Origin of the sequence: Micromonospora reichwaldensis (assembly GCF_031845925.1) — a bacterium.
In the GTDB taxonomy this organism is placed as follows: Bacteria; Actinomycetota; Actinomycetes; order Mycobacteriales; family Micromonosporaceae; genus Micromonospora; species Micromonospora reichwaldensis.
In genome coordinates this window covers 1-53,563 of the sequence record NZ_JAVRFL010000045.1, presented here as the reverse complement: position 1 = coordinate 53,563, position 53,563 = coordinate 1, and the positions used below count along the sequence as shown (strand labels likewise).

The following is a 53,563-nucleotide window of genomic DNA, read 5'->3' as shown; positions in this document are numbered from 1 at the left end:
CCGCTGGCGCTGGACGCCGACCGCACGGACCGCGCGGCGCTCGCCGCCCGGCTGCGCGACCTCGCCGACGGCGGCACGCCCGCCGGGATCCTGTCGCTGCTGCCGCTCGACGAGACGCCCGCCCCGGTGACCGTGACGGTGTAGGTGCCCAGCGTCGCCGAGGCCGACGCGCTGAGCGTCAGGGTGGCGGAGCCGCCGGAGGTGACCGACGACGGGCTGAACGAGGCGGTGACGCCCGCCGGCAGGCCGGTCGCCGACAGGCCGACCGTCTGGGCCGTGCCGGCGGTGGTGGCCGTGGAGACCGTCGCCGTGGTCGACGCGCCCCGCTGCACCGAGCCCGACGTCGGGCTCACCGCGACGGAGAAGTCGTTGGTCGCCGAGCCCACGGCGAGCTGCCAGATGGCGTACGCGATCCCGTCGGCGCTGCGGTTGAGCACCGTGGCGCTGACGTTCGAGGTGGTGTCGCACGACCGGTGGTAGCACGGGTCGTACGCCGCGCCGGACGTGCCGCCCCACTTGGCGGCCTGCGCCGAGGTCTTCCGGGCGCTGGCCCCCGCGGCGTACCCGGAGGTCTGGATGCCGGCCTGCGCGAACGGGTAGTCGTCGGAGCGGCCCTGGCCCTCGACGTTCTCCTCGGGCTGGATGTTCAGCGAGTCCCAGTACGCCTTCAGCGGGGCGGCCGTGGCGGAGGTGATCCGGTTGATGAAGTAGCCGCCGTTGACGGAGCCGATCATGTCGAAGTTGTAGTAGCCCTTGATGTAGCCCCGCTGGGTGGCGCTCAGCGAGCGGACGTAGAAGTCGGAGCCGTTGAGGCCCTGCTCCTCGTCGGTCCACCAGGCGAACCGGACCCGCTTGGTCATCGTCGGGTTCTGCCGGGCCAGCACCAGCGCGTTCTCCAGCAGCGCCGACGAGCCGGTGGCGTTGTCGTTGATGCCCGGGCCGGCGGACACGCCGTCGAGGTGCGAGCCGAACATGACGACCTGGTCGGCGGGGCCGCCCGGCCACTCGGCGATCAGGTTGTTCGACCGGTACGTGCAGTCGGTGCAGACCTGCTCGGTGACCGTGTAACCGGCGGCCTGGAGCTTCGTCTTGACGTACGCGACGGAGGCCGTGTAGCCGGCGGACCCGGCCCGCCGGTTGCCGCCGTTCTGGGTGGCGATGGTCTGGAACTGCGTGAGGTGGGCCTGGACGTTGGCCACCGCGATGTCCGGTGCGGCCAGTGCCTGCGCGGCGGGCGCGAGCACGCCGACGGACGGGGCCGCCGCCGCCGGCCCGACGGCCGGTGCGACCGCGGCGGCGGCGAAGACGGCGAGTGCGGCACCGACGGTCAGGACTCTTCGTTTCATGGACGCTCCTCGATAGGTGACGACATGATGCCACCTCGGAGCGCGTTTGGGGAGACAGTGGAGGGACGGCGGTCCCGGCCGCCGGCGCGCCGTGCGCACGACGGCCCCGGGCGTCGCCGGTCCGCCCCGGTCGGGGCGGACCGGTTTGTCCGGTGCGCCCCGCTCAGGTGCGGCGGAGCATCGCGAGGAACATCGCGTCGGTGCCGTGCCGGTGCGGCCACAGCTGCACCGTCGGCCCGTCGCCGAGGCCCGGCATGCCCGCCGGCAGCAGCGGTCGGGCGTCGACGAAGTCGACCGGCACGCCGGAGCGGCGGGCCGCCTCGGTCACCGTCACGTGCGTCTCCACGGTGTGCGGGGAGCACGTGACGTAGGCGACCAGCCCGCCCGGCCGGACGGCGCGCAGCGCCGCGGCGAGCAGCTCACGCTGCAACCGGGTCAGCGGCGGCAGGTCCGAGGGCTGGCGCCGCCAGCGCGACTCCGGGCGGCGGCGCAGCGACCCCAGCCCCGTGCAGGGCGCGTCGACGAGCACCCGGTCGAAGTGCGCCTCCGGCAACTTGGGGTCCGCGCCGACGGTGCGGCCGTCGGTGTGCAGCACGCTCACGGGCAGGCCCCGGGTGGCCTGCTCGACCAGCCGGGCCCGGTGCTCCGAGACCTCGACCGCGGTCAGCCGCGCGTCCCGCTGGGCGGCGAGGGCGCCGAGCAGGCCGGACTTGCCACCCGGGCCGGCGCACAGGTCCAGCCAGCGCCCGTCCGGGCCGTCGAGCGGGGCCACCGCCAGGGCGTCGGCCACCAGCTGGGAGCCCTCGTCCTGCACGTGGGCACGCCCCTGCGCGAGCGCCGGCAGGTCGCCGGGCGCCCCACCGGAGAGATAGACCGCGTACGGGGAGAAGGCCCCCGGTGCGCCGCCGGCCTCGTCGGCCAGCTCCGCCGGATCGGCCAGCCCGGGCCGGGCGCACAGGTGCACCGGCGGGCGCTCGTTGTCCTCGATGAGCAGCCGGGTGGTCTCGCCCAGGTCGCCGCCGAGCGCCTCGGCGAAGGCCCGCACGATCCACTGCGGATGGCTGTACGCCAGGGCCAGGTGCCCGATCGGGTCGGTCTCCGCCGACGGGGCCAGCTTGGCCACCCAGGCGTCGGCGTCGCGGCCGGCCACCTCGCGCAGCACCGCGTTGGCGAAGCCCGTCGCGCCGGCCCCCACCGACTTGACCAGGTCGACGGTCGAGGAGACGGCGGCGTGCGCCGGCACCCGCGTGTGCAGGAGCTGGTACGCCCCGAGCCGCAGCGCGTCGCGCACCGGCGGGTCGATGCGCTGCACGTCCCGCCCGGCGGCGTCGCCGAGGATCGCGTCGAGGGTGCCGAGGTGGCGCAGCGTGCCGTAGGTCAGCTCGGTGGCGAAGGCGGCGTCCCGGCCGACCAGCCCCGCGTCGCGCAGGAGCGACGGGAGCACCAGGTTGGCGTACGCGTCGTCCCGGTGCACCGCCGCGACCGCCTCGTAGGCCACCTGGCGGGGCAGGTCCACCGCCGGGCGGACCGGGGGACGCCGGCCGCCGTCGCGACGGTCACCGCCGGACCGGGCACCCCACTGGCCGCCCCGCGCCGGCCGCTCGCCGCGCCGTTCGCCGGAGAAGCGGTCGCCCGAGGGCCGTTCCGAAGTGCCCGTCACGCGACTTCCTCCCCCGCGGCGACCCGGACGCCCCGCGCCCAGTCGGTCGCCGGCATCGCCCGCTTGCCCGCCGCCCGGACCTCGCCGAGCCGCACCGGGGTGGTGGCCGTGCCGGCCAGCACCCGGGACTTCTCCACCAAAAGCTCGCCCGGCTTCAACTCCGGACCGTCGGGCACCGGGGTGACCGGGCCCAGCTTGACGCGCTCGCCCCGGAACGTCGTCCACGGGCCGGGCGCCGGAGTGCAGGCCCGGATCCGCCGGTCCACCGCGAAGGCGGGATCGGACCAGCGCACCCGGGCGTCCTCCACGGTCAGCTTCGGCGCCAGCGACACCCCGTCGGCGGGCTGCGGCTCGGCCCGCGCCGTGCCGTCGTCGATCGCGTCGAGGACGGCCACCAGCAGGCCGGCGCCGGAGTGGGCCAACCGCTCCAGCAGGTCGCCGGACGTGTCGGCCGGACGGACCTCGTCGGTCAGCGTGCCGTAGACCGGACCGGTGTCCAGCCCCTCTTCCAGCTGGAACACGCTCGCCCCGGTCAGCTCGTCGCCGTGCAGCACGGCGTGCTGCACGGGTGCGGCCCCGCGCCAGGCGGGCAGCAGCGAGAAGTGCAGGTTGATCCAGCCGTGGCGGGGGATCTCCAGGGCGGCCGGCGGCACCAGCGCGCCGTAGGCGACCACGGGGACGCAGTCGGGGGCCAGCTCGCGCAGCCGGTCCTGGAACTCCGGCTCACGCGGCCGGGCCGGGGTGAGCACCTCGATCCCGTGCTCGTCGGCCCACGCCCCCACCGGGGAGCGGGCCAGCCCGCGACCGCGCCCGGCGGGGGCGTCCGGCCGGGTGACCACGGCGACGAGCTCGTGGCGGGAGGCGGCCACGGCCGCCAGGGCGGGAACGGCGACGGCCGGCGTGCCGGCGAAGATCACGCGCACCGGCTCACCGACCCAGGCCGAAAGGGCTGCCCGAGGCGTGCGGGTTGAGCTTGACCGTCGGCGGGGTGGTCGGGTCGTACCACTCCGCCTGGCGGATCGCCTTCATCGCCTCCTTGCGCCCGGCCGGGTCCAGCCGGTCCACGAAGAGCACCCCGTCGAGGTGGTCGGTCTCGTGCTGCACGCAGCGGGCCATCAGACCGGTCCCGACGATCTGCATCGGGTCGCCGTAGCCGTTGAAGCCCTTGGCGATCACGTTCTGCCGGCGCTTGGTGTCGAAGTAGAGGCCGGGAATGGACAGGCAGCCCTCGGGGCCGTCCTGCTCCTCGGCGTCGGGAAACTCCAGCACCGGGTTGACCAGGTGGCCGACCACGTCGTCGACGTCGAAGGTGAACACCCGCAGGCCCACACCGAGCTGCGGCGCGGCGAGGCCGGCGCCGTTCTGCTCACGCATCGTGTCGGTCAGGTCGGCGACGAGCTTGCGCAGCTCGACGTCGAAGTCGACCACCGGATCGGCCGGCGTGCGCAGCACCGGATCCCCGAACAGACGGATGGGCTGGACGGTCACTCGGCATGGCTCCTTCGGCGGGCGGACTTGTGCCGTACCAGTCTACGGAGTGCCGTCGGCCGCCCCGGCCGGCGTACCGCGAAGCGACGCGGCCCGTCACGTGTCGATGGTCACCGGAAGGCGCCCGTGGCCGCAGGAAGCGGCTCAGACGCCGGTGCCCGGCTCCCCGGCCAGGACGGCGTCGCCGCCGAGCAGGGCGTGCTCGGGCAACGGCAGCTCGATGGAGTGGGCGGCCTCCCAGTCGTGGATCAGGCCGGGCCGGGCCTGGGCGGCGAAGTAGTCCACCGCGCTCATCCCGCCGACCACCGGCTCGTCCACCTCGGCGACGAGCTGGGCCGGCACCAGGCGGAAGCCGTTCTGGAGGGCGGCGCTAAGGCGGCGGTGCCCGTCGACGACGAAGAAGTACTCGCCGGTGTAGCCGATCCGCAGGGGCTCCAGCGCCTCGTCGCCGGCGGCGGCCACCTCGCCGACGAACTCCGAGTCCCACAGGTCGCGCAGGCGGGCGATGTCCTCGGTCGGGTAGACGCGGGCCGGGTCGAGCAGCAGCAGCGGCGGCGCGTCGCGCAGCACGTCCGCGCCCAGCCGGCCCTCGTACGCGTCGATGATGTGCTCGATGACCTCGGAGGCCGAGGCGCGGGTGGTGTCGCAGATCAGGTCGTAGTTGCGCAGCCGGGCCTTGTCCACCCCGTAGCGGATGATGAACCGGCCCCGCTCGCTCTCGCTGCGCTCGCGCAGCTTGGCCTTGGCCTCCTCCATGGAGGCGTAGCTCTCGGCCGGGCCGGAGGGGCGGGCGAGCACCCGCCGGGCCGCCTCGCCCGGCTCGGTGATCATGTGCACCTTGAGCGCGTCGGTGAAGAAGTGCCAGGCCAGCCGGGAGTCCATGACGAGCCGCTCGCCCGAGGCCGCGATGTCCCGCTGGAGCTGGTCGACGTAGCCGTCGACGGCCTGGTCCAGCTCCGCGTGCAGGTTGAGCTGGAGCGCGGTCATCTGCCGCTCCTGCGCCATCTGGCGGTAGAGGTCACCGACGCTGACCCGGCGCAGGCCGAGCCGCTCGGCGATCACCACGGAGACGGTGCTCTTGCCGCTGCCGAGGTCACCATTGAAGACGATCGACTGACGAACGGTCACGACTGGTCCACCCCTGATCACCGGCTGTTTGGAATCATCGACACCGCGCCGAACCGACGCGCTCCCGCCATCGTCGCGCGATCCTGCGACGACCCCGGCTCGGCGCGGGTGGCGCCGCGCCGCGACCTGGAGCCGTCGTACGCCCGGGCATGACGGGCGATGCTATCACCCGCGTGTCGACACACCGTCGGACACGGCGTGCGACGACGGGCCAGGTCGGGCGGTGGGAGCGGCGCTGGATCGCCCGGGCCGCCGGTCAGAAGAGGGCCAGCGGGTCGACCTGGAGACGGACCGGCTCGGCGGCCTTGCGGGCGGTGCGCACCCCCGCCGCCGAGTGCAGCGCGCCGGCCAGCGCGCCGGCCCGGGCCCGGGGGACCCGGACCAGCATCCGCTCGCGCTCCCCGTCGGCCGGCACCGGCCCGAGCAGCTCCGCCTCCGCCGGCAGCCGGGCCTCGGCCAGCAAATCGGCCACCGCAGCCGGCAGGCCGGTCACGCTGGCCATCCGCACCGCCGGAGGGAAGCCCAGCTCCCGCCGTTCGGCCAGCTCCCGGGCGGCGAACCAGCCGGCGTCCCAGCGCAGCAGCGCCTGTACGGGGGCGAGGGCCCCGTCGGCGACCACCACCACGCGGCCGCCGGCGGCGGCGGGACGGGCCAGCGCGGCGGCCGCCAGCCAGCGGCGCAGCGCCTCCTCCCCCGCCCGCAGGTCGGCCCGCGTGAGCAGGGCCCACGAGTCGAGCAGCAGCACCGCCCCGAAGCCGCCGTCGGCGACCGGCTCGGCGCCGGGGGTGGCGATGACCAGGCCGGCGCCGCCCGGGACCGTGGCCAGCACCTCCTCCCGCCCGGAGGTCCGCACCGGCACACCGGGGAAGGCCCGGCCCAGTTCCTCGGCGGTGCGCCGGGCGCCGGTGACGGAGGCGCGCAGCCGCCGCCCGCCGCACTCCGGGCAGGCGTACGCGGCGGCGACCCGCCCGCACCAGCGGCAGGCCGGGATGCCCTCGGCGGAGGGCAACGCGAGCGGGCCGGCGCAGTGCGGGCACCGGGCGGGGGTGCGGCACTCGGCGCAGGCCACCGACGGCAGGTAGCCGCGGCGGGGCACCTGGACCAGCACCGGCAGGTCCGCCCGGAGCGAGTCCCGGGCGGTGGTCCAGGCCAGGCTGGGCAGCCGGGCGGTGGCCGCCCCGGGGTCCCGGGCCAGCTGCGGGTCGTCGCCGGTCGGCGCGATCGCCGGCATCCGGGCCCGGAGGGTCGCCCGGTCGGCCACCACCTCGCGGGCCCATCCGGTCTCCACCAGGAGCTGCGCCTCGGCGGTGCGGGTGTAGCCACCCACCACGGCCGCGGCGTCGCCGAGCTGGGCGCGGGTGAGCAGCACCTCCCGGGCGTGCGGATAGGGGGCCCGGGGCTCGGCGTGCAGGTCGTCGCCGTCGTCCCAGATCGCCACCAGCCCGAGGCGGGCGACCGGGGCGAACATCGCGGCCCTGGTGCCGACCACCACCGCCACGTCGCCGCGCCGGGCGGCGAGGAACGCCCGGTAGCGCCGGGCGGGACCGAGCGCGGCGGAGAGGCAGACGTGCCGCCCCGGGCCCAGGGCGGCGTGCAGGGCGGCGTCGAGACGGTCCAGGTCGCGGTTGTCGGCGACGACCACCACCGCGCCCCGGCCGCCGGCCACGGTGGCGGCGACGGCTTCGGCGTACCGGGCGGGCCAGTCCTCCCCCGGCAGCGCCGACCAGACCGCCCGGGCGGCCCGGCCGTCGGCGAGCGCCCGGAGCAGGGCCGGCCCGGCCGGGTAGTCCCGCCAGGCGTCGGGCCCGGCCGGCGCAGCGGGGCCCTCGCCGAGGGCGGCGGGGTTCTCTTCGGGGACGGCGGGGCCCTCTTCGGGGGCGACGGGGTTCTCGTCGGGGGCGGCGGTGCGGGCGCGGACGTCCTTCTCCACCCGGGCGTGCCGGGGCGGGACGGCGAGGCGGAGCACGTCGGCGAGGTTGCCGGCGTAGCGGTCCGCGACCACCCGGGCCAGCCGGGCGACCTCCGGCGCGAGCACCGGCTCGGGCGAGACGACCTTCTCCAGGTACGCCAGCCGGCCGGTGTGCCCCGAGTCGTCGGCCCGCTCCAGCAGCCAGCCGTCGACGAGCTGCCCCGCGAAGCGGACCTTCACGCGTACGCCGGGGACGGCGTCGGCGTCCAGCTCGGCCGGGACGAGGTAGTCGAACGGGCGGTCCAGGTGGGCCAGGGGGACGTCGACGCAGACACGAGCGACCGGCGACCCGTCCGCGGGTCGCCGGTCGCTGCGCCTGGTGCCGGTCAGGCTCCCGCGGCCGACTTGAGGTCGGCGGCCCGGTCGGTGCTCTCCCAGGTCAGGTCCGGCAGCTCCCGGCCGAAGTGGCCGTAGGCGGCGGTCTGCTGGTAGATCGGGCGGAGCAGGTTCAGGTCCCGGATGATGGCGGCCGGGCGCAGGTCGAAGACCTCGGAGACGGCCTTCTCGATCGAGGCGACCGGCACGGTCTCGGTGCCGAACGTCTCGACGAAGAGGCTGACCGGGTGGGCCTTGCCGATCGCGTACGCGACCTGGACCTCGCACCGCTCGGCCAGGCCGGCGGCGACCACGTTCTTGGCCACCCAGCGCGTCGCGTACGCCGCCGAGCGGTCCACCTTCGACGGGTCCTTGCCGGAGAACGCGCCGCCGCCGTGCCGGGCGTAGCCGCCGTAGGTGTCGACGATGATCTTGCGGCCGGTCAGGCCGGCGTCGCCCATCGGCCCGCCGATCTCGAACCGGCCGGTCGGGTTGACCAGCAGCCGGTAGCCCTCGGTGTCCAGCCCGAGGCTCTCCAGCTCCGGGGCGATGACGTGCTCGCGCACGTCGGGGGTGAGCAGCGAGTCCAGCGAGATGTCCGCGGCGTGCTGGCTGGAGACGACCACCGTGTTGAGCCGGACGGGGCGCAGCCCCTCGTACTCGATCGTGACCTGGGTCTTGCCGTCGGGACGCAGGTACGGGATCGTGCCGTCCTTGCGGACCTGGGAGAGCCGCCGGGCCAGCCGGTGCGCCAGCGCGATCGGCAGCGGCATCAGCTCCGGCGTCTCGGAGCAGGCGAAGCCGAACATCATGCCCTGGTCGCCGGCGCCCTGGGCGTCCAGCGCGCTCTCCGACGCCCCGGTACGCAGCTCGAAGGCGTTGTCGACGCCCTGCGCGATGTCCTCGGACTGGGCGCCGATGGAGACGCTGACGCCGCACGAGGCGCCGTCGAAGCCCTTCTTCGACGAGTCGTAGCCGATGTCGAGGATGGTCCGGCGGACGATGGTCGGGATGTCGGCGTACGCCTTGGTGGTCACCTCGCCCGCGATGTGCACCTGACCAGTGGTGATCAGGGTCTCCACGGCGACGCGGCTGCGGGGGTCCTCGGCGAGCAGGGCGTCGAGGATGCCGTCGCTGATCTGGTCGGCGATCTTGTCCGGGTGGCCTTCCGTGACCGATTCGGAAGTGAAGAGGCGGCGTGTCACGGCACTCCTAAATTGTGGAAGTCGTTCCGCGGCAGTGTAGTCATCCGCGTCAGCGCCTGGCCTCTTCGGTCGTGCCCGTTTCCAGCCGTCAGGAACGGCCGGGCAACCGGGCCACCACGAGATCCCAGACGCCGTCGGCGAGGTCCTCCTTGGACCGCTCGGGCATCCGGCTGACCGAACCGTCCGCGCCGATGACCGTCGCCGCGTTGGTCTCGGCGCCGAAGACCTTGTCGGACCCGACCTCGTTGATCACGACGAGGTCCGCCCGCTTGCGGGCGAGCTTGGCCCGGCCGTTGGCCTCGGCGTCGCCCGTCTCCGCGGCGAACACCACCAGCACCTGCTCCGGTCGACGGCGCCGGCCCAGCTCGGCCGCGATGTCCGGGTTGGTGACGAGCTCGATGGTGGGCGCGCTGCCGTCGTCCGACTTCTTGATTTTGCCAGGCGCGTAGGTCGCGGGGCGGAAATCGGCCGGAGCCGCCGCCATCACCACCGCGTCGGCGTCGGCCGCCGCCGCGAGCGTGGCGTCGCGCAGCTCGCCGGTGGTGCCGACGCGGACCAGGTCGACGCCGGCGGGGTCGGGCAGCGAGACGTTGGCCGAGATCAGGGTGACCCGGGCGCCCCGGGCCACGGCGCAGCGGGCGAAGGCGTAGCCCTGCTTGCCCGAGGAGCGGTTGCCCAGGAAGCGGACCGGGTCGAGGGGCTCGCGGGTGCCGCCGGCGGTCACCACCACGTGCCGCCCGGCGAGGTCGGCGGGGGCCCCGACGCCCCGCGCGAGGGCCCGGCGGGCGACCGCGAAGATCTCCGCCGGGTCAGGCAGCCGGCCCTTGCCGGTGTCGGCGCCGGTGAGCCGGCCGACGGCGGGCTCGACGACGCGCACGCCCCGGGAGCGCAGCGTCGCGACGTTGGCGACGGTGGCCGGGTGCTCCCACATCTCGGTGTGCATGGCCGGAGCCAGCACGACCGGGCAGCGGGCGGTCAGCAGCGTGTTGGTGAGCAGGTCGTCGGCGAGGCCGTGGGCGGCCTTGGCCAGCAGGTCGGCGGTGGCCGGCGCGACCACCACCAGGTCGGCCTGCTGACCGAGCCGGACGTGCGGCACCTCGTGCACGTCCGACCAGACGTCGTCGGCGACGGGCTGGCCGGAGAGCGCCGCCCAGGTCGGGGCCCCGACGAAGCGCAACGCCGACGCGGTCGGCACGACCCGGACCTGGTGGCCCGACTCGGTGAAGAGCCGCAGCAGCTCGCACGCCTTGTAGGCGGCGATGCCACCGCCGACCCCGAGGACGATCCGGGGGGACATCGACGCGGGGCGGATTACGGCTGGTCGGTCGGCTCGGCGGTGAGCAGGCCCGCGTTGATCTCGCGCATGGCGATGGAGAGGGGCTTCTCCTGCGGCGTGGTCTCGACCAGCGGGCCGACGTATTCCAGCAGACCCTCACCGAGCTGGCTGTAGTAGGCGTTGACCTGGCGCGCGCGCTTGGCGGCGAAGATCACCAGCGCGTACTTCGAGGTCGTCTTCTCGAGGAGCTCGTCGATCGGCGGGTTGGTGATGCCTTCGGGGTTTGCGATGGATCCCACGAATTAACCTCTGCGTCTATCGCACCGCGCTCGGCGGTGCTGGCGGTCAACCGCGCATGTGCGGTGGCGCCGGAGCCAGGAAAGAAGAACCGGACAAGCCTACCAGCTCGTCGACGACCCGCCCGGTGAGGTCGTGCGCGAGGGTGTGTTCGAAGGCGGCCGGCGTGGCCTGCTTGGGGAGGCTCCCCGGCGGGTGCAGCAGCACCAGCCGGGCGTCGGGCAGCACCGCCCGGACCAGCAGCGCGCCGGCCAGGTCGAGGCCGATCAGCACCGGCTGCCCGGCGGCGAGCCGGGCGCGCAGCGGTTCGAGGGGGGTGCCGCGCCGGTACGGCCCGGCCCGGCTCCACTCCAGCAGCTCCCCGGCGGCGACCATCCGGTCAAACCCGGCGGGGGTCAGGAAGAGCCGGTCGACGCCGTCCAGCTCGCCCTCCCGGCGGGATCGCGTGGTGGCCGGCACCGGAACCCACACGGACGGAGAACGCGCCCGGACGCGCTCGACGACACTCTCCGTGCCGGAGCCCGAAGGCCCCGCCAGGACAGTGAGCCGAGCCGCCGGGCGCGCCTCGTCATCCGTGCTCACTGCTTGTTTCTACACGCAGCCAGCCTCAGTTGGCGGCGAACTCCCCAAGCAGTGCCTTGCGCTGCTGCTCGCCGAGGCCACGCAGGCGACGGCTGTCGGCGATCTTGAGCTTCTCCATGATCTGGGTGGCCCGGATCTTGCCGATACCCGGCATCGCCTGCAGCACGGCGGAGACCTTGAGCTTGCCGACGACATCGTCGGACTCGGCACGCTCGAGGACGGCTCCGAGGGTGGTCTTGCCCTGCTTGAGCTGCTCCTTCAGCTCAGCACGGGCCTTGCGGATCTCCGCGGCCTTCTCCAGCGCGGCAGCGCGCTGTTCGGGGGTCAGTGACGGGAGCGGCACCAGTTCTCCTCAGGTCCCTATCGCGACGGGCGGGACGCACCGCCGCATCTGTGAAACGTGGTGTCGCTGTGAACCAAGGGGTCCGTGGTTCCCAGCGCGGGGAAAACTAGCGGTCGACGGCGCATTCGGCAACGTGGACGCGCGATGATCTTCACAAAGGTGACCGAGCCGTCAGTCAGTCACCAGCGGCGAGGGCGGCCCGGCAGCCGGTCAGGGCGCGGTCGGCGGCGGCCCGCAGCGCGTCCGGATCCGGGCCGGCGCCCAGCACCTCGCGGGAGTACGAGGGCAGCACCGCGGGCAGGGCGGAGCCGAAGACGACGCGCAGATCGGCCGCCGTGGCGCCCTGCGCCCCGAGGCCCGGAGCGAGCAGCGGACCGTTCACGGCGGACAGGTCGTGACCGGTGTCGCCGATGGTCGCGCCGACCACCAGCCCGACGCTGCCGAGCGGCTGTGCACCCGCGTTGAGCTGGGAAATCTCGTCGATGACGGTCTGCGCGACGGTGCGTCCGTCGGCGGTGCGCGCGCGCTGCACGGCGGCGCCCTCGGGGTTGGAGGTGAGCGCCAGCACGAAGACCCCACCGCCGTGCTCGGCGGCCAGTTCGAACATCGGCGCGAGCGCGCCGACACCGAGGTACGGGCTCGCCGTCACCGCGTCCACATGGACCGGGCTGGATGGATCGAGGTACGCCGAGGCGTACGCGGCGACGGTCGAGCCGATGTCGCCGCGCTTGACGTCCAGCAGAACGAGCGAGCCGGCATCGCGTAACTGTCGGATAGTTGACTCAAGAATCGCGACACCTTTCGAGCCGAACCGCTCGAAAAAGGCCGACTGTGGCTTGATCACCGCGACCCGGTCACCGAGGGCCTCCGTGACCGTCCGGGCGAACCGGTCAAGCCCCCGGACGTCGTCGTCGAGCCCCCAGCGGGCCAGCAGCCCCGGGTGCGGGTCGATGCCGACGCAGAGCGGACCCCGCTCGCTGACCGCCCGGTGCAGGCGGGCGCCGAAGCTCTCCATCCGGTTCTCTCCCTCTCCTCGGCACCCGGGGCGTCCGCCGCCGGGGCACGCTCCTGTCGCGGGCGGCGCGTGCGCCCGCGTACTCCCGCCGGACCGTGACCGGCGGCTCAGCCGGCCCGCACCGCGGCGGCGACCCCGGCGGCGATCCGGGCCAGGTCGGCGTCGTCGGTGACGTACGGCGGCATGGTGTAGACCAGGTCGCGGAACGGCCGCAGCCAGACCCCCTCGGCGACCGCCGCGGCGGTGGCGGCGGGCAGGTCCACCTCGTGGTCCAGCTGGACCACGCCGATCGCGCCGAGCACCCGCACGTCGGCCACCCCCGGCGCGCCGCGCAACGGCTCCAGGCCGGCCCGCAGCCCCGCCTGCACCCTCGCCACCCGCCCCGCCCAGTCGCCGGCCCGCAGCAGGCCGAGGGAGGCGTTGGCGACCGCACAGGCCAGCGGGTTGCCCATGAACGTCGGGCCGTGCGCCAGCACCCCGCCGGCGGAGATGCCCCGGGCGACCTCCGCCGTGCAGAGCGTGGCGGCCAGCGTCAGGTACCCGCCGGTGAGCGCCTTGCCCACGCACATCACGTCGGGCACCACCCCGGCGTGCCCGGCGGCGAACATCGTGCCCGTGCGGCCGAAGCCGGTGGCGATCTCGTCGAAGATCAGCAGCACGCCGTGCGCCCGGGTCACCTCGCGCAGCACCCGCAGGTAGTGCGGGTGGTGGAAGCGCATCCCGCCGGCGCCCTGGACCACCGGCTCCACGACGACGGCGGCCAGCTCGTGGGCGTGCCGCTCGACCGCCTCCACCAGGGCCGCCTCGTAGGCCGGCTCGGGCGGGGTGTCGAAGCCGCCGGGCGGCACGGGGGCGAAGACCTGCCGGGGCAGCACGTCGCCCCACAGGTGGTGCATGCCGCCCTCGGGGTCGCAGACGCTCATCGGGTGGAACGTGTCGCCGTGGTAGCCGCCCCGCCAGGTGCCCAGCCGGCGGCGCTCCGGCCGGCCGGCGGCCCGCTGGTACTGCAGGCACATCTTGATCGCGACCTCGACGCCGACCGAGCCGGAGTCGGCCAGGAAGACGTGCTCCAGCCCGTCCGGGGCCAGCTCGACCAGGGTGGCCGCCAGGCGGACCGCGGGCTCGTGGGTGAGCCCGCCGAACATCACGTGGCTCATCCGGCCGAGCTGGTCGGTCACGGCCGCGTCGAGCACGGGGTGCCGGTAGCCGTGGATCGCCGCCCACCACGACGACATCCCGTCGACCAGCTCCCGGCCGTCGGCCAGCCGCAGCCGTACGCCCGCCGCGCTCTCCACCACGTAGGGCGCGTTCGCCGGCGGCAGGGCCGCGTACGGGTGCCACACGTGCGCCCGGTCGGCGGCCAGGACCTCCTCGGGGGTCACCCGCCCGTCCCCGTGGCGCGGGCGGCGGCGCGGACCAGGGCCGGGCCGCGATAGATGAAGCCGGTGTAGAGCTGCACCAGGGCGGCGCCGGCGTCGAACATCCGGGCCGCCGCGTCCGGGTCCACGATGCCCCCGACGCCGATCACCGGCAGCCGCCCGCCGGCCTCCCGGTGCACGAAGGCGACCACCTCGCGGGCGCGGTCGGCGAGCGGGCGACCCGACAGGCCGCCGGTCTCCGCGCCGCGCGCCCGGTCCGCCGGGGCGAGTCCGTCGCGGGCCAGGGTGGTGTTCGTGGCGATCACCCCGGCCGCGCCCCGGGCCAGGCAGACCTCCAGCAGCTCGGCGATCGCCGGCTCGGTGAGGTCCGGGGCGATCTTCACCAGCACTGGCTTCTCCCCCACCAGCGCCGCCAGGATGGCGTCCAGGTGCGCCCGGTCCTGCAGCGAGCGCAGCCCCGGGGTGTTCGGCGAGGAGACGTTGACCGCGAAGTAGTCGCCGTGCCCGCGCAGCGCCCGGTAGGACGCCTGGTAGTCCGCCACCGCCTCGTCCAGCGGGGTCACCTTGGACTTGCCGAGCGAGATGCCCAGCGGCACGCCGATCGGGCGCGGCAGCGCCGCGAGCCGGGCCGCGAGGGCCTCGGCGCCGGCGTTGTTGAAGCCCATCCGGTTCACCACGGCCTCGCTGCCGGGCAGCCGGAACAGCCGGGGCCGGGGATTACCCGGCTGTGGGTGCGCGGTGACCGTGCCGACCTCGACGAAGCCGAAGCCGAGCGCCGGCCAGGCCGGCAGGGCCGCGCCGTCCTTGTCCATCCCGGCGGCCAACCCCACGGGGTTGGGAAACTCGACGCCGAACACCCTCCGCGGCGCCCGCACGGCATACCGGGCCCGCAACACCCCCAGCGCCGCCGGCCGGCGGGACAACCCCGCCAGCCGCCGCAACGTCCACTCGTGCGCCGCCTCGGCGTCCCCGCCGCCGATCCGGAACAACCCCGGCCGAACCACCCGCTCGAACATCACGACCGACCACCCCCGTTGATCATGAAGTTATCGCCGCGACACGCCGTGCCGGCCGGCAACAACTTCATGATCAACGCGTACGGGCAGGGGTGCGGGTGGGGGGTCATTCGGCGGACCGGAGGGCGGCGTGCAGCTCCTGGAGCGGGCGGACCTGCATGTCGCCCCGGATCCGCGCCTCGATGCCCATCACCGCCGCCGCCGCGCCCGGCACCGTGGTGATGCACGGGATGTCCGCCGTGACGGCGGCGCTGCGGATCTCGTAGCCGTCCGAGCGGGCGCTCGCGCCCGAGCCCTGCGGAGTGTTGATCACCAGCGCCACGTCGCCGCCGAGGATCAGCGACACCGCGTCCTCGCCCCCGCCGGACTCGTAGTGCTTGCGGATCTGCTCGCAGGCGATGCCGTGCCGGCGCAGCACCTCCGCCGTGCCGGTGGTGGCGACGATCTCGAACCCCAGGTCGGCCAGGCGCTTGATCGGGAAGATCATGCCGCGCTTGTCCCTGTTGGCGACCGAGACGAAGATCTTCCCGGCGGTCGGCAGCGAGCCGTACGCGGCCGACTGCGACTTGGCGAAGGCGTGCCCGAAGGCGGTGTCGATGCCCATCACCTCGCCCGTGGACTTCATCTCCGGGCCGAGCAGCGAGTCCACGCCCTTGCCGGTGGGGGTGCGGAACCGCTTGAACGGCAGCACCGCCTCCTTGACCGCGATCGGGGCGCCGGCCGGCAGCGAACCGCCGTCCCCGGTCGCCGGGAGCAGCCCCTCGGCGCGCAGCTCGGCGATGGTGGCGCCCAGCGCGATCCGGGCCGCCGCCTTCGCCAGCGGCACCGCCGTCGCCTTGGAGACGAACGGCACCGTCCGGGACGCGCGCGGGTTCGCCTCCAGCACGTAGAGCACGTCGTCCTTCAGCGCGTACTGCACGTTGAGCAGGCCCCGCACGCCGACGCCCCGGGCGATCGCCTCGGTGTAGCGGCGCACCTGGGCCACGTGCGAGCCCGCCAGGGTGATCGGCGGCAGCGCGCAGGACGAGTCGCCGGAGTGGATGCCGGCCTCCTCGATGTGCTCCATGACCCCGCCGAGGTAGACCTCCCCGTCGGCGTCGCAGAGCGCGTCCACGTCGATCTCGATGGCGTCGTCGAGGAAGCGGTCGACCAGCACCGGGTGGTCCGGCGAGATCTCGGTGGCCCGCCCGATGTAGTCACGCAGCGTGGCGTCGTCGTAGACGATCTCCATGCCCCGCCCGCCCAGCACGTACGACGGTCGGACCAGCACCGGGTAGCCGATCTCGTCGGCGATCGCCTTCGCCTCGTCGTACGAGGTGGCCATGCCGTGCGCCGGCGCGCGCAGCCCGGCCCGGGCCAGCACCGCCCCGAACGCGCCCCGCTCCTCGGCCAGGTGGATCGACTCCGGCGAGGTGCCGACGACCGGCACGCCCGCGTCCTTCAGCCGCTGCGCCAGGCCCAGCGGGGTCTGCCCGCCGAGCTGGACGATCACCCCGACCACGCCCGGCCCGCCGGCCGCCCTGCCGGAGGAGTCCTCGGCGTGCCAGACCTCCAGCACGTCCTCGAAGGTGAGCGGCTCGAAGTAGAGCCGGTCGGCGGTGTCGTAGTCGGTGGAGACGGTCTCCGGGTTGCAGTTGACCATCACGGTCTCGAAACCGGCACCCGCGGCGCCGGAGGCGGAACCCGCCGGGGCGGCAGTGCCGACCGGCGCGCTCCGCAGCGCCTGCACCGCGTGCACGCACGAGTAGTCGAACTCGATGCCCTGGCCGATCCGGTTCGGCCCGGAACCCAGGATCATCACCTTCGGCCGGGCCGACGGCACGACCTCCGTCTCCTGGTCGTACGTCGAGTAGTGGTAGGGCGTGGTCGCCTCGAACTCGGCGGCGCAGGTGTCCACCGTCTTGTAGACCGGGCGGACGTCGAGGCGGTGCCGCAGCGTCCGTACGCCGTCCTCGGCGGCCAGCTCCGGGCGCAGCGCGGCCAGCTGCCGGTCCGACAGGCCGGCCCGCTTGGCGCGGCGCAGCAGCTCGGCGTCGAGCACCGGGGCGTCCACGATCTCCGCGCGCAGCTCGACGAGGGCGGCGATCTGGTCCAGGAACCAGGGGTCGATCCCGCCGGACGCGGCGGTGACCTCGGCGATCGACGCGCCGAGGCGCAGCGCCCGCTCGACGGTGTAGAGCCGGCCGTCGTGCGGCATCCGCAGCGCGTCGAGGGTGTTCTCCTTCGTCGCGCCGGCCGGGTCGGGCAGCGTCCAGAACCCGCCCGCCTTCGTCTCCAGCGACCGCATCGCCTTGTTCAGCGCCTCGCTGAAGTTTCGGCCCAGGCTCATCGCCTCGCCGACGGACTTCATGGTGGTGGTCAGCTCCGGGTCGGCGCCCGGGAACTTCTCGAACGCGAACCGGGGGATCTTCACCACCACGTAGTCCAGGGTCGGCTCGAACGCCGCCGGGGTCTTCAGGGTGATGTCGTTGGGGATCTCGTCGAGGGTGTAGCCGATGGCCAGCTTCGCGGCGATCTTCGCGATCGGGAAGCCGGTGGCCTTCGAGGCCAGCGCCGACGACCGGGACACCCGCGGGTTCATCTCGATCACCACGATCCGGCCGTCGGCCGGGTTGACGGCGAACTGGATGTTGCAGCCGCCGGTGTCCACCCCGACCTCGCGCAGCACCGCGATGCCCAGGTCGCGCAGCCGCTGGTACTCGCGGTCGGTGAGCGTCATGGCCGGGGCGACGGTGACGCTGTCGCCGGTGTGCACGCCCATCGGGTCGACGTTCTCGATCGAGCAGACCACCACGACGTTGTCGTGCCGGTCGCGCATCAGTTCGAGCTCGTACTCCTTCCAGCCGAGCACGCTCTCCTCGATGAGCACCTCGTGCACCGGGCTGGCGGCCAGCCCGTCGCCGGCGATGCGGGCCAGGTCCTCCGGGGTGTGCGCCATGCCGGAGCCGAGGCCGCCCATGGTGAACGACGGCCGGATCACCACCGGCAGGCCCAGCTCGGCGACCGTCGCCTCGACCTCCGCCATCGAGTGGCAGACCCGGGAGCGGGGCACCAGGCCCGCCGGGTCGTCGACCCCCAGGCGTACGCCGGCCTTGGCGACGATGTCCTTGAACAGCTGCCGGTCCTCGCCGCGGTTGATCGCCTCGATGTTGGCGCCGATCAGCTCCACGCCGTACTTGTCGAGCACGCCGGCCTCGTGCAGGGCGACGGCGGTGTTCAGCGCGGTCTGCCCGCCGAGGGTGGGCAGGATCGCGTCGGGGCGCTCCTTGGCGATCACCAGCTCGACGAACTCCGGGGTGATCGGCTCGACGTACGTGGCGTCGGCGAACTCGGGGTCCGTCATGATCGTCGCCGGGTTCGAGTTGACCAGGCTGACCCGGATCCCCTCGCTGCGCAGCACCCGGCAGGCCTGGGTGCCGGAGTAGTCGAACTCGCAGGCCTGCCCGATCACGATCGGCCCGGAGCCGATCACCAGGATGTGCTTGAGATCGGTCCGCTTAGGCATGTGTGCGCCCCTCGCTCTGGGTCCGGCCCTCGATGAGCTCGGCGAAGCGGTCGAAGAGGTAGTCCGCGTCGTGCGGGCCGGCCGCCGCCTCCGGGTGGTACTGGACGGTGAAGGCGGGCACGTCCTTCGCCCGCAGCCCCTCGACCACGTTGTCATTGAGGCAGACGTGTGACACCTGGACGCCACCGAACTCGGTCTCGATCACCTGGTCGGGGACGACCGCCCCGGCCACGGCGCCCGGCACCTGGACGGCGAAGCCGTGGTTGTGGCTGGTCACCTCGACCTTGCCGGTGACCCGGTCGAGCACCGGCTGGTTGATCCCCCGGTGGCCGTAGCCGAGCTTGTAGGTGCCGAAGCCCAGCGCCCGGCCGAGGATCTGGCTGCCGAAGCAGATGCCGAAGAGCGGAATCCTGCGGCTGAGCACCTCCCGCGCCAGGGCCACCGGCGCGTCGGCGGTGGCCGGGTCGCCCGGGCCGGGCGAGAAGAAGACCGCGTCCGCGCCGGTGGCGAGCAGGTCGTCGATGGTGGAGCCGGCCGGGAGCACGTGCGTGGTGACCCCGCGGGCGGCGAGCCGGCGCGGGACGTTGCGCTTGATGCCCAGGTCCAGCGCGGCGACGGTGAACCGGTGCTCGCCCTCGGCTTGGACCACGTACGGCTTCTCGGTGGTGACCTCGGCGGAGAGGTCCGCGCCGACCATCTCCGGGGCCTGCCGCACCCGGGCCAGCAGCGCCCGCGGGTCGGTCTCGACGCTGGAGATGCCGACCCGCATGGCGCCGCGCTCGCGCAGGTGCCGGGTCAGCGCCCGGGTGTCCACGCCGCTGACGCCGACGACGCCCTCGGCGGCCAGCCGCTCCTCCAGCCCGCCGGTGGCCCGCCAGTTCGAGCCGATCCGGGCCGGGTCGCGGACCACGTAGCCGGCGACCCAGATGCGGCCCGACTCGTCGTCCTCGCCGTTCACGCCGGTGTTGCCGATGTGCGGGGCGGTCTGCACCACCACCTGACGGTGGTAGGACGGGTCGGTCAACGTCTCCTGGTAGCCGGTCATGCCGGTGTTGAAGACCGCCTCGCCGAAGGTCTCCCCGACGCTGCCGTACGCCTCACCGTGGAACGTGCGCCCGTCCTCCAGCACGAGGATCGCGGGCCTCCGCTTCGTCATAGAACAGCCTTTCCGTCCAGGACCGTCGGCTCGCCGCGCAGGAAGGTCGCCACGATGCGACCCGGCAGCGTCATGCGGGCGTACGGGGTGTTGCGGCTACGGCTGGCCAGCTCCGCCGGCTCGATGGTGCGGCGGGCGGCCGGGTCGACCAGGGTCAGGTTCGCCGGCACGCCGGGCGCCGGGTCGAGGCCGTGCCCCTCCAGCCCGGCGATCCGGGCCGGGGTGCGCGACATCCGCTCGGCGATCAGGTCCCACTGCGGGCCGAGCACGTCGAGGGCGATCGACAGCGCCGTCTCCAGGCCGAGCATGCCCGGCCGGGCGTACGCCCACTCGCACTCCTTGTCCTCCACCGCGTGCGGGGCGTGGTCGGTGGCGACGATGTCGATCACGCCCTCGACCAGGGCCGCCCGCAGCGCGGCGACGTCGGCCGCGGTGCGCAGCGGCGGGTTGACCTTGTAGACCGGGTCGTAGGTCTCGGCCCGGGCGTCGGTGAGCAGCAGGTGGTGCGGGGTGACCTCGGCGGTGACCCGGACGCCCCGGGCCTTGGCCTGGCGCAGCACCTCCACGCTGCCGGCGGTGGAGACGTGGCACACGTGCAGGCGGCTGCCGACGTGCTCGGCGAGCAGCACGTCCCGGGCGATGATCGCCTCCTCGGCGACCGCCGGCCAGCCGGTCAGGCCGAGCCGGGTCGAGACCTCGCCCTCGTGCATCTGCGCGCCCTCGGTGAGCCGGGGCTCCTCGGCGTGCTGGGCGATGATCCCGTCGAACGCCTTCACGTACTCCAGCGCCCGGCGCATCAGCCTCGGGTCGGCGACGCAGTGCCCGTCGTCGGAGAAGATCCGTACCCGGGCCGCCGAGTCGGCCATCGCGCCCAGCTCGGCGAGGTGCTCGCCGGCCAGGCCGACGGTGACCGCCCCGATCGGCTGCACGTCCACCAGCCCGGCCTCCCGGCCCAGCCGCCAGACCTGCTCGACCACGCCGGCGGTGTCGGCCACCGGCGAGGTGTTGGCCATCGCGCAGACCGCGGTGTAGCCACCGAGCGCCGCCGCCCGGGACCCGGACTCGACGGTCTCGGCGTCCTCCCGGCCGGGCTCGCGCAGGTGGGTGTGCAGGTCGACGAGGCCGGGCAGGGCGACCAGCCCGGTGCCGTCGACGACGGTCGCCTCCGGTGCGTCCAGCCCGGCGCCGACGGCCGCGACGACGCCGTCGCGGATGAGCACGTCGGTCGGCGCGGCGCCGACGACACTGACGTTGGAGATCAGGTACGAGCTCACCGGTTGTTCCCCCCGAGCAGCAGGTAGAGGACGGCCATCCGCACGGAGACCCCGTTGGCGACCTGTTCGACGATGGTGGAGCGGGGCGAGTCGGCCACCTCGGGCGTGATCTCCATCCCCCGGTTCATCGGTCCGGGGTGCATGACGATCGCGTGCTCGGGCAGCCGGCGCATCCGCGGGCCGTCCAGGCCGTAGCGGCGGGCGTACTCGCGGGCGGACGGGAAGTAGGAGGCGTTCATCCGCTCGCGCTGCACCCGCAGCATCATCACCACGTCCGACTGCGGCAGCACCGCGTCGAGGTCGTAGGAGACGTCGGTGCCGGGCGCGAGCGCCTGCGCGATGTGGACGGGGATCAGCGTCGGCGGCCCGACCAGGGTCACCTTGGCGCCGAGCGTGGACAGCAGCAGGACGTTCGAGCGGGCCACCCGGCTGTGCAGGACGTCCCCGACCACCGCGACCGACAGGCCGGCCAGCCGCCCCAGCCGGGAGCGCATCGTGTACGCGTCGAGCAGCGCCTGGGTCGGGTGCTCGTGGGTGCCGTCGCCGGCGTTGACCACCGAGCCGTCGACCCAGTCGGCGAGCCGGTGCGGGGCGCCGGAGGCGGGATGCCGGACGACCACGGCGTCGGCCCCCATCGCCTGGAGGGTCAGCGCGGTGTCCTTCAGGCTCTCGCCCTTGGTCACGCTGGAGCCCTTGGCCGAAAAGTTGATCACGTCGGCGCTGAGCCGCTTCGCCGCCGCCTCGAACGAGATCCGGGTGCGGGTGGAGTCCTCGTAGAAGAGGTTCACCACGGTGCGCCCGCGCAGCGCGGGGAGCTTCTTGACCTCCCGGCCGGCGACCGTGGCCATCTCGGCGGCCGTGTCCAGGATCTCGGTGGCGGTGGCGGCGTCCAGGTCGGCACCGGAGAGCAGGTGCCTGATCATGAGGGGGTCCCCCCGTACAACCTGACCTCGTCGGTGCCGTCGGTCTCCGCGAGGGTGACCTTCACGCTCTCCGCCAGGGACGTCGGGATGTTCTTGCCGACGTAGTCGGCGCGGATCGGCAGCTCGCGGTGGCCGCGGTCGACCAGGACGGCGAGCTGGACGGACGCCGGCCGTCCGACGTCGTTGAGCGCGTCGAGCGCGGCCCGCACCGTGCGGCCGGAGAAGAGCACGTCGTCGACGAGGACGACCCGCTTGCCGTCGATGCCGCCGGGCGGCACCTGGGTCGGCCCGACCGCGCGGGTGGCGTGCCGGCGCAGGTCGTCGCGGTAGAGGGTGATGTCGAGCACGCCGACCGGGACGGTCACGTCCTCGAAGGTGCTGATCCGGGCGGCGAGCCGCTTCGCGAGCGGGGCGCCCCGGGTGGGGATGCCCAGCAGCACCGTGTCCGCGGCGCCCTGGGTCTTCTCCAGGATCTGGTGGGCGATGCGGTCGACCACGCGCTGGACGTCGGCGCTGGCGAGGATCACCTTCACCGAGGGTTGTCGCGGCGGCGACGACTGGGCAGCAGGTGGGTAGGCCACGGCGGACCTCCTTCCCCGCCTCACGGGACGGGTCGTTAAAGGACGTCGGATGCCGGTACCGGGACGCGAGCGGCCCGGACCGGGGCTTCCCGCCACGTTACCAGTGGTCACCGCACCGACCGCCGCCGGCCACTGACCCCCTGGTCAGCCCGGCGAAATGGGGACAACTCCCCCGGTGATCCCAACGGTAAGGTCACGACCACTTGACCAGTTGTACCAATCCCCGTACCGTCACGCTCCGTAGCGACCCCTGGGAGAACCCCGAGCAGCACTGGGAGTGTTTAATGCCCTCTGAATACGCCAAGTCTCTGGGCGCCCGCCTGCGCTCCATCCGCCAGCAGCAGGGCCTGTCCCTGCAGGGGGTGGAGGAGAAGTCGAACGGGCGGTGGAAGGCGGTGGTGGTCGGCTCCTACGAGCGCGGCGACCGCGCCGTCACGGTGTCGCGCCTGGCCGAGCTGGCCGACTTCTACCGCGTTCCCGTCTCGGAGCTGCTGCCCGACGGCAGCGGGGTTCGCCACGAGCCCACCAGCAAGATCGTCCTCGACCTGGAGCGGCTCTACGACGAGGCCTCCGAGGACCTCGCCTACGTCGCCCGGTACGCGCGTGCCATCCAGCAGCAGCGCGGTGACTACAACGGCCGCGTGCTCTCCATCCGCGCCGACGACCTGCGCGCCCTCGCGATCGTGTACGACGCCTCGCCGTCCGGCCTGATCGAGCGGCTCACCGAGCACGGCGTGCTGGTCGCCGACCCGCGGGCGTTCTTCGCCAGCTGACCAGGAACGCGAGAGAGGCCCGTGCCGTCCGGCACGGGCCTCTCTCGTTCGTGTCGCGTCCTGCCTGTTGAGCACACCGGCTGTGACGCACGTCCGGGTGTGACGTGCGCCGCGTCAGCGGGTGGCGTACTCGGCGATGCGCCCGAGGATGCCGTTGAGGAAGCGCGGCGAGTCGTCGGTCGACATCTGCCGGGCCAGCTCGACGGCCTCGCTGATGGCCACCGCGTCGTCGATCTCGTCGACGTAGAGCAGCTCGTAGACCGCGATCCGGGCGAGGTTGCGGTCGACCGCCGGCATCCGGTCGAGCGTCCACCCCTCGGCGTAGCTGGCGATCACCTCGTCGATCCGGTCGAGGTGGGCGGCGACGCCCTCGACGAGGCCCACCGCGTATCCCAGGTGCTCGGGTCGGGGCTTCTCGATCCGCTCGATGTAGCCGGCGAGCACCTCGACCGGCGGGCGGTCCCGCAGGTCGGCCTCGAAGAGCACGTCCAGCGCCCGCTTACGCGCCTTGCGGCGCGCAGGCATCTGCTGCTTGGGGCCCTCGGCCATCAGGCGCGGCCGAGGTAACGGCCGTCGCGGGTGTCGACCTTGATCTTCTCGCCGGTGGTGATGAAGAGCGGCACCTGGACCGTCGCGTCGGTCTCGACGGTGGCCGGCTTGTTGCCGCCGGTCGACCGGTCGCCCTGCAGGCCCGGCTCGGTGTAGGTGACCTCCAGCACGACGCTGGTCGGCAGCTCGATGTAGAGCGGGACACCCTCGTGGGTGGCCACGGTCGCCTCAGCCTCGGGCAGCAGGTAGTTCGCCGCGTCGCCGACGGTGGCACCCGGCACGTTGATCTGGTCGAACGTCTCCAGATCCATGAAGACGTAGTCCTCGCCGTCGGCGTAGAGGTACTGCATGGTGCGCTTGTCCACGGTCGCGGTCTCGACCTTGGTGCCCGCGTTGAAGGTCTTGTCGACCACCTTGCCGGACAGCACGTTCTTCAGCGTGGTACGCACGAACGCACCACCCTTACCGGGCTTGACGTGCTGGAACTCGACGACGGCCCAGAGCTCTCCGTCGAGGTTGAGTACCAGGCCGTTCTTCAGGTCGTTGGTGGTGGCCATTTCCTGCCTTGATCATCAATTGGCGGACAGACCTGGCAAGTCTACTAGTTGCGTCGAACGCCGCTGTCCGCCGCTTCCCGCCGCCCCTCCGCTGCCCGCTCGCGACGCTTTCCGCCGTCCCCCACCGTCCTCTGCCGCCTCCGCCTCCGTCTTCGCCGCCGCCGCCGCAGTTCCCCCGCCGGCCCAGCCACCGTCGCCGCGCCGCCGGCCCAGCCACCTTGCGGGATTGCCGGCGACAACGCACGCCGGCGCTCACCCTCCGTAAGTCGCCACGCTCCCCGGCAGAAGCCCTCCACGCTCCCTTTGCTCTGCACCCACGGACGCACCAGTTACACATGGTCACTTTGTCGCCTCCGGCCACGATTCGCCGCCGACAAGAAACCCCAGCTCAGAGTCGTGGTGCGGATTCGGATGCAGAGCAAAGCGTCGGAGGGGCAGAGAGCACGAGCCGCAGAGGCGGTAACCGGCAGTAACGAAGGGAGGCATCACTCACCGTCACGGCGGATAGAGCACAGAGCGCGCCACCGGCACTCATCTCGCCGCTCCCGCACGCGACGGGCGGGACGGGCAGGACGGGCAGGGCGGGCAGGACAGGAAGGGCAACCCGGGGGTCAGCGGATCAGGGCGGCCAGGTGGTGCAGGGCCAGGCGGTAGCCGTCGACGCCGAGGCCGCAGATCACCCCGGTCGCCACCGCCGACACCACGGAGTGGTGCCGGAACTCCTCGCGGGCGTGGATGTTGGAGATGTGCACCTCGACCAGCGGCCCGCGCAGCATGGCGCAGGCGTCCCGGACCGCGTACGAGTAGTGCGACCACGCGGCGGGGTTGAGGACCACGGCGGCGCCCTCGTCGGCGGCGGCGTGCAGCCAGCCCAGCAGCTCGTGCTCGGCGTCGGTCTGTCGGACCGTCACGTCCAGGCCGAGCTTCCGCCCGGTCGACTCGCAGAGCGCCACCAGGCCCGCGTAGCTGGTCGCCCCGTAGACGTCCGGCTGCCGGGTGCCGAGCCGGCCGAGGTTCGGGCCGTTGAGCACGTGGACCCTCACGCGGGCACCGCCACCTCGCGGTAGGCCGCCTCCAGCAGCTCGTCGTCCGGCCCTTCGAGGATCGCGGGTCGGGCCAGCCCGTCCAGCACCACGAAACGCAGCTGGCTGCCCCGGGTCTTCTTGTCCACCCGCATCGTGGCGAGCAGTTCCGGCCAGGCGTCGGCGTGATAGCCGGTGGGCAGGCCGAGCGCCGCGGTCACGCGCCGATGCCGCTCGGCGGTGCCGGCGTCCAGCCGGCCGGCGAGCCGGGCCAGCTCACCGGCGTAGACGAGGCCGACCGACACCGCGTGCCCGTGCCGCCAGCGGTAGCCCTCCGCCTTCTCGATGGCGTGGGCCAGGGTGTGCCCGTAGTTGAGCACCTCCCGTACGCCCGACTCCCGCAGGTCGCCCGAGACCACGTCGGACTTCACCCGGATCGCCCGCTCGATCAGCTCGCGGGTCACCGGGCCCGCCGGGTCGGTGGCCGCCGCCCGGTCCCGCTCCACGAGGTCCAGGATCACCGGGTCCGCGATGAAGCCGCACTTGACCACCTCGGCCAGCCCGGCGGTCAGGTCGGCCGGCGGGAGGCTGTCCAGCGTCGCCAGGTCGGCGAGGACGCCGACCGGCGGGTGGAACGCCCCCACCAGGTTCTTGCCGGCGGCGGTGTTGATCCCCGTCTTGCCGCCCACCGCCGCGTCGACCATGCCCAGCAGCGAGGTCGCCACCGGAACCCAGCGCACCCCCCGCAGCCAGCAGGCCGCGACGAAGCCGGCCAGGTCGGTCACCGCGCCGCCGCCGACGCCCACCACCGCGTCGGTACGGGTGAAGCCGGCCTCGCCCAGCCGGTCCCAGCAGGTCGCCGCCACGTCGATGCGCTTGCCCGCCTCGGCGTCCGGCACCTCGACCAGCAGCGGCGTGGCGCCGGCGGCGCTCAGCCGACCGCCGAGCGCGTCGGCCAGCTCCCTCAGCGGCGGCGCGTGCAGCACGGCCACCCGGGTCGCGTCGGGCAGCAGGCCCGGCAACGTGTCGAGCAGGTCGCGTCCCACCAGCACGTCGTACGGGCGCTCGCCGCCGACCGGGATCCGGGTCACCTCGTCCATCGCCGGCAGCCTAGTCCAGCCGCCCGATCCGAGGGGGGAACTGTCCACTTCGTGGCCACCCGTTCCCGCGTCGGGGCGGGAGCGCGCGGGCGGACCCCCGGGGCGGGATCACCCGGGCACCCGGGCCGCCCACGCGGCCAGCCCCCGGGCGTGCGCGGCGACCTCGGCGCGCAGGGCCTCGGGACGTACGACGGTGAACGGCCAGCCCAGCCCCGCGAGCAGTTGGGCCATCCCGGCCAGGTTCTCCGCGCGGGCGCGCAGCAGCACGCCTCCGTCGGTCGTGCTCAGCTCGGCCACGCTGGGCGGCAGGCGGCGTCGGGCGGCGGCCAGGTCGGCCTCCAGCAGCACCTCGACGTCGTGGGCGTACGGGACGCGGGCCAGCGAGCGGGTCACCTGGGCGACCGGGTCGAAGCCCTGGGGCACGGTGAAGGTCTCCTCCCCCGGCAGCACCTCCCCGATCCGGTCCAGTCGGAACGTGCGCACCTCCCCGCGCAGGTGGTCGTGGCCCGTGACGTACCAGCGCCCGGAGTGGAAGACCAGCCCGTACGGGTCGAGCTCCCGGCGGGTCACCGTGCCGGAAGAGGAACGGTGCTCCAGCCGTACCCGGCGCCGGTGCCGGGCGGCGGCGCCGAGGGTGAGCAGCGTCCCGGTCGCCGGCCGGGGCTGCGGCGCCGATCGCCGCAGGGTGAAGCCGAGGTGCTCCTGCACCGCCGCGAGGCGGTCACTGAGCGTGGGCGGGAGCACCCTGCGGATCTTGGCCAGCGCGGTCGCGGTCGCCGGTTCCTCGGTGCCCAGCCCGAGCCGCTCGGCGGCGACCAGACCGAGCAGCACGGCGACGGCCTCGTCGTCGGTGAGCATCAGCGGCGGCAGCTTGTAGCCGGGGCGCAGCCGGTAGCCGCCGTGGCGGCCCCGCTCGGCGGCGACCGGGATGCCCAGCTCGGCCAGGGTCGCGGCGTAGCGGCGCACCGTACGCCCGTCCACCCCCAGCCGGCGGGCCAGCTCCGCCCCGGTGAGCCGGTGGTGGCTCTGAAGCAGTTCGAGCATGCCGAGCACCCGGGCGGCGGGATGCGACACGGACCACTCCTTCAAAGCGGGCGGAAAGCGTCCGGATTCGATCGTACGGTGGTCGCGAACGACGAGAGAGGGAGGCCGCGATGGCGACGTTCGTGCTGGTGCCGGGGTTCTGGTTGGGCGGTTGGGCGTGGCGCGACGTGACGGCGGCGCTGCGCGGGCAGGGCCACGAGGTCCACCCGGTGACGCTGACCGGGGTGGCCGAGCGCGCCCACCTCGCCGGCCCGGAGGTCGGCCTGGAGACACACACCACCGACATCGTCCGGTTGATCGAGGTGGAGGAGCTGCACGACGTCGTGCTGGTGGGCCACTCCGGCGGCGGGCTGCCGGTGACCCAGGCGGCGGACCGCCTCGGCGAGCGGATCGCCCGGGTGGTCTACGTGGAGAGCGGGCCGATGCCCGACGGCATGTCGCAGTTCGACAGCAACCCGCCCGAGGAGCAGGAGCGGCTGCGCGCCGAGATCGGCGACGGTCACCTGCTGCCGCCGCCCGCGTTCGATCCGGACCAGGACCCGCAGAACCTGGCCGGGCTGACTCCTGCCGCGCTCGCGCTGTTGCGGCGGCGGGCCACCGCCCACCCGCTGCGCGCCGCCACCGACCCGGTCCGTCGCACCGGTGGGCGCGCGGTGCCGACGGCCCTGGTGGCGAGCACCTTCCCGCTCGCGGTGGTCGAGGACATGATCGCGCAGGGTCACCCGTTCTTCGTCGGGCTGGCCGGCGGCCGGCTGTACGCGCTGCCCACCGGCCATTGGCCGATGCTCAGCGAGCCGAAGGGCCTGGCCGACGTGCTCGACGGCATCGCCCGCGACTGACCCGGCCGCCGGGGTCCCGGGGCCCGCGGCGGTGCGGGGCTCAGCGCTTGAGCAGCGCGGCGATCTCGGCGGCGATCTCCGCCGGTTCCCGCCCGTCGGTGACGACCGTCGCGGTGGCCACCTCGGCGTAGAGGGGACGGCGCTGGTCCAGCAGGTACTTCAGCGTCGCCCGGGGGTTGATCGCCAGCAGTGGACGGCCCCCGCCGAGCCCGACCCGCTTGACCGCGTCGGACAGCTCGACGGAGAGGTGGACCACGGGGTGCCCGACCAGGGCGGCGCGGTTCTCCTCGGCGAGGATCGCGCCGCCGCCGAGGGCGAGCACGCCCCCGCACGAGGCCAGCCCCGCCGCCACCGCCGCCCGTTCGAGGGTACGGAAGTGGTCCTCACCCTCGTCGATGAAGATCTCGGAGATCGGCTTGCCGGCCAGCCGCACGATGTCCAGGTCGGTGTCGCGGAACTCCACGCCGAGCAGCTCGGCAAGCGCCAGCCCGACGGTGGTCTTGCCCGAGCCGGGCGCCCCCACCAGCACGCATACCGGCGCCATCAGCCGCACCGCCGAGCCGCCGCGCGCCCCGCCCGCCGACCCGCGCTCACCGGATCACCAGGGCGTCGAGGTAGCCGGCCAGGTTGCGGCGGATCTCGGCGACCGAGTCGCCGCCGAACTTCTCCGTGGCGGCCTCCGCCAGCACCAGCGCCACCATCGCCTCGGCGACGACGGCGGCGGCGGGCACGGCGCAGACGTCCGAGCGCTGGTTGATCGCGGTGGCGGGCTCGCCGGTGGTGACGTCCACCGTCGCCAGGGCCCGGTTCAGTGACGAGATCGGCTTCATCGCGGCCTTCACGCGCAGCGGCTCGCCGGTGGTGATGCCGCCTTCCAGCCCGCCGGCCCGGTCGGTGACCCGACGTACGCCGGTGGCGGTGGGGATGATCTCGTCGTGCGCCTCGGAGCCTCGGGAGCGCGCCTGCTGCCAGCCGTCGCCGATCTCCACGCCCTTGATGGCCTGGATCGACATCAGGGCGGTCGCGAGCCGGGCGTCGAGCTTGCGGTCCCACTGCACGTGGCTGCCCAGGCCCGGCGGCACCCCGTACGCCAGCACCTCGACCACGCCACCCAGGGTGTCGGCGGCCTTCTTCGCGGCGTCGACCTCGGCGACCATCCGGGCGCTGGCCTCCGGGTCGAGGCAGCGCAGCGGGTCCGCGTCGATGCGGTCGGCGTCGGCGGGCGTGGGGCGCAGCCCCGGCTTGGCGGCGACCGGGCCCAGCTCCACCACGTGCGAGACGATCTCGATGCCGAGGGCCTGCCGGAGCAGCGCCTTGGCGACCGTGCCGACGGCGACCCGGGCGGCGGTCTCCCGGGCGCTGGCCCGCTCCAGGATCGGCCGGGCGTCGGTGTGGCCGTACTTCTGCATGCCGGCCAGGTCGGCGTGCCCCGGGCGGGGGCGGGTGAGCGGCGCGTTGCGGGCCTGGCTGGCCAGTTCCTCCGCGTCGACCGGGTCAGCGGCCATCACGGTGCGCCACTTGGGCCACTCGGAGTTGCCGACGCGGATCGCGACGGGGCTGCCGAGGGTCGCCCCGTGCCGCAGCCCGCCGATGACCTCCACCTCGTCCTGCTCGAACGACATCCGCGCGCCCCGGCCGTAGCCGAGCCGGCGCCGGGCCAGCTCACCGGCGATGTCCCCGGTGGTCACCTCGACGCCGGCGGGCACGCCCTCCATCATCGCGACGAGGGCGGGACCGTGCGATTCCCCTGCAGTCAACCAGCGCAACACAGCGGTCAGTCTGTCACGCCCGGTGGCCGCCGCCGTGCGGTGCCCGCCGCGTCCCGTCCTGCGGACGCGGCACGACCCGCCGCGACCGCCGGGGTGGCCCGCCGCCCGGCCTCAGCCGCTTCCGTCTGTTCCGGGCCGGTCACCTCCGATAGCGCTGTGCCACTGCCGCGAAGGCGGCCTTGGGCTCCCATTCCATGTCGGGGTAGGTCTGCCCACGGCGTCCTTCGAGGAGCTTGACGATGCCCAGGCTGGCCCGGTCCAGGTCGTCCCTGGGGTCGCCGTCCGGGCGGTGCGGGTAGCCGGGCAGGGCGAACAGGAACACGAACGCGCTGTCGACGCCCTCGGTCTCGAAGATCTCCAGGAGCTCGCTCAGATAGGTGGCCTGGCCGGCCTCGTCGCGCTCGTACACGCCGTTGAGCCGTACCGGGGCCCGGGTCTCCGGGTCGTGCTCGACCACTTCCAGCACCCGCCCACCGCGATCTCCCGCCCCGCGGTAGGCCGCGGTGCCGAACCCGGTGATGGCGAGCGGCTTCGGGCCCTGGGCCAGGGTGCGCACCGCGTCCCGGAACCGGTCGGCGACCTCGGCGGAGCGGATCAGTTCGAACGCCACGATGTCGAAGTGAGTCCAGGCGACCTGCTCGAACTGGATGGAGGCGTAGGTGAGCCTGCCCTGGAAGCGCTCGCGGACCGTGGCCGCGGCGTCGCGGAGGAACGCGTTGATGTGCACGCCGAGTTCGCGGATGGCTTCGGCCCGCCGTTCGGGTCGGCTCATCAGCTGCGCGACCCGATCCTCGGGGCTTTCGCCGGGCAGGAACCCGCGGTTCATCACGCTCAGCTCGACCCCTGCGACGAACACGACCGCGGCCCCCTGCTGCCGGAGCCGTTCCGCCCGCTCGGCGCAGTCGCGGAAGAGCGTGAGGATCTGCTCCGGATCCAGCTCCAGCGGATAGGGCGAGAACCAGACCTCCAGGCCGAGGTCGGCGGCGGCGCCGGCGGCCAGCTCCAGTCGATCCGGGTCGCCGCCGATGATCTGGACCGCGTTGCAGTGCAGGTCGTCGCGGATGATGGCCAGCTCGCGCCGGACCACCGCGAGGTCGAAGCGCTCGCGGGACGTCTGGCCGTGCACGACGAATCCGGTGTCGTAGGTCATTCCTCTTGCGCGCATGGCGGCGTCCTCTCCGTCGGTCCCGGTCGGGTCGAGACTGACAGGAAAGATGCGTGCGCGCAAGTTTGCGTTCACGCAACTTTGCGCAGGCGCAGCCCTGCGTGGGACGCTGACACCGTGACGACGCCACCACCGGGGCTGCGGGAGCGGAAGAAGCAGGCCACCCGCGAGGCGCTGCGCGAGGCGGCCCTGCGCCTGGCCGTGCAGCACGGACCGGACCAGGTGCGGGTCGAGGACATCGCCGAGGCGGCCGGGGTCTCGCCGCGCACCTACAACAACTACTTCGCCAGCCGCGAGCAGGCGATCGTCTCCGCCGTCACCGCGGACCGGGAGGCGCGGATCGCGGCGGCGGTCGCGGCCCGGCCCGCAGGAGCGCGCCTGGCCGACGCCGTCACCGAAGCAGTGGTCGAGCAGTACGCGAACACCGGCGAGCACGAACGCCAGGTGCTGCTGTTGATCACCACCCGGACCGCGCTGCGCGACGCGTTCCTCGACACCACCACCGGCATCGAGCCCCCGCTCACGGCAGCGATCGCCGAACGCCTGGGTGACGCCGGAGCGCACACGGCCCGCGTTCTCGCGGCAAGCGTGGCCGCGGCGGTGCGCATCGCACTGGAGGGCTGGCTCCAGCCGGCCGGGAACGCGGGGGCCGCCGGGGGCTTCGGTGCCGGAGGGCTGGTCGTGCCCTCCGGCTCACTGCCCGACCAGCTCCGCGCGGCGCTGGCCCCGCTCGCGCCCGCGTTCGACGCCGCCGAGCGACACACCCGGCCCTGAGCGCGCGCTCAGATGCCCCGGCCGCGTTTGTGCAGGGTACGCAGCACCGCGTCGGCGCGGACCATCCGCCCGGCCACGGCGAGGGCCAGGTACGCCCTCGGCTCGCGCGGGTTGCGCCGGATGGTGTGCCGGGCCCAGCGCATCGCGCCCCGCCGGTCGCCGGACGCGGCACGGGCGAAGGCGATCTGCCCGGTGACCCGCGCCTCGCCGGCCGGCTGGGTGCCGAACTCGGGGTAGCGCTCCAGCAGCCACTGCAACGCCTCGGAGATGGTGTCCCAGCGCTGCGCGAAGTAGGACCGCTTGTGCCAGCGCACCAGCACGTACGGCGTGCGCAGGTTGACCAGCGGCGCGCTGCGGGCGGCCCGCAGCAGGAACTCGTAGTCCTCCGCGTAGCTGCCCGGGATCTCCTCGTCGACCAGCCCGAACCCGTCGCGCAGCGCGGCGGCGCGGATCAGGAAGGTCGACGGGTGCAGCTCCGTCATCCGGTCCCGCAGCAGGTCGGCCAGGGTGACGGAGTCCTTCGGCAGCGCCCGGTCGACGGTGTGCCCGTCGTAGCTGACCCGGATGCCGCAGCTGACGAACTCCGCGTCGGGGTGGGCGGCGAGCGCCTCGACCTGGGCCCGCAGCTTGCCGGGCAGCCACTCGTCGTCGTCGTCGCAGAACGCGACGAGCTCGCCGGTGGCGGCCAGGACGCCCGAGTTGCGGGCGCCGGCCAGGCCGGGGGCGCGCTCGTTGCGGATCACCCGGACCAGCCGGTCCGGGCGGGACAGCTCGGCCAGCGAGGCGTCCGGCTCGGACTGGTCGTAGACCACCACCACCTCGATCGGGCCGGGGTGGTCCTGGTCGAGGATGGCGCGTACGGCGGCCCGGAGCAGCTCCGGGCGGTCCCGGGTGGGCACCACCGCGCTCACGCTCGGGTGTTCGGTCATCGCCGCTCTCCGTTCCGGGCCGGCCGTGCCCACGGCCGCCACCTCGTCCGCTGCCGTCGTCGGGTCGACGCGGCCACCAGGTCCTCCACGATCCGTCCCACCTGCTCGACCGCCGCGCGACGCGCCCGGGACGCGTCCGGGTCGGCCGCGACGGCGAACCGCGACGGGTCGGCGAGGCCCGCGGTGAGCGCCTCGAACAGCGCCTCCCGGGTCTCGGCCAGCGCCACCATGCCGGCCGCGCCCAGGCGGCGGGCGAACAACTGCTGGTGGTCGTCGACGTGTTCGCCCCGGGTCGGGTCCCGTGGGACGACGATCGGCAGGTGACCGTGCCGGCGGGCCTCCAGGATGGTGGCCGGGCCGCCGTGGCAGACCACGAGGTCGGCCTCGGCCATCGCCGTCTGCAGCTCGTCGTGACCGAGGAAGGGCATCGCCCCGGGCACCCCGGGGGCCCGGGTGTGTCCGTGTTGGACGGTCAGCCCGACGTCCTCGGCGACGGCGGGATGCCACTCCTCCAGCCAGCCGACCAGGCGGTCGAACGGATGCTTGTCGGTGCCGACGGCGACCAGCAGCCGGGCCTGCGCGAGGCCGCCGGAGTCGCGCGGCCGGGGCACCCGGGCGGCGGGTGCGGGCCGGGGACGGCCGGGGGCGACGCGGTGGACGGGGGTGGTTCCGGTGCTCTCGGCGCTCACAGCAGGGTCCCCACGACGGTGGCCTCCGGGTACTGGCGGCGCTGCTCGTCCCACTGCACGAGCATCGCGGAGAGGAACGGCCGGCAGAGCCGGGCGGTCAGGGTCGGGGTGTCGATGCGGTCGTACACCTCGATGTAGACGGTCGGCACGCGCCGGAGCCGGGCCAGCACCACGAACGGGACGGCCACCCCGGCGCCGGTGGTCACCACCGCGGCGACCCGGCGCGACCGCAGCACCCGCCAGGCGAGGACCGCGTTACGCAGCAGGTTCGGCACGTTGCGGGTGGTCGGGTGGTGCGCCGGGACGAGTTCCTCGCCGGCCAGCAGCGAGAGCGCCTCGGGTGTGTCGAAGGTGACCCAGCACCGCCGCCAGCGTTCGTACCACGGGCGCAGGGCGAGCAGTTGGGCCAGGTGGCCGCCGCTGGAGCCCACCAGGAGCAGGACTCCGGGCTCGCCGGCTTCCTCGGTCGTCGTTTCCACGCGACTCCCCACAAGTTCGCTTGGATGTTCGGTGGTCGCCACGCGACAGCAGATCACACGTCCCCCGGCCGGTGAAATAGGGCGACCGGGCGACAAGTCGATCTCCGCGGGTGGCGGATCGGGTGCGCCGCGTCGACCATCGGCATCGACGATCGTCACGACCTGGAGTTCCTTCGTCACTATCCGGAGTCGACGGTGGCTCGCAGGCTCCGGCGATTTCGGTGGATCAGCCGCTATGTCGTTTCTCGATGACGTCCAGCAGGGCGGGATGCAGCGCCGTGTTCCAGCCGGCGCCCGCGTCGGCGAGGCGCCAGGTGCGCAGCCACATCTCCAGCAGGTAGGCGTCGGCCACCAGCCGCCGGGCCGCCGGCCCGAGCCCGAGGTCGGTGCCGTACCGGTCGAGGTGGGCGTCGACGGCCCGCGCCGCCGCCGCGGCCGGCTCGCCCCGCAGCACCAGGGCCCGCTGGAACGCGTCGTGCGCGAGGTCGAAGCCGAGCGGCACGTCCGGCCCGCTGTGCTCCCAGTCCCAGGCGACGAGGCGGCCGGCGTGCACGCCGAGGTTCCAGGGCACCCAGTCGCCGTGCCAGTGCCCGAACTCGACGGTCGTGCCGCCGTGCCGGTCGGTCAGGGCGGCGACGGCGGCGACCACCCGGGCCCCGTCCGGCGTGCCGGCGGCGGCGCGCCCGGCGTCGGCGGCGAGCCGGGCCAGGAACGCCGACCCGGCCAGGGGGCGCGGTGGCGCCGGCGGGCGGCCCCGGCGGGCCACGGCCAGCAGGGCCGCGATCCGCGGCGCTTCGCCGGTCGACACGCCCCGCACGGCCGGTGGCAGCGGCTCGACCAGCGCGACGACCTGACCGACGGCCGTCGTCTCGGCCAGCAGCCGGGGCGCCGCCGGGTGGTCGGGCACGCCGGTCACCGCCGGCAACTCCCGCAGGGCCGCCGCCTCGGCGGTCACCAGCGCCCGGGTGGCCCCGTTCCAGCCGATCTTCGCGTAGCCGAGGGCCCGGCCGTCCGGGCCGAACAGTTGCAGGGTGGGCTTGTGGTTCGGGTCCGGCGGGCGGACCCCGCAGGCCGCGTACACCGCCGGTCTCCCGAGCGCGGCGCCCAGCCGCCCGGCCAGCAGCGCCTCGTCGGCCGCGACGCCCTCGGGCAGCGACACCGTCAGCCGGGGGAACGGGGCCAGGTCGACCGCGCCGACCCGCGCCAGCGTGCCGAGTCCGGCCCGCACGGCCCGCACCTTCGGCGGGCGCAGCGCGTTGTACGCCAGCAGCGAGGCGGCCGTGGCCCGGGGCGCGCCGAGCGGCAGCAGGAAGCGGGCCCGGGCGAGCGACGGGACGACGGCGTACCGGGCGACGGCACGGTGCCCGGGCGGCGGCGGGGCGCCCACGGTCAGGGCGATCCGCTCGTCGCCGAACACCGCCCGGGTGACCCAGCCCAGCCCGTCGGTGCGCGTGCGGGGGTCGGCGGCGGTGGCCCGCGCCGTCACGGGGCCTGGTCCGGCCAGTCGAGCTCCAGCCCCAACCGCTGCCGCAACGCGTCGTTGTACGGGCGGTAGTACTCGGTCAGCTCGGCGCGCACCGCCGGCTCCAGCGGCGACGAACGGCGGTCGTTGTAGACCTTGAAGTCGGGCAGGTCGTGCGGGGGCAGGCCGAGGAAGTCCAGCGTCCGGCGGTAGGTGGACCGGGCATCGCGGTAGAGGTCCTCGCTGGGCAGGAAGAGGATCTGCTCCCGGTCGAAGCGCTCCAGCCACGGCTCCAGGTGCTCCAGGTAGCGGCCCCGGGCCCGGTAGGTGTACCAGTCGTACGGCTCGCTGAAGTACTCCGGCTCGGCGATCAGCCGCTCCCGCTCCCCCGCCGTGCGCTCCTGCTCGGCGGCGAGCGCGGCGGCGAAGTCGAGCGGCTCGATGCCGTGCGTGCGCCGCTCCTTCCAGTGCGAGTACGCCCGCTCCACCGGGTCGCGCAGCAGCACGATCAACCGCACCGACGGCATCAGCGCCGCGACCCGCTGCGCCGCGAGGGGGTGGAACATGTACAGCGGCGCCGCCTCGCCGACGCGTACCTGCCCGCCGTGCCGCTTCTCCAGCACCTCCCGGTGGCGCTGGGTGGGGAAGTGCGAGCGGTACCAGGCCTCGCCCCGGCGCCAGTGCTCCTCGAAGTAGTGCGAGGACTTGGTGTTCCAGGCCGGGAAGAGCCGGGGCACCAGCGGGTGCTGGATCAGGTAGTTCCACAGCGAGGTGGTGCCGCCCCGCTTGGTGCCGATGATGAGGAAGTCCGGCAGCGGTCGCCGGTCGCTGGTCCGTACCCCGTAGTCGACGAGCGACTCCCGCACCCGCTCCGTCACCTGGGTCGGTACGAGCTGCTTCACCCGGTCTCGGATGGACGGCACGACGACCTCACCTGCCCTTCGATTCCTCCGGGGCGCGCCCGGTGGCGGCCGGGGCCGCCTCCTGCCGCCCACGGACCTGCACCATGGTCACCCGGATGCGGTGCCGCACCCGGGGCAACGTCAACAAGCCGACGCAGCCGGCGGCCAGCACGCCCAGGGCCACGGCCAGGCCGCCGATCCCCCGGCCGCCGGCCAGCACCCCGATCCCCGCCGCGGCCCCCACCCCGGCGACGGTGGCCGCCCCGGCCCGCAGCATCGCCGCGTCGACAAGCGGCTGGCCGACCACGGCCCGGGCGCAGCCGACCGCCGTGAGGTTCTCGGTGGCAATGCCGAGCGCCCAGGCCAGCGCCGCCCCCGTCGCGCCGTGCGCCGGGATCAGCCACAGCCCGAGGGAGACCGTGACCAGCAGCCCGGCCAGCGTGGCGGCCAGGTGCAGCCCGCTGCGCCCGCCCATCAGCAGCAGGCTCTGCACGTTGCCGACCCCGGTGTTGACCAGCATGGCCAGCGCGAGCACGGTCATCGCGGGGGCGCCGGCGGTGAACTCGGGCCCGAAGAGCTGGAGGAAGGCCAGCCCGAAGACGGCGAGCAGCAGGTAGACCGGCCAGGACAGCACCAGCCCCCACGTGGTCAACTGCCGGTGCACGGCCGCCGCCGCGGCCCGGTCCCCGCGCCCGAGCAGCCGGGACAGCTGCGGCGACACCGCCACCCGCAGCCCCTGCATGGCCAGTTGGCCGGCGAGGATGTAGCGCCCGACGGCGCCGAACACGCCGGCGTCGGCCGGCCCGGCGAGCACCGACGTGAGCAGCACGCCCACCCACATGTTGCCGGCGTCGATGGCGGCCGACGCGGCCCGGGGCAGCGCGAAGCGCCAGAACGCCGACCAGTCGTCCGGCGCGGGCCGCAGCGCCGCGCCCCGGCCGACGCCGAGCGGGCCGGCCACCAGCGTCAGGCAGGCCAGCAGGGCGAGCGCCGCCGGCACCAGCCAGCCGGTCATGCCGGCCAGCAGGCCACCGCCGGCCAGGGCCGCCGCGCCGACCAGCACGGGCCGGGCCACCGGCAGCAGGAAGAACTGCACCCCGACGTACGCCCGGATCGGGCGCACGCAGCGCAGCGCCGCGAGCAGCAGCGTCATCGCCACCACCACCGGCACCGCGGCGAAGCTGGCCGTCAGCGGGGCCGCGCCGTCGGCGCCGGAGCCGCCGAGCAGGCGCGGGGCGAGCGCGTCGGCGGCGAGCACCCCGCCCACGGCGACGGCGACCGCGACCAGCAGCGGCGGGACCAGCGCCACCGGGAGCACCCGGGCGGCGTCGCCCCGCGCGCCGAGGCGCCGGCGGGGCAGCGCCCACATCAGCCCGGTCTCCGCGCCGAGGGTGCAGACGGCGGTGGCGACGGTGACCACACCGATCGCGGCAAAGAAAGCCCCGGAGCCGACCGTGCCGTAGCCGCGGGTGATGACCACCGCGAGCAGGAAGCCGAAGAGGCCGCTGGTGGCCGCGCCGACCAGCCCGGCCACGCCGCTGCGGACGCTGCGCCGGGTTTCCGTGTCGTCGCCGGACGGGGCCGACGCGGCGGGTGCGGCGGCCGGTTGGGGGCCGGACGGGTCCGACGCGGCGGGTGTGGAGGCCGGTTGAGGGCCGGACGGCGGGCGGGTGGCGGCGGTCATGCGGGCACCGCCTTCGGGCGCGGGATGCGGGGGCGGTGCAGCCGGGCCGCCGTCTCCCGCTCGGTGAGCGCCATCGCGAAGGCGACCGCGAAGAAGGCGACCGCGAGGTTCTGGTTGGCCATGCCGTAGAAGGGGATCTGCACCAGGCAGACCACCGGCACCACGGCCAGCCACTGCCCGGCGGCGGACGTGGCCCGGGCGCAGATCAGCGCGGCGACCACGAACCAGGCGAGGAAGCACAGCAGCGCGGGGACGCCGTGGCTGAAGAGCACCATCCACAACTGCCCCTGGGTGCCGATCGGCGCCTCGGCGCTGACGGTGTCGACGTTCACCGGCGCGCCGTAGCCGAGCCAGGGCGACTCCCGTACCCGCCGGATCACCTCCACGTAGAGGGAGAGCCGGTCGGTGTTGGTGTCGCTGGACTCGACCCGGTTGCCGATCAGCTGGGTGACCGGGATGAACAGGGTGACGAGGCCACCGGTGACCACCACCCCGACGATCGACGCGGCCACCCGGACGTTGCCGCGCAGCGCCGCCCGGACGCCGAGCACCGCCAGCCCGGCGCCGAGGCTGAGGAACATCGCCCGGTTGAGCGTGAGGAAGGCCGGCGCCAGCGACAGCGGCAGCGACGCCAGCAGCGCCCAGCGCAGCGCGCCGCGCCGGCGCAGCATGGTGAAGGCCACCACGCAGGGCAGCGTCATCGCGTACGCGCTGCCGTAGTTGTTGGTGTACGCGAACGGCGCGGCCGGCCGGTAGATCGGGTTCAACGACCGGGCGCTGTACTCCGCGGTGGTGAGGTGGACCATGTCCTGGATGAACGGGGTGTTGGCCACCCCGCCCGGGAGCAGCACCTCCACCGGGGTGGTCAGCGCGAACCGGGGCGCCAGCACGCCCAGCCAGCCCAGCGCGACCAGCCCGAACCAGAAGGCGCAGAGCGGAAGGAGGACGGTGACCTGGTCGGGGCGTTCCCGGGCGACCGCGTAGACGTAGACGCCCACCACGAGCGCGGTGAGGTAGAAGGCGAGCCGCAGGGCGAACGTCAGCACCGAGGCCGGCGTCTGCAACTGGGTGGCGCTGACCACCACAATGGCAAGGAACAGCAGCCAGATCCCGGCGGCCGGGGGCAGCGGCACCCGGCCCCGGATGAACAGCAGCGCGAACAGCAGCGCCCCGAGCAGGGGCCACCCGAGGTAGAACGCGCCGGCCAGCCACCACACCGGCACCAGGCCGAACATCAACGCCAGCGGCCAGAGCGGCAACCGGGGCGGGGGCGGCGGCTGCGGCAGCGACGCGGCGGCGCCCGGGCCGCCGCCCGGCTCGGTCGTCGCCGGCGCGCGGGTGACCGGCACGGATCAGCCCCGGCCGCAGCGCGTCAACACGAAGCCGAGCGGGGTGACACCGGCGGCGCGCAGCCGCTCCACGAGGCGGCGCAGGTCGCCCTGCCGGGTCCGGTCCTGTTCGACCACCACGACCGCCGTGCCCTGCCGGGCGACGGCCACCCCGCGCTCGTCGGACTCCGCCGGCGGGGCGTTGAACAGCACCAGGCTGTGGTCGGCGCCCTGCCGCCAGATGCCGAACCGGACGCTGCCCGCGCCCACGGTCACCGGGTCGGTGCTCGACGTCTTGCCGTTCTCACCGGCCGCCGTCGAGGTGACCCGGGGCAGGGTCAGCGTGGCGTCCGGGTCGGTGGACGGGCGGGCGCCGATCGGGTGCGGCGACGGGCGACGGGCCGCGGCCGGCTCCGCGGTGCCGCCGCTCTTGCCGTCCGTCGTCGAGCCGGCCGGCCGGGGCTTCGGGACGAGCGGGCGGGACGGGTCCGCCGCGGCGGGCAGCCGCTCCCGGTCGGCGAGCACGGTGCTGCGCAGCCGGTCGGCGCGCCCGCTGTCGTCGGCGACGAAGACCTCCCGGCCGACGGCCGCCAGCGCCACCGCCAGCCCGGCGGTGATGGCCGTCGGGTCCTCCTCGCGGGCGGTCAGCAGCGACACCCGGGCGGGCTGGCGCACCCGCTCGGCGATGGCCATCGCCACGTACCGGATGTCGGCGTCGACCGCCTCCTTGCCGCCGCGCCACCGGCGGCTGCGGACCGTGCCGAGCAGCGGGAGCCCGGTGGCGTCCCGGCCGTCGTCGACCGACCGGATCCGCCGGTCCATCGACTCCCAGGCGTACGCCAGCACCACGCCGAGCAGCGTCCCGCCGAGCAGGCCGGCGAGCAGGTAGAGCGGGCGGTTGCCGGCGGAGGAGGCCAGGGCCCGCTCGGCGGTCTGGGTGACCCAGCCGGGGTTGACGTCGACGGCGGCGATCTCGGTGCGGGCGGCGTTGAGCTGGGTGAGCTGGTTGTTGATGCCGGTCAGCTCGGTCACCGCGGCGTCGACGGCGCCCTCCCGCGCGTTGTTGACCCGCTTCTGGAGGGCGGCCTGCTGGGCGGCGACCTTGGCGATGCTCTCGTCGTACGAGCGCAGCATCTCCTCGCGCTGCTTCTCGTACATCGTGCGGCGCACGTCGAGGTAGGCCTGGGCGGCGAGGTTGACGCCCTCGACCGCCTGCTCCGCGGTGGGGGCCTGGTAGACGAAGCGCAGGATCTGCCCGCCGGTGGGCACCTCGACCTCGAGGGCGTCGCGCACCTCGCGCGGGTCCAGGTCGCCCGAGTCGGCCAACCGCTGCACCACGTCGGTGCCCGTGGCGATGCCGCTCTCCACGTTCATGTTCACCGCCCGGTCGGCGGCGGCGCCACTGGGCGTGAACGCGTCGGTGACGACGGGACGCACCGCCACGACCGCGCTGGCGGACACGGCGGCCGGTACGAGCACCACGTAGCCGAGCGCGGCGAGCAGGCCGATCGCGGCGACGGCCCCGACGAGCCGGATCCGGTGCAGCGGGACGCGCAGCAGGTCGGTCAGCGTGACGGTGCGGCCCGGTGTGCCGCCACCGCTGGCGGGGACGTCCGTGGCCCAGGTACCGGGGGAAGCGTCAGTCATTGAACTTCTTCACCGTCTGTTGTGGATTTCCAGCGACCACGACCCGCGGCGGCACGTCCGTACGGACCACCGTGGCGGCGCCCACGACACTGTCCCGGCCGATCCGCACGCCCTTCATCACCAGGGCGTGCGCCCCGATCCACACGTTGTCCTCGATCGTGATCGGGGCGCGGGTGGCCGGGACGGGCGGGTCGTGCCGCTGATCGGGGGGCAGGTTGTGGAAGTCGTTGTCCAGCAGCTCGCAGTCCGAGAGCAGGCACCGGTCGCCGATGGTGACCGACGTCCAGGTGCCGATCCAGGTGGCGTTCAACAGGCAGTCGGCGCCGACCCGCACCTCGCCGGGACCGGCGAAGCGGACCAGCTTGTTGATGCGGGTGCGGTCGCCGATGCTCACCCGTACGCCCCGGCGCAGCCGGATCCGGCCGCGGATCTCCACGCCCCGACCCAGCGTCAGCCGGGGATAGCGCAGCGTGTACCAGCCGCGCTTGACCGCGAAGACGACCCGTACCGCGAGCCCTCTGCGGTTGCCACCCGAGCCGACCAACGACCCTCCCCACGTCGTGCGGGCCGGCGACGGCTGATCCGTCGCCGGCCCAACGTGAACAATCTACCGATGTTCCGTTACGAACAGTCGACCGTCACTGCACGGAGAAGAAGGTCGACGGCGTTGACCACGTCACGCCGGCGGTCGCCGGGACCACCGTCGCCGTCGTTCCGTCGACCGCCGGGGCGGCCGTCGGGTCGAACGGCACGCTGCGCAGCGTTCCGTCGGTGGCACCGTACACGACCCGGCCGGCGACCCAGGCCATGCCCCGCACGGCCGACCAGGTGACTCCGGTGGTGGGCAACGTGAACTCGGTGGCGCCGAGGTAGTTGCCGTCGATCTCGAAGTAGCGGTAGTAGAGGCCGCTGGCGCCCGAGCGGGTGTAGTAGAGGCGCCCGTCGAGGTAGAACGCGCCGGTCATCAGCGCCGGGTTGAACCAGTCGTTGTAGCCGGACGCCTCCCACGGCGCGCCGATCGCGCCGCCGTTGAACAGCGAGATGTCGATCCGGCTGCCCGTGGGGGTCCCGGCGACGGTGTGCGACCAGTAGATCCGGTCGTCCACCCGCCAGGTCGCGCCGGCCGCCGTGTAGTTGGGCTGGCTGACCGTGGTCGGGGTGCCCAGGCTGGCCCCGTCGAACGGCACCTTGGCCAGCTCTCCCGCGCCGGTGCCGACGTAGAGGTTGCCGGTGGTCGCGGTCGGCGCGTTCTTCGGGGTGATGGTGCGCCCGCCGGTCAGCGGGAACATCCCGAGCCGGCCGTGGTACTCGTTGCCCATGCCGTCGGAGTTGTGACCGAAGTAGAGGCCGTCGCTGCCGCGCCAGAGCACCGGTACGGAGGAGCCCCAGTTGCTGGTGCCGGCCGGCATCGACGCGCTGCCGCTGCGGCGGGGGTTCCAGTTGACCGGCATGCCGGTGGCCGGGGTGACCGCGGCGATGCCGAGCCGGTCGATCGCACCCTTGCCGGCGGTGTCGCTGGCGTTCGGGTTGTTCAACCAGCGGAAGTGCCCGCCGAGGTAGATGACGTTGTCGGCGACCTCGACGGAGGTGATGGTGTCGTTGCCGGTGTAGTCGACCCAGGTGCCGAGCTGCCCGGTGCCCCGGGCGGCGGTCTCGAAGCGCACCAGCGCGTCGCAGTACGCGGCCGGCCAGCCCGAGCCGCCGTTGGTGCCGACGACGAACCAGCTGCCGTCGCCACCGAACTTGACGTCCTGCACGTAGTGCACGAAGGTCGCCGGCGCCGCGCACGGCGGCACGAACTTCTCCGTGCTCCAGTCGAGCACCGCCGGGGTGCCGGTGAGGTCGACCAGCGCCATCTGGTTGCGCGGCAGGTCGTTGACGAGCGTGAAGTTGCCGCCGACGGCCAGGGTGCCGCCGTCCGGGGCGACGTCGATCGTCCACACGTACGAGGTGGTTCCGTGGCGCCCGACGGTCGCGTCGACGTTGAAGGTCGGGTCGATCGCCCCGGTCGTGGCGTTGAGCCGGCCGAGCCCGGCGTGCGCGGTGCCGTTGAGCCAGTTGAACGCCCCGGCCACGTAGAGCCAGTTGCCGTGCAGCGCCAGGTCGCGCACGGTGCCGCCGTCGGAGCGGCCGACCCAGCTGTCGACGATCGCGCCCGTGGCGGGGTTGAGCGCCACCAGGTTCTTGCGGGAGACGCCGTTGACGTTCTTGAAGGTGCCGCCGACGATCAGCGTGCCGCCGGGCCCGGCGACCAGCGTGTTGACCGCGCCGTCCAGCACCGGCAGGAAGCTGGTCGAGATCGTGCCGGTGGCCCGGTCGTACGCGAAGAGGTAACGCTGGGTGGTCCACGCCGCGCTGGCGGTCTGCCGGATCTGGGTGAAGCTGCCGCCGACGAACACCGTGGAGCCGACCTGCGCGAAGGCGCGGGTCTCGCCGTCCCTGGCGTGCGGTGTGGCGTCGGCCGGATTGGCCGAGACCAGGGTCGCCGGTTCGGGCGCCGGCACCAGGGCGGCGGAGGTCCCGGTGGGGACGGCCAGCACGGCGGCGGCGGTCACGAGTGCGACCACCCCCGCCCGGGTGCGGAGTCCGGCGGATCGCCGAGAGAGCGGGATGTCGGGCACGCTACGCCTCCATGTCGGGAGAGAACCCGCGTAGCGTGCCTGGTCGACCCAGGCCGGCGATATCCGCCGATTGGGCGGTCACTGCATCAGGAACATGACACCGCACACAGGACGTCGGATGTCCGACTCGCCCGTATCACTGTGGGTCGAAATGTGAACGCGCGGTGTCAGCGGGCGCCCCCGGTGGGCTGCCGCAGGTAGCTGTCGCGTCCGGCGCGGGCGAACCCCGCCACCGACGCGGCGTCGTGGTTCATGGTCATGTCACAGGTGTCCGACCGGCGGGTCATCCCCGGGGAGTTGAAGTAGATCGCCGCCTTGATCTTCGGGTGCGCCTTCAGCGCCGCCGGGAACTCCTCGAACCAGCGCCGCTTCGCGTCCGGGTCGGCCGCGTCGAAGTTGGTGCCGAACTCGGCGAGCATCCGCGGCTTGCCGACCCCGAGGCGGTTCTCGTCCAGCCAACGGTAGAAACCGCCGATGGTGGTGGCCGGACTCTTCCAGACCTTGCTGCCGTTGCAGACGTGGAAGTTGTACGGGTCGTAGCCCACCCAGTCGACGTACCGGTCACCGGGATAGAGCCCGGCGTAGCGGTCGTAGTGGCCCGACCAGCCCATCATCGTCCACACCCACACCGCGTTGTCGGCGCCCGCCTTGGCGAACCGGTCGTGCACGTGCCGCCAGGCGCGGACGAAGTCGGCGTCGCTGCCCTTGGCCGGCTCGTCCTCCGGCTCGTGGTCGAAGCCCATGAACACCGGCACGCCGGTGTCGCGGATCCGGCCGGCGACCGCGTCGATGGTGGCGTCGTGCCGGCCACTGTAGACGTCCTGCCAGGTCAGCACCGTGCCGGAGGAGAAGATCCGCGACTCCCAGGCGAAGAACATCAGCCGGCCCTCGCGCATCTGCTGCCGCTGGTAGGCGTCGGGGAAGGCGCCGTTGCTGCCGGCGTTGGAGAAGTCGTGGTAGCGGTGCACGATGTCGAACTTGCGACCGACCTGCGCCTCGACTTCGGCGACCGCGGCGCCGTGGTCCCAGCCGTCACCGGCGTTCGACGGGGAGTACATCCCCCACCAGGCGCCGCAGGAGGGCACCAGCCTGCTCGACACCGCGCCGCACCGGTCCGGACCGGCCGACGGGCTCGCCGACGGACTCGGGGTGGCGCGGGTGGGGCTGGCGCTGGGCGTCGGTTTCGGCGCGGGGCTCGGCGCGACCGTCCGGCTCGGCGACGGCGCGGCGCTGGTCACCACCGGCGTGGGCCGGGTGCCGACGTCGTAGCGGATCTCCAGGCGCGGGCGCAGGTCGGGGTTGCGGTTCTCCGTCGACGCCCAGTAGATCCTCGTCTCGAGGCCGGTCTGCGCGAGCGAGACCGTCCAGGTGCCGTTGCCCTTCACCAGGGCCGAGATGTCCCACTCGTTGAAGCCCTTCGCCACGCCGGAGACGGTGTCGAGGACCGCCCCCGGCAGCGCCGGCGTCGGCCGGGCCGCGCGGGCGTCCACCGTGGAGGTGTGCGCGGTCACGGTCGCCGGGAACTCCTGCCACGCGTGCACCCGCAGGGTGGCCCGCACGTTGACCGCCGCCGCCGGCAGGGTGGTCACGGCGAACTGGACGACGGCCTCCCGGCCGCCCCGGGGGTTGCCGTCGCAGCGGACCGCGCAGGTCGCCAGCGTCGTCTTCGCCCCGTTGTCGCCATCCTGCGACACCATGGTCGCCGTGGTGTCGGCGGTCGCCGGGATCGATAGGTCGTCGGCGGCCAGCAGCGGCATCGTGGTGGCCACGATGCCGGCCACCACGGTGGCGCCGGCCACGCCGAGGACGACGGCCTTGCGCCGGGGGCCGGGTTGCCGGGTGAGGCGGTGCAGTCCGTGCCGAGCCAAGGTGAACTCCCTGTGTGTCGGGCGGTGACGGTCAGCAGCGTAACCACGGCCACGGCGTGACGTGGGGACGACAGCCGGACCTAAGCGCGTCTTAACCGTCGCCTAAGGATGCCCTGGATGACCACAGGGGACACTCCCGCCCCCGCGTCGGCGGTCAGGCGGCGCGGGCGGCGGCGAGCGCGGCGGCCATCGCCGCCCGGGGCGCGGCAACGCCCGTGAAGTGCTCGAACTGGCCCACCGCCTGGGCCAGGAGCAGGTCGAGGCCGGAGACGATCCGGCAGCCGGCCGCCTCGGCCGACGCGGCCAGCGGCGTCGGCCACGGGTCGTAGAGCGCGTCGAAGAGCACCGTGCCGGGCCGCCAGTCCGCCGCGACGGCCAGCGGGTCGGCGACTCCCTTCGGCACGGTCGAGATCACCACGTCGGCGCCGAGGTGGGTCGCCGCGTCGTCGTCCCAGGCCGCCGCGCGCATCGGCACGTCGACGGCGCGGGCCACCGGGCGCAGCTCATCGACGGCCGCCGGGCGGCGGGCCACCACGGTCACCGCGCGGGCGCCGAGCCGCCCCGCCGCGGCCACCGCCGCGCGGGCGGTGCCGCCCGCGCCCAGCACCGTCACCGTCGCGCCCGGGCGCACCCCGGCGTCGGTGAGCACCTCGACCATGCCGACGACGTCGGTGTTGTCGGCGTACCAGGAGCCGTCCGGGCGGCGTACCAACGTGTTGGCGGCGCCGACGGCGGCGGCGACCGGCGAGACCTCGGCGGCCACCGCGAGCGCCGCCTCCTTGCCCGGCATGGTCACCGACAGCCCGGCCCACTCCGGGCCGAGGCCGGCGACCACGTCCGGCAGCTCCGCCGCCGCGCACTCGATCCGGGTGTACGACCACCCGGTCAGTCCCGCCGCCGCGTAGCCGGCGTTGTGGATCACCGGCGAGAGGGAGTGCGCGATCGGCGTGCCGAGCACCCCCGCCCGCCGTGCGGCCGTCATCAGATGATGCCGTTCTCCCGGGCCTTCGCCATGTTCTTCTCGTGTTCCGCGAAGGTCTCGGCGAACTCGGAGTGTCCCTCCTTGTCGATCGCCACGAAGAAGAGCCACTTGCCCGGCGGCGGGTCCATCGCACCCGCCATGGCCTGCTTGCCCGGGTTGTTGATCGGGGTGGGCACCAGGCCCTTGAGCTTGCGGTTGTACGGGTTCTTCGGGTCGTCCAGTTCTGCCGCGGTCATGTCCCCGGACCGCTTCGTCGGCTTCCCGATCGACTCCAGGTAGTAGTTGACCGTGACGTCCATCTCCAGGCAGTTGCACGGGAACTCGCCGAACACCCGGTTGTACGCCACCCGGGCGACCTTGCCCAGGTCGTCCTTGTTCCCCGCCTCGGCCTGCGCCAGCGACGCGACGATCAGCGCCTCGTACGGGCTGATGCCCCCGCGCTCCTTCTGCACCCGGTCGGCGAACTGCATCTCGCTGGTCACGCTGAGGAAGTTCTCGACCATCAGCTCGATGATGGTCTCGGCGGTCGCCTTCGGCGGGATCTCGTAGGTGTCCGGGTAGAGGAAGCCCTCGATCGACGGCTTGACCTTCTTGTTGTCGCTGCGCTTGAACCACCAGTCCGGCACGCCCCGCGCGAGCGGGTCCTTCGCCGCCGCCTCGAAGTCCTTCACCGGGATCTTGGTCTTCTCGGACAGCAGCTTGTAGACGTTCTTCGCCGTCCGGCCCTCCGGGATGGTGACCCCGTTGACGATCCGGTTCTTCAGGTCGAGCATCGCGGTGACCGCGCTCTCGCCGCTCATCTGCTTGCGCAGCTTGTACGTGCCCGGCTGGATGTTCTTGCTGCGGGCGTTGCCCTCGGCGGCCTCGATGAAGGCCTTGGCGCTCTTCACCACGTCGGCGGCGACCAGCGCGTTGGCCATGTCGGCGATCAGCGCGCCCTGCTTGATCTCGACCGTCACCTCGCCGGTGCCCGCGCCGTCGTAGTCGGGGGTGACGAAGTAGCTCTGGACGCGGTCGAAGCCGTAGAAGGCGCCGCCGCCGATCGTGCCCAGCAGGACGAAGGCGAGCAGCAGGGCCAGGACCGTCTTGCCCCGGCCGCCACCGCCGCCGGAGCCGCCCTTGCGCTTGCGCACCGCGCCGCGCCGGTGCTTGCCCTTCTCCCCCCGGTCCTGCTCGTCGAACCCGAGGTCAAGATCGTCCATCATCGCGTCCGCCTCCGCTGCGCGTCCAGCCAGCTCTGCAGAATCTCCACCGCGGCAGCCTGGTCGACCACCGCTCGTTGCCGTTTTCCTCGGACCCCACGCTCGGCAAGCCTACGAGACGCCACGACCGTGGACATCCTCTCGTCGGTGAGCGCCACCGGAACGGGCGCTATTACATCAGCCAGTCGGTCAGCGTACGCCTTCACGTGTACGGCGGCGGGACCGTGCTTGCCGGCGAGATTGACCGGAAGGCCGACGACGATCTCCACCGCCTCGTGCTCGGCCACCAGCGCGGCGAGCGCGACGATGTCGGCCGGCACCGCGTCCGGGGCGGCGGCGAGGTCGCGGGCGAGGGTCACCAGCGGGGTGGCCAGCACGCCGTGCGGGTCCGAGCGGGAGACCCCCACCCGGACCTGTCCGACGTCCACCCCGAGCCGGACACCCCGGGACAACTCACTCACGGTCGTGACTCCCCCTGAAACGGCGAACCAGGGCGGACCACGCGGGTCCGCCCTGGCCGCTGCGAGCACGTATCACGCGTCGGCGATCGCCTTCTCGACCGTGCGGAGCAGGTTCGGCGCCTCGGCGGCCGGCAGGCCGCCGCCCTGGGCGAGGTCGGGGCTGCCGCCGCCGCGACCGGAGAAGGCCGCCTTGACCAGGTCGGACGCGGCCAGGCCCCGGCTGCGCGCCGCCGGGTTCACCGCGACGACCAGCGACGCCTTGCCGTTGGCCCGGGCCGCCACCGCGACGACCGCCGGCCGCGCCGGATCGATCTTGCCCCGGACCTCCTGGGCGAGGGTACGCACGTCGTTGCCGGCCGCGCCCTCCGGCGCCTCGGTGCCCACGTACGCGACCCCGCCCACGTCCTTGGCCTGGGCCGCGAGCGCCGCCGCGCCGCCGAGCACCAGCTGGGCCCGCAGCTTCTCCAGCTCCTTCTCGGCGTCGCGCAGCTGCGTCACGGTCTGCTCGACCCGGTCGGCGACCTGGTCGTTGGGCACCCGGTACAGCTCGGCGAGGCGGGAGACCAGCAGGTGCTCCCGGGCCAGGAAGTTGAAGGCGTCCATGCCGACCAGGGCCTCGACACGGCGCACCCCGGAGCCGATCGACGACTCGTTGAGGATCTTCACCAGGCCGAGCTGGCCGGAACGGGAGACGTGGGTGCCGCCGCACAGCTCGCGGGCGTAGTCGCCGACCTCGACGACCCGCACCTCCTCGCCGTACTTCTCGCCGAAGAGCGCCATCGCGCCGATGCGCCGCGCCTCCTCCAGCGAGGTGATGAAGGCGTGCACCTCCAGGTCGGCCAGGAGCACCTCGTTGACCTGCTGCTCGACGTCGCGCAGCACGCTCGGCGCCACCCCCGTCGGGGTGTTGAAGTCGAAGCGCAGCCGGCCCGGGGCGTTCAGCGAACCGGCCTGGGTGGCGGACTCGCCGAGGAAGTTGCGCATCGTCTGGTGCACCAGGTGCGTCGCCGTGTGCGACCGGGAGATGGCCCGCCGGCGGGTGGTGTCGATCTCGGCGTAGCCGGTCTCCCCCGCCCGCACCTCGCCCCGCAGCACCCGGGCGCGGTGCACGATCAGGCCGGGCACCGGCTGCTGCACGTCGAGCACCTCGACCTGGCCGCCACCGACGGTGATCATGCCGAGGTCGGGCTGCTGACCGCCGCCCTCGGCGTAGAACGGGGTGGCGTCGAGCACCAGCTCGATCGTGTCGCCCTCGACCGCCGCCTGGCGGGGACCGTCGACACCGAGCACCGCCCGCACCGTCGACTCCCGGGACACCTCGCCGTAGCCGGTGAACCGCACCGGGCCGCCCGAGTCGAGCACCGACCGGTACGCCGACAGGTCGGTGTGCCCGGTCTTGCGCGCCTGGGCGTCGGCCTTGGCGCGCGCCCGCTGGTCGGCCATCAGCCGGCGGAAGCCCTCCGCGTCGACCGCCAGGCCCTGCTCGGCCGCGATCTCCAGCGTCAGGTCGATCGGGAAGCCGTACGTGTCGTGCAGCTGGAACGCCTTCTCACCCGACAGCGCCGGCTTGCCGGCGGTGCGGGTCTCCGCGATGGCCGTGTCCAGGATCGTGGTGCCGGCCCGCAGGGTGGACAGGAAGGCGTCCTCCTCCGCGTACGCGTAGTCGGCGATCCGGTCGAAGTCGGCGGCCAGCTCCGGGTACGACGGGGCCATGCAGTCCCGGGCCACCGGCAGCAGCTCGGGCAGCGCCCGCTCCTGCCAGCCCAGCAGCCGCACCGACCGGATCGCCCGGCGCATGATGCGGCGCAGCACGTAGCCGCGCCCCTCGTTGCTCGGGGTGACCCCGTCGCCGATCAGCATCAGCGCCGTACGCACGTGGTCGGCGATCACCCGCAGCCGCACGTCGTCCGGGTGCGACTCGCTGGCCACGTGCCCGGACCGGGCGCCGTAGCGCTTGCCGGTCAGCTCGGCGGCCCGGTCGAGGATCGGCCGGACCTCGTCGATCTCGTAGAGGTTGTCGACGCCCTGGAGGATGGACGCCATCCGCTCCAGGCCCATGCCGGTGTCGATGTTCTTCGCCGGCAGGTCGCCGAGGATCGGGTAGTCCTCCTTGCCGGTGCCCGGGCCGCGCTCGAACTGCATGAAGACGAGGTTCCAGAACTCCATGTAGCGGTCCTCGTCGACCGCCGGGCCGCCCTCGCGGCCGTACTCCGGGCCACGGTCGTAGAACAGCTCGGAGCACGGGCCGCACGGGCCCGGGATGCCCATCGACCAGAAGTTGTCCGCCTTGCCCCGGCGCACGATCCGCTCGGTCGGCACCCCGACCGAGCGCCAGATCTCGAACGCCTCGTCGTCGTCGAGGTAGACCGTCGGCCAGATCCGCTCCGGGTCCAGGCCGAAACCGCCCTGCTCCTGCGACTTGGTGACCAGGTCCCAGGCGAGCGGGATCGCCCCGTCCTTGAAGTAGTCACCGAAGGAGAAGTTGCCGTTCATCTGGAAGAACGTGCCGTGCCGGCTGGTCTTGCCGACCTCGTCGATGTCGGGCGTACGGATGCACTTCTGCACGCTGACCGCCCGCCGGTACGGCGGGGTCTGCTGCCCCAGGAAGTAGGGCACGAACTGCACCATGCCGGCGTTGACGAACAGCAGGTTCGGGTCGCTGATGGCGGGCAGCGGAGCGGACGGCACCACGGTGTGGCCGTTCGCCTCGAAGTGGGCGAGGTACCGCCGCTTGATCTCCGCCGTCTTCATCGCTGGTGTTCCTCCGGAAAGATCTCTCGGTCGCCGATGCGCGGGTCCTCCCGCAGCTCGGCGAACTGGTCGTCGAACGCCTCGCCCTGGGCGAACGCCTCGTGGATCTCCTGCTCGCGCTCGGCCATCGCGATCCGGACGTCCTCCACGAAGCTACGCAGCGACTCCGCCAGCCCGCCAGCGGATTCGGTCACCGTGCTGGCGATGCCGGCCGGGGTGTACGCCTGTGCGGTGCGGGTGGCCTTGCGGACCACCACCACGCCGACGGCCAGCCCGATGCCGAGCCAGAACAACCGCCTCATCTCCGAGCTCCTCCTGGTCGTGCCGGATCAGCGGTTGCCGCGCTTGGCGGCCCGCCGCTGCTGCTTGATGGTGTCGCGCACCTCACGCTCGGTCTCGGCGTGCCGCCGGGCGGAGGCGGCCTTGCGTACGCCGTAGCCGAAGGCGGCCACCTTGACCAACGGGTTGGCGGCGGCGGCGGAGACGACGGTCGCCAGGTTCGCGACGTTGGCGGTGACGTTCTGCGCGTGGCTGGTCATGGTGTCGACCTTGGCGAGCTGGAGGTTGACCCCGTCCAGGGAGGTCTGCACCTGCTCCAGGGCGGTGTTGACGTTCTTCACCGTGGTGTTCACGTCGCCCAGCAGCGGCGCGGTCCGGTCGTTCAGGTCGTTGATCATCCGGGTGGTGGCGTCCACGGTGTGCCGCAGCCGCAGGATGGGCAGCGTCAGGATCAGCACCAGCATCGCGAACGCGATCGCCGCGATCAGCGCCGCGACCTCGAAAAAGCCCACGCCTGTCCTCCTCAAGCAGAGTTCCGGGAACCCGACGCCCCCGGAACGTGCGACCGTCCTGCCCACACCGCCGCCCGGCACCCGCGAGGGGCCGGCGGGGGCTGGCGGTCCGCCAGCCCCAGACCCTACCGTCCGTGATGGAAACCGGCTCAGGACGGTGAGGGTGTCGGCGTCGCGAGCGGATCCTCGCTGACCGTCGGGAAGGGATCCTCCCCGGTGAGTGACGGGTCGGTGGTGGGCTGGGGCCGGGTCCGCTCGTCGTCGATCGCGTTGCGGACCTTCACCGACACCAACGAGCCGGAGCACTGCTCCGCAGCGGTCGCCGGTTCGGGCGACGGCACGACCGCCGGTTCCCCGTCCACCGGCGGCGGCACGCAGGCGGGCTCGCGTACCCACAGGTCGAGGGTCAGCTCGTCCCGGCGCCAGCACGTGTAGCTCCCCTTCGCGGGTTGCTCGGGGCAGCGGCTCACCTTCCACGGCTGCCAGCCGTCGTCGGCCAGCGCCCGCTCGTAGACCTGTGCCGTCTCCGCCGGCGGCCGCTCGGAGGTGGCCGTGCGTTCGCGGAGCCGGCAGTCGAGCAGGCACCACCGGCTGCCGCTGACGTCGTCGACGGTCTGCACCGCCGCCCAGCCCGGCACGTCCAGCTCGTCGAGGGTGTCGAAGACCGGATCGCGGCTGAGCGTACGGATGCCGAAGTAGAGCGGGACCGCGCCGAGCAGCACCACGCTGACCAGGGCGAGGATGCCCATCCGCAGCCGCCGCCGCTCACGCATCCGGCGGCGCAGCTCGGACCGCGCGCCGCGCAGCCCGCCGGGGCCGGCCGCGTCGTCGTCCGGCGACTCCGGCTCCGCGGGCCGGCGCAGCGCCGGTCCGTCCGCCGGCTCGACGGGTGGTACGACAGCCGCGGCGGCCCGCGCCACCACCGGCTCGCCCGCGGCCCCCGGCGGTGGCACCGGCGCGACGCCGGACGGCTCGGGCCGCCCCGGCTCGCGGTGCGGCGGGATCGCCCGCCCGGCGGCGCGGTCCTCGGGCCCGGGGCGGGGCGCCGGGGCGGCCGCCCGGGCGACGCCGGACGGAGCGCCGGGGCCGGGTCGGGGGCCCGCGCCGGACGTCGGCTCGGGCCGGTCCCGCCCGACGGCCGGCGGCCGGGCGGCACCGGAACTCGCACCGGGCCGGGCCGGGCCCGGCGCAGTGGCGGCCGGGCCGGACGAGGTCTGTTCGGCTCCCCCCGGTACGGCGGGGTGCGTCCCCGGACCGGCGGGGCCCGACGGGCCGGGTCCGGGGCGGCGCGGGCCGGGCGGCGCGCTCAGGTTCGCGGCGGCCGGGGACGCCCCCGCGACGGACGCCGCGCCGGCGGCCCCGGATGGCGGCGCGACGGGCCGCGCGGTACCCGCCGGGCCGGCGTCGGGACGGGCAGCACCCCGCGCGGGACCCGCCAGGCCAGGATCGGGACGCGCGGCACCCCGCGCGGGACCCGCCAGGCCAGGATCGGGACGCGCGGCACCCCGCGCGGGACCCGCCAGGCCAGGATCGGGACGCGCGGCGCCCAGGGCAGGACCCGCCGGGCCGGCGTCGGGATGCGCGGCACCCCGCGCGGGCCCGGCCGGGGGCAGGTCGGGGTGGGTCCGGCCGGCCGGGGTCGGAGCGCCGGGCGGCGGCGGTGCACCGGCCGGCGTGGGGCGCGCGGCGCCCCGGGCCGGCGGCCCGGGATGGGGGG

Annotated in this window: 48 protein-coding genes; 3 read left to right on the top strand and 45 right to left on the bottom strand. The window is 74.1% G+C overall.

All coding sequences use genetic code 11. The annotated features are described in order from the left end of the window. The 19 genes from RM555_RS27585 to pyrR form a co-directional block, all read right to left on the bottom strand. A partial coding sequence (locus RM555_RS27585; RefSeq protein ID WP_311414456.1) for a M28 family peptidase occupies positions 1-1,346 on the bottom strand: 1,346 nt, incomplete at its 3' end. Between the two features lie 163 nt (positions 1,347-1,509). Beyond that, the gene (locus RM555_RS27580) at positions 1,510-3,048 is read right to left on the bottom strand and encodes an RsmB/NOP family class I SAM-dependent RNA methyltransferase (protein WP_311414461.1); all 1,539 of its coding nucleotides are present in this window, start codon (positions 3,046-3,048) and stop codon (positions 1,510-1,512) included. After that, a complete protein-coding gene (gene fmt, locus RM555_RS27575; RefSeq protein WP_311414455.1) occupies positions 3,003-3,929 on the bottom strand; it encodes a methionyl-tRNA formyltransferase in 927 nt (308 codons plus the stop codon). The genes RM555_RS27580 and fmt overlap by 46 nt, the downstream gene beginning before the upstream one ends. A gap of 4 nt (positions 3,930-3,933) precedes the next feature. After that, on the bottom strand, positions 3,934-4,494 hold the full coding sequence (def, locus tag RM555_RS27570) for a peptide deformylase (RefSeq protein WP_132240175.1): 561 nt from the start codon (positions 4,492-4,494) through the stop codon (positions 3,934-3,936). Positions 4,495-4,638: 144 nt separating this feature from the next. Beyond that, positions 4,639-5,622 carry an AAA family ATPase gene (locus RM555_RS27565; RefSeq protein WP_311414454.1) on the bottom strand — a complete coding sequence of 328 codons (984 nt, stop codon included), beginning with the start codon at positions 5,620-5,622 and terminating at the stop codon, positions 4,639-4,641. Between the two features lie 256 nt (positions 5,623-5,878). Further along, positions 5,879-7,921 carry a primosomal protein N' gene (locus tag RM555_RS27560; protein WP_311414460.1) on the bottom strand — a complete coding sequence of 681 codons (2,043 nt, stop codon included), beginning with the start codon at positions 7,919-7,921 and terminating at the stop codon, positions 5,879-5,881. After that, positions 7,918-9,111: a methionine adenosyltransferase gene (gene metK / locus RM555_RS27555; RefSeq protein WP_091632919.1), complete on the bottom strand. Its 1,194-nt coding sequence runs from the start codon at positions 9,109-9,111 to the stop codon at positions 7,918-7,920. The genes RM555_RS27560 and metK overlap by 4 nt, the downstream gene beginning before the upstream one ends. 88 nt (positions 9,112-9,199) lie before the next feature. Next, positions 9,200-10,408, bottom strand: a complete 1,209-nt coding sequence (coaBC, locus tag RM555_RS27550) for a bifunctional phosphopantothenoylcysteine decarboxylase/phosphopantothenate--cysteine ligase CoaBC (protein WP_311414453.1) — start codon at positions 10,406-10,408, stop codon at positions 9,200-9,202. A gap of 14 nt (positions 10,409-10,422) precedes the next feature. Further along, entirely contained in the window at positions 10,423-10,686 is a 264-nt protein-coding gene (gene rpoZ, locus RM555_RS27545; RefSeq protein WP_007075826.1) for a DNA-directed RNA polymerase subunit omega, read from the bottom strand. A 46-nt stretch (positions 10,687-10,732) separates the two neighbouring features. After that, positions 10,733-11,266, bottom strand: coding sequence for a nucleoside/nucleotide kinase family protein (locus tag RM555_RS27540; RefSeq protein WP_311414452.1), 534 nt, complete (start codon positions 11,264-11,266; stop codon positions 10,733-10,735). 25 nt (positions 11,267-11,291) lie between these two features. Continuing rightward, complete coding sequence (gene mihF / locus RM555_RS27535) at positions 11,292-11,609, bottom strand: integration host factor, actinobacterial type (RefSeq protein WP_007458370.1); 318 nt, start codon at positions 11,607-11,609, stop codon at positions 11,292-11,294. 175 nt (positions 11,610-11,784) lie between these two features. Then, on the bottom strand, positions 11,785-12,624 hold the full coding sequence (pyrF, locus tag RM555_RS27530) for an orotidine-5'-phosphate decarboxylase (protein ID WP_311414451.1): 840 nt from the start codon (positions 12,622-12,624) through the stop codon (positions 11,785-11,787). A gap of 107 nt (positions 12,625-12,731) precedes the next feature. Then, positions 12,732-14,006, bottom strand: a complete 1,275-nt coding sequence (locus RM555_RS27525) for an adenosylmethionine--8-amino-7-oxononanoate transaminase (RefSeq protein ID WP_311414450.1) — start codon at positions 14,004-14,006, stop codon at positions 12,732-12,734. After that, entirely contained in the window at positions 14,003-15,022 is a 1,020-nt protein-coding gene (locus RM555_RS27520; protein ID WP_151457096.1) for a quinone-dependent dihydroorotate dehydrogenase, read from the bottom strand. The genes RM555_RS27525 and RM555_RS27520 overlap by 4 nt, the downstream gene beginning before the upstream one ends. Before the next feature lie 103 nt (positions 15,023-15,125). Then, complete coding sequence (gene carB / locus RM555_RS27515; protein ID WP_311414449.1) at positions 15,126-18,524, bottom strand: carbamoyl-phosphate synthase large subunit; 3,399 nt, start codon at positions 18,522-18,524, stop codon at positions 15,126-15,128. Then, positions 18,517-19,680: a glutamine-hydrolyzing carbamoyl-phosphate synthase small subunit gene (gene carA / locus RM555_RS27510; RefSeq protein ID WP_311414448.1), complete on the bottom strand. Its 1,164-nt coding sequence runs from the start codon at positions 19,678-19,680 to the stop codon at positions 18,517-18,519. Before carA ends, carB begins: the two co-directional genes overlap by 8 nt. Further along, positions 19,677-20,954: a dihydroorotase gene (locus tag RM555_RS27505; RefSeq protein ID WP_311414447.1), complete on the bottom strand. Its 1,278-nt coding sequence runs from the start codon at positions 20,952-20,954 to the stop codon at positions 19,677-19,679. The genes carA and RM555_RS27505 overlap by 4 nt, the downstream gene beginning before the upstream one ends. Beyond that, positions 20,951-21,877, bottom strand: a complete 927-nt coding sequence (locus tag RM555_RS27500) for an aspartate carbamoyltransferase catalytic subunit (protein WP_121395245.1) — start codon at positions 21,875-21,877, stop codon at positions 20,951-20,953. Before RM555_RS27500 ends, RM555_RS27505 begins: the two co-directional genes overlap by 4 nt. Beyond that, a complete protein-coding gene (gene pyrR, locus RM555_RS27495; RefSeq protein ID WP_311414446.1) occupies positions 21,874-22,458 on the bottom strand; it encodes a bifunctional pyr operon transcriptional regulator/uracil phosphoribosyltransferase PyrR in 585 nt (194 codons plus the stop codon). Before pyrR ends, RM555_RS27500 begins: the two co-directional genes overlap by 4 nt. A 284-nt stretch (positions 22,459-22,742) precedes the next feature. Here pyrR and bldD point away from each other — a divergent pair, with 284 nt between their 5' ends. Continuing rightward, positions 22,743-23,231 (top strand): transcriptional regulator BldD, encoded by a 489-nt coding sequence (gene bldD, locus RM555_RS27490; protein ID WP_013285505.1) that lies wholly within the window; start codon positions 22,743-22,745, stop codon positions 23,229-23,231. A 114-nt stretch (positions 23,232-23,345) separates the two neighbouring features. On the opposite strand, the gene nusB is transcribed toward bldD, so the two are convergent. The 5 genes from nusB to RM555_RS27465 form a co-directional block, all read right to left on the bottom strand. Then, positions 23,346-23,756: a transcription antitermination factor NusB gene (nusB, locus tag RM555_RS27485; protein ID WP_207914624.1), complete on the bottom strand. Its 411-nt coding sequence runs from the start codon at positions 23,754-23,756 to the stop codon at positions 23,346-23,348. 23 nt (positions 23,757-23,779) lie between these two features. Beyond that, positions 23,780-24,337, bottom strand: a complete 558-nt coding sequence (efp, locus tag RM555_RS27480; protein WP_132240163.1) for an elongation factor P — start codon at positions 24,335-24,337, stop codon at positions 23,780-23,782. A 611-nt stretch (positions 24,338-24,948) separates the two neighbouring features. Continuing rightward, positions 24,949-25,380, bottom strand: a complete 432-nt coding sequence (gene aroQ, locus RM555_RS27475; protein WP_311414445.1) for a type II 3-dehydroquinate dehydratase — start codon at positions 25,378-25,380, stop codon at positions 24,949-24,951. Continuing rightward, on the bottom strand, positions 25,377-26,459 hold the full coding sequence (aroB, locus tag RM555_RS27470; protein ID WP_311414444.1) for a 3-dehydroquinate synthase: 1,083 nt from the start codon (positions 26,457-26,459) through the stop codon (positions 25,377-25,379). Before aroB ends, aroQ begins: the two co-directional genes overlap by 4 nt. 108 nt (positions 26,460-26,567) lie before the next feature. Further along, entirely contained in the window at positions 26,568-27,533 is a 966-nt protein-coding gene (locus tag RM555_RS27465) for a helix-turn-helix transcriptional regulator (RefSeq protein WP_311414443.1), read from the bottom strand. Between the two features lie 80 nt (positions 27,534-27,613). On the opposite strand from RM555_RS27465, the gene RM555_RS27460 reads away from it, so the two are divergent. Beyond that, complete coding sequence (locus tag RM555_RS27460; RefSeq protein WP_311414442.1) at positions 27,614-28,342, top strand: alpha/beta fold hydrolase; 729 nt, start codon at positions 27,614-27,616, stop codon at positions 28,340-28,342. 40 nt (positions 28,343-28,382) lie between these two features. Here the strand turns inward: RM555_RS27460 and RM555_RS27455 are convergent, their stop codons facing one another. From RM555_RS27455 to RM555_RS27445, 3 genes are all read right to left on the bottom strand, one after another. Then, positions 28,383-28,886: a shikimate kinase gene (locus RM555_RS27455; RefSeq protein ID WP_311414441.1), complete on the bottom strand. Its 504-nt coding sequence runs from the start codon at positions 28,884-28,886 to the stop codon at positions 28,383-28,385. A gap of 46 nt (positions 28,887-28,932) precedes the next feature. Beyond that, complete coding sequence (gene aroC / locus RM555_RS27450; protein WP_311414440.1) at positions 28,933-30,111, bottom strand: chorismate synthase; 1,179 nt, start codon at positions 30,109-30,111, stop codon at positions 28,933-28,935. 139 nt (positions 30,112-30,250) lie between these two features. Beyond that, positions 30,251-31,276 carry a hypothetical protein gene (locus RM555_RS27445; RefSeq protein ID WP_311414439.1) on the bottom strand — a complete coding sequence of 342 codons (1,026 nt, stop codon included), beginning with the start codon at positions 31,274-31,276 and terminating at the stop codon, positions 30,251-30,253. 117 nt (positions 31,277-31,393) lie between these two features. Here RM555_RS27445 and RM555_RS27440 point away from each other — a divergent pair, with 117 nt between their 5' ends. Continuing rightward, complete coding sequence (locus tag RM555_RS27440) at positions 31,394-32,050, top strand: TetR/AcrR family transcriptional regulator (RefSeq protein ID WP_311414438.1); 657 nt, start codon at positions 31,394-31,396, stop codon at positions 32,048-32,050. An 8-nt stretch (positions 32,051-32,058) separates the two neighbouring features. Here RM555_RS27440 and RM555_RS27435 read toward each other — a convergent pair whose 3' ends face one another. The 18 genes from RM555_RS27435 to RM555_RS27350 all read right to left on the bottom strand — a co-directional run bounded on the left by RM555_RS27435 (position 32,059) and on the right by RM555_RS27350 (position 52,619). Then, positions 32,059-32,979 (bottom strand): glycosyltransferase family 2 protein, encoded by a 921-nt coding sequence (locus tag RM555_RS27435; RefSeq protein ID WP_151457204.1) that lies wholly within the window; start codon positions 32,977-32,979, stop codon positions 32,059-32,061. Continuing rightward, positions 32,976-33,590, bottom strand: coding sequence for a glycosyltransferase (locus RM555_RS27430; protein ID WP_311414459.1), 615 nt, complete (start codon positions 33,588-33,590; stop codon positions 32,976-32,978). The genes RM555_RS27435 and RM555_RS27430 overlap by 4 nt, the downstream gene beginning before the upstream one ends. A 74-nt stretch (positions 33,591-33,664) precedes the next feature. Beyond that, the gene (locus tag RM555_RS27425; RefSeq protein ID WP_311414437.1) at positions 33,665-34,147 is read right to left on the bottom strand and encodes a UDP-N-acetylglucosamine--LPS N-acetylglucosamine transferase; all 483 of its coding nucleotides are present in this window, start codon (positions 34,145-34,147) and stop codon (positions 33,665-33,667) included. Positions 34,148-34,373: 226 nt separating this feature from the next. Next, positions 34,374-35,633 carry a hypothetical protein gene (locus RM555_RS27420; RefSeq protein ID WP_311414436.1) on the bottom strand — a complete coding sequence of 420 codons (1,260 nt, stop codon included), beginning with the start codon at positions 35,631-35,633 and terminating at the stop codon, positions 34,374-34,376. Next, positions 35,630-36,532, bottom strand: a complete 903-nt coding sequence (locus RM555_RS27415; protein WP_311414435.1) for a sulfotransferase domain-containing protein — start codon at positions 36,530-36,532, stop codon at positions 35,630-35,632. Before RM555_RS27415 ends, RM555_RS27420 begins: the two co-directional genes overlap by 4 nt. Before the next feature lie 7 nt (positions 36,533-36,539). Continuing rightward, positions 36,540-38,195, bottom strand: a complete 1,656-nt coding sequence (locus tag RM555_RS27410; protein WP_311414434.1) for a lipopolysaccharide biosynthesis protein — start codon at positions 38,193-38,195, stop codon at positions 36,540-36,542. Next, positions 38,192-39,430: an O-antigen ligase family protein gene (locus RM555_RS27405; protein ID WP_396888852.1), complete on the bottom strand. Its 1,239-nt coding sequence runs from the start codon at positions 39,428-39,430 to the stop codon at positions 38,192-38,194. The genes RM555_RS27410 and RM555_RS27405 overlap by 4 nt, the downstream gene beginning before the upstream one ends. Before the next feature lie 117 nt (positions 39,431-39,547). After that, on the bottom strand, positions 39,548-41,170 hold the full coding sequence (locus tag RM555_RS27400) for a lipopolysaccharide biosynthesis protein (RefSeq protein WP_311414433.1): 1,623 nt from the start codon (positions 41,168-41,170) through the stop codon (positions 39,548-39,550). Continuing rightward, positions 41,163-41,714 (bottom strand): acyltransferase, encoded by a 552-nt coding sequence (locus RM555_RS27395; RefSeq protein ID WP_311414432.1) that lies wholly within the window; start codon positions 41,712-41,714, stop codon positions 41,163-41,165. Before RM555_RS27395 ends, RM555_RS27400 begins: the two co-directional genes overlap by 8 nt. A gap of 94 nt (positions 41,715-41,808) precedes the next feature. Beyond that, positions 41,809-43,737, bottom strand: a complete 1,929-nt coding sequence (locus RM555_RS27390; protein WP_311414431.1) for a hypothetical protein — start codon at positions 43,735-43,737, stop codon at positions 41,809-41,811. Positions 43,738-43,958: 221 nt separating this feature from the next. Continuing rightward, positions 43,959-45,659, bottom strand: coding sequence for a glycosyl hydrolase (locus tag RM555_RS27385; protein ID WP_311414430.1), 1,701 nt, complete (start codon positions 45,657-45,659; stop codon positions 43,959-43,961). A gap of 154 nt (positions 45,660-45,813) precedes the next feature. Beyond that, on the bottom strand, positions 45,814-46,641 hold the full coding sequence (locus RM555_RS27380; RefSeq protein WP_311414429.1) for a shikimate dehydrogenase: 828 nt from the start codon (positions 46,639-46,641) through the stop codon (positions 45,814-45,816). Then, on the bottom strand, positions 46,641-47,846 hold the full coding sequence (gene mltG / locus RM555_RS27375; protein ID WP_311414428.1) for an endolytic transglycosylase MltG: 1,206 nt from the start codon (positions 47,844-47,846) through the stop codon (positions 46,641-46,643). Before mltG ends, RM555_RS27380 begins: the two co-directional genes overlap by 1 nt. After that, positions 47,843-48,304, bottom strand: a complete 462-nt coding sequence (gene ruvX, locus RM555_RS27370) for a Holliday junction resolvase RuvX (protein WP_311414427.1) — start codon at positions 48,302-48,304, stop codon at positions 47,843-47,845. Before ruvX ends, mltG begins: the two co-directional genes overlap by 4 nt. A gap of 72 nt (positions 48,305-48,376) precedes the next feature. After that, a complete protein-coding gene (gene alaS / locus RM555_RS27365; RefSeq protein WP_311414426.1) occupies positions 48,377-51,055 on the bottom strand; it encodes an alanine--tRNA ligase in 2,679 nt (892 codons plus the stop codon). Continuing rightward, a complete protein-coding gene (locus RM555_RS27360; RefSeq protein WP_132240143.1) occupies positions 51,052-51,357 on the bottom strand; it encodes a hypothetical protein in 306 nt (101 codons plus the stop codon). The genes alaS and RM555_RS27360 overlap by 4 nt, the downstream gene beginning before the upstream one ends. 27 nt (positions 51,358-51,384) lie before the next feature. Beyond that, positions 51,385-51,846: a DUF948 domain-containing protein gene (locus RM555_RS27355; RefSeq protein WP_089000990.1), complete on the bottom strand. Its 462-nt coding sequence runs from the start codon at positions 51,844-51,846 to the stop codon at positions 51,385-51,387. A 149-nt stretch (positions 51,847-51,995) separates the two neighbouring features. Continuing rightward, positions 51,996-52,619, bottom strand: a complete 624-nt coding sequence (locus RM555_RS27350) for a hypothetical protein (RefSeq protein WP_311414457.1) — start codon at positions 52,617-52,619, stop codon at positions 51,996-51,998. Between the last annotated feature and the right edge of the window lie 944 nt (positions 52,620-53,563).

Coding starts and splice junctions, on each gene's coding strand:
- RM555_RS27455 (WP_311414441.1), bottom strand. CDS start 28,886: ATGGCGCCGGTATGCGTGCTGGTGGGGGCGCCCGGCTCGGGCAAGACC.
- aroB (WP_311414444.1), bottom strand. CDS start 26,459: ATGGACGAGGTGACCCGGATCCCGGTCGGCGGCGAGCGCCCGTACGAC.
- nusB (WP_207914624.1), bottom strand. CDS start 23,756: ATGCCTGCGCGCCGCAAGGCGCGTAAGCGGGCGCTGGACGTGCTCTTC.
- alaS (WP_311414426.1), bottom strand. CDS start 51,055: ATGAAGACGGCGGAGATCAAGCGGCGGTACCTCGCCCACTTCGAGGCG.
- RM555_RS27500 (WP_121395245.1), bottom strand. CDS start 21,877: ATGATCAGGCACCTGCTCTCCGGTGCCGACCTGGACGCCGCCACCGCC.
- pyrF (WP_311414451.1), bottom strand. CDS start 12,624: ATGGAGAGCTTCGGCGCCCGCCTGCACCGGGCGGTCAGCGAGCGGGGT.
- RM555_RS27380 (WP_311414429.1), bottom strand. CDS start 46,641: ATGACGGCCGCACGGCGGGCGGGGGTGCTCGGCACGCCGATCGCGCAC.
- mltG (WP_311414428.1), bottom strand. CDS start 47,846: ATGATGGACGATCTTGACCTCGGGTTCGACGAGCAGGACCGGGGGGAG.
- RM555_RS27460 (WP_311414442.1), top strand. CDS start 27,614: ATGGCGACGTTCGTGCTGGTGCCGGGGTTCTGGTTGGGCGGTTGGGCG.
- RM555_RS27360 (WP_132240143.1), bottom strand. CDS start 51,357: ATGAGGCGGTTGTTCTGGCTCGGCATCGGGCTGGCCGTCGGCGTGGTG.
- RM555_RS27350 (WP_311414457.1), bottom strand. CDS start 52,619: ATGCGTGAGCGGCGGCGGCTGCGGATGGGCATCCTCGCCCTGGTCAGC.
- RM555_RS27405 (WP_396888852.1), bottom strand. CDS start 39,430: ATGTTCGGCCTGGTGCCGGTGTGGTGGCTGGCCGGCGCGTTCTACCTC.
- RM555_RS27410 (WP_311414434.1), bottom strand. CDS start 38,195: ATGACCGCCGCCACCCGCCCGCCGTCCGGCCCTCAACCGGCCTCCACA.
- efp (WP_132240163.1), bottom strand. CDS start 24,337: ATGGCCACCACCAACGACCTGAAGAACGGCCTGGTACTCAACCTCGAC.
- RM555_RS27400 (WP_311414433.1), bottom strand. CDS start 41,170: ATGACTGACGCTTCCCCCGGTACCTGGGCCACGGACGTCCCCGCCAGC.
- carA (WP_311414448.1), bottom strand. CDS start 19,680: ATGACGAAGCGGAGGCCCGCGATCCTCGTGCTGGAGGACGGGCGCACG.
- bldD (WP_013285505.1), top strand. CDS start 22,743: ATGCCCTCTGAATACGCCAAGTCTCTGGGCGCCCGCCTGCGCTCCATC.
- RM555_RS27445 (WP_311414439.1), bottom strand. CDS start 31,276: ATGCGCGCAAGAGGAATGACCTACGACACCGGATTCGTCGTGCACGGC.
- carB (WP_311414449.1), bottom strand. CDS start 18,524: ATGCCTAAGCGGACCGATCTCAAGCACATCCTGGTGATCGGCTCCGGG.
- RM555_RS27435 (WP_151457204.1), bottom strand. CDS start 32,979: ATGACCGAACACCCGAGCGTGAGCGCGGTGGTGCCCACCCGGGACCGC.
- coaBC (WP_311414453.1), bottom strand. CDS start 10,408: ATGTCCCCCCGGATCGTCCTCGGGGTCGGCGGTGGCATCGCCGCCTAC.